We start from the raw sequence: 57,671 nt of genomic DNA, 5'->3' as shown, positions 1-57,671 counted from the left end.
ATCCTAAAATCGCTTGAACTGCTCCTGGGTTATGTAAAGGTGCATACATTGAACATTCATCAATTAAAGCAATTTCTTTATCTGTTACTTTAGTTGTGCGATCAAAATATGTTCCACCTTGCACAATTCTAAATCCAATGTTAGAGATTTCATCAGGATTAGAAATTAAGTTAATTTCTTGCATTAATTTATATAACTCATTAACTGCTTCTTCGTGTGTAGGCATAGCTACAACTCTTTCATATTTTTCACCATTGTATTTTAAAACGATGTTTCCTTCTGGTAAGGTAATTCTTTCAGCAATACCGCTAGCAATTAGTTCTAAAGTTTCTTTATCAAATAAACTTAATTTAATTGAACTACTTCCAGCATTAATAACTAAAACTTTTTGATTCATTTCTTTCTCCTTTATTACTTTTAATAAGCATTTGCTTATTTCAAATTTACAAGCTTATTTTTTAAAATAGCTATTAATTAATAGCTAAATTATACCAATTATTCAATTTTTTATCATAGGATAAAGCTATAAAAAAGTACTTATCTTATTATCCGATAAGTACCTAATTGCGTGTAATTAAAATTGTAAAATTAAACTAATTCAATAATTGCCATACGTGTTGAATCACCTTGACGACGAGGTAATTTAATAATTCTTGTGTATCCACCATTTCTTTCAGCGTATTTTGGTGCAATATCTTCGAATAAGTATTTTAATACTTCTTTTCCATCTTTTGTTTGGATTGGACGTAAATAAGCAGCAACAGCACGTCTATTAGCTAATGTTGGGTTTTTAGCCTTTTGAATCATTCTTTCAGCGTGTCTTCTTACTTCTTTTGCTCTTGTTAAAGTTGTTACGATTCTACCGTTAACGTATAATTCGCTCACTAATGAACGCATTACACCATTTCTTCATTTTGTATCACGTGAATAAATTTGAGTTGGATTTGCCATATTACTCATCTCCTTCTTTTAATTCGTAACCATATTCTTTTAATTTGTCTATGATTTCTTGAATTGACTTTTTACCTAAGTTCTTTGTTTGTTCAAGTTGGTTCAATGTAAGTTCTCTAATTTGAGATAATTTAGTTCTCTTAATTCTCTTAAGAGCATTTGCTGAACGAACTGAAAGTCCCATTTGAGCAATATCTAAATCATCTTCTTCTTTTTCTTCAACCTTTGGTGCTTCTTCTTCAAAAATGTCAAGTTTCATGTCTTCTACTGATCCAATTACTTGGAATAATCCCATTAAGATTTCAGCAGCTGATTTAATAGCATCTTTAGCTTTAACAGTTCCATCTGTGTGGATTGTAAAGTCTAATTTTTCTTCTAGTTTTGGTGATGATGAGTTTAATTCAGAAACTGAATATGCAACTTTTGTAATTGGTGAGAAGTTTGAATCAATAGCAATAAAGTTAACCTTTTTAATGTCTGTTAAAGCTGCTAATTCTGCTTCTCTTCTTGATACATAAGCTTTGTTTTCATCAAATGACATATATCCACGTCCAGGACGTAAATATAATTCTAGATTTAATGCATTTTCACTTGAAACTGTTGCTAGATACACATTGTGATCTAGAACTTGCACACTTGGATTATTAACAACTTTTAATGATCTAGCTGTCACAGGTCCAATCGCGTTTGAAGATAAAGTTACCTTGATAATTTCATTATCTGAAACTTCATTGGCATCATATGTGAATCTAACTTTTCTTAGGTTCATAAATAAACTTGGTACATCTTCGACTACATCTTTAATAGTTTGGAATTCATGTGTAACACCTTCGATTCTAACGCAGAATGGTGCTAGTGCTGTAACACTTGAAAGAAGTGTACGTCTAAGTGCAACTCCTAAAGTGTTAGCATATCCTCTTTCTAAACCTTGTAAAGAAAATGTAGTTTCATATTCACTAGTTTCTCTAATTTGTGGTTTTTCTAAATAATTTGGTTTTTTAAATTTTTCCATTGTTTGTACCTTCCTTTATGTTTACGAATTATTTCTTCATACGTTCACGTTTTAAAATACGTTTTGGAGGTCTTGTTCCGTTGTGTGGAACTGGTGTAACGTCCTTGATTTCTGTAACTGTAATTCCGCTAACTTCGATTTGTTTTCTTGCAGCGTCTTTACCAGCTCCAAGTCCTTTTAATTCAACTTTAACTGTTTTGATTCCGTGTTCTTTAGCGGCTTCTGCAGCAGCTTGTGCAGCTAATCCAGCAGCATATGGAGTCTTTTTCTTTGTACCTTTGTATCCAATTGCTCCAGCTGATGATCAAGCAATAACATTACCATTTTCATCTGCAAATGTAACAATTGTATTTTGGTTTGTTGAGTGGATGTGTGCAACACCACTTGTAATGTTCTTTTTCTTTGTCTTACGTGCCATGATTATTTACCTTTCTTTCCAGCAACTGTTTTTCTAGGTCCTTTACGTGTACGAGCGTTTTTCTTAGTACTTTGTCCACGTACAGGTAATCCTTTACGGTGTCTCATTCCACGGTAACATTTAATTTCCATTAAACGTTTAATGTTTAAGCTTACTTCTCTACGTAAGTCACCTTCAGTTGTATATTCTTTAGCAATTTCACGGATTCTTGATAATTCTTCTTCTGATAAATCTTTTACACGAGCATCTTCACTGATGTTTGCTTTAGCACAGATTTCTTTTGCTAATGAGTTTCCAATTCCATAAATGTATGTTAATGAAATAACAACACGTTTATTGTTAGGAATTTCAACGTTTAAAATTCTAGCCATTTAATTTCCCTTCTTATCCTTGTCTTTGTTTGTGTTTTGGTTGTTCACAAATAACACGGATAATTCCTTTACGTTTGATAATTTTACAGTCTTTACACATTTTTTTAACACTTGCTCTAACTTTCATTAGTTCTCCTTTATTTGTGTCTGTATGTAATACGTCCTTGAGTTAAATCATAAGGACTTACTTCTACATCTACTGCATCTCCAGGTAAGATTCTAATGTGATTTACTCTCATTTTACCTGAGATATGCGCTTTAATTACTACGCCATTTTCTAATTCCACAGAATAATCATCTGTTGAATATGCTTCTTTAACAATGCCTGTTAGTTTAATTGCGTCTTTAGCCAATTAAATTCCTTTCGTCAGAATGACACCTTTGCCATTCTTTATTAGTACTGTATGTTCATAATGTGAATTATTACTTCCATCGGCACTAATTACAGTTCATCCATCCTTAAGAGTTTTGATCTTAGGATATTGCGTAATCATTGGTTCAATACAGATAACCATGCCATCTCTTAGCAATGGTCCTGTACCTTTTACACCATCGTTTGGAACATAAGGATCTTCATGTAACTTACGTCCAATTCCGTGGCCACAGAATTCAGCTGGTGTATAAAATCCATTTTCTTTAATGCATTTACCAATAGCATAAGAGATGTCTCCGACTCTTGCACCTTTTTTGATAGCTTTAAATCCAGCATAAAATGATTCTTTTGCTATATCAATTAATTTTTGATCAGCTGCTGAGATTTGGCCAACCCCTTTAGTAAATGCGCTATCACTATTATATCCTTCTCAAATGCAACCTAAGTCAACACTAACTAAGTCACCTTCTTTAAGAACATAATCGCTTGGTATACCATGTATCAATTGTTCGTTTACAGATATACATGCTGTAGCAGGAAAGCCATATAAACCTTTAAACGCAGGTTTAGCTCCCCGTTTTATTATTTCTTTAAAAGCCAATTGATCAATATCTTTTAAAGAAACACCTGGTCTTACAAAGTCCCATATAACTTGTTTGACTTCTGCCAAGATTTTACAAGATTTAGAAATTTTTTCGATTTCTGCTGGATTTTTAATAGTTATCATAGTAAAAATCCTTTCTACTTTATTCTAAAGTTTTTATATTTTATCATTTTTTTCAATTAATTTAAGAACTTTATCCGCCACTAAATCAGGGGTTTGTGAAGCATCTATCACATTTAATTCGTTTAAATTAGCATAATAATCTAATAATGGTTTAGTTTGTTCTTCATATAAATCTAATCTATGTGCGATTCTTTCTTCTGTATCGTCTTGTCTTTGAATTAATTCTCCACCACATAAGTCACATGTACGATTGTCTTTTGAAGGTTTGTATTTTACATGGTAACTTTCAGCACATTTTGAACAAGTTCTTCTTCCACTTAAACGATCTAAAATAATTGCTTTGTCAACTTTTAGTTCGACAACCACAAATTTAAAGTCAGTTAATGTTTTTAAAAATTCTGCTTGAGCTATTGTTCGAGGGAAACCATCAAGAATAAAATATTTATTTTCTTTCTTTAATTTTTCTAGTGCATTCTTAACGATTGCATTAGTAATTTCATCAGGTACATATCCACCTGTTGTAACAATATTTTTTACTTTTAATCCTAATTCTGTTTGTTCTTCTATTTCTTTTCTAAATATATTTCCTGTAGAAACGTGGATTAAATTGCTTTTGCTTGCAATTAATGAGGCTATAGTCCCTTTTCCAGCTCCAGGCTGCCCCATAAAAATAATGTTAGTTTTTAAATTGTTTATCATAATAGTCCTTCGACGCTATTAGCTTCATAGTTTTCGATATTTTTCATTGATTCTCTCTTAGCTTTAGCTAATCTATATGTTTTTCTACGAGCTTGTAATTGGCTCACTGTTTCTAGTGATACACTAACTAAAATCATTAATCCTGTACCACCGAATGAAATTACGCTTGGTAGAATTCCAGCCATAATTTCAACAAATTGCATTCCACCTAATATTAGTAAATAAATAGATGAGAAAACACTTAATCTAAACACAATAGCAATTAAATAGTCTTGTGTTTCTTCTCCAGGTCTAACTCCTGGAATAAATGTTGAATTCTTTGCAAAGTCTTCAGCAATTTTATCAACTTTAGATTGTTGAATCCCCATTACTAAAGAGAATGCAAAAATAATAACTAATAAGAGTGTAAATCCAATAGGTTGTGTAAATTGTAAGTTTTGGTTAATTCATTGTTTAGAAGCATTGGTATCTGGAAGTATATTAGCAATCATAGTAGGGAATGATAAAACCATCATAGCGAAAATAATAGGCATAATTCCACCTGGGTTTAATTTAATAGGTAAATTACCCATATCTTTTTTACTCTTTGATCTACCCGCCCCGATTTGTTGAATAGGTATATGTCTTTCAGCTGTATAAACAATCGCAATAATCATAATGATTACTAAATACACTAGGATGTATGTTGAAAAGTTTACAATACCTACTAATGAACTAGAAAGTTTTGAAGGTTCTAATCCAATGTAGTGAATAAATGCTTCTTTAAACTGAAATGGAAGTCTGGCAGCAATCCCTGTAAAGATAATTAAGCTCGTTCCATTTCCAACACCTTTATTTGTAATTTGCTCAGAAATAAAAAGAGCAAATAATGAAGTAGCAGTAAGAATAACTGGAAGTATAAAATAAGCCATTGTAGCTTCAGATATTCCTGTACCTGCTAGATCGAATCCAATAAATGAATTTCTTCCTCCAGCTGTTAAAGTCTTAAGTAAGAAGACAGCTTGAGGGTATGAAATAATAAGAGTAAGAAATCTTGTGATTACATTTATCTTTCTTCTTCCTTGAGGTCCGCTTTGACTTAATTTATGAACTGGTGGGAAGATTTTGGATTGAAGGATCATCATTATCAATGAGGCATTGATGAATGGGCTGATTCCTAAGGCAAATAATGAAAATTGTCTTAATCCACCACCACCAATTAAGTTAAGGGTGTTTAAAAATGAGTTATTACCTATTTCATCTGCATTAACTAGTCTTACAAATGGAACAGTAATTGTTGTACCCATAATATAAATTATCAAAAGGAATGAGGTAAAAATAACCTTCTTGGTTAATTCTTTATTGCTTCAGAAATTATTTCATTGGTTCTTTATTTTAAATATTAAAGTGCGCAAAATTTCCCCTTTTTTTGTATTACAGCGTAATTATATCTTATTTTTGAAAATAAAAAAACGCCTTTAGCGTTATTTATATGTTCATTGAAAACTGAATAGTAATTAAATAATTCATTAAAATGTCTGAATACATTAACTTTTAAACCTATCAATTTATTAGTAATGGTCAGCTGAATGTATTACTACACTTACACTTCCATCCTATCAACCTCGTAGTCTACAAGGAATTTCAAGGGAATACTTATCTCTGAGGAGGCTTCCCACTTAGATGCTTTCAGCGGTTATCCCTTCCGTACTTAGCTACCCAGCTATGCTCCTGGCGGAACAACTGGAACACCAGCGGTACGTCCACTCCGGTCCTCTCGTACTAAGAGCAGCTCTCATCAATATTCCAACGCCCACATCAGATAGGGACCGAACTGTCTCACGACGTTCTGAACCCAGCTCGCGTACCGCTTTAATTGGCGAACAGCCAAACCCTTGGAACCGACTCCAGCTCCAGGATGCGATGAGCCGACATCGAGGTGCCAAACCTTGCCGTCGATGTGATCTCTTGGGCAAGATAAGCCTGTTATCCCCAGGGTAACTTTTATCCGTTGAGCGACTGCCGTTCCATGACGTACAGCCGGATCACTAAGTCCTGCTTTCGCACCTGCTCGACTTGTAAGTCTCGCAGTCAAGCACACTTCTACCTTTGCGCTCTGCATACGGTTTCTGACCGTATTGAGTGTACCTTTGAACGCCTCCGTTACCTTTTAGGAGGCGACCGCCCCAGTCAAACTACCCACCACGCACTGTCTCCCCACCGGATAACGGTGGCAGGTTAGAAACTCAACATACCAAGGGTGGTATTTCAAGGTCGACTAATCTAGAACTGGCGTCCTAGCCTCAAAGTCTCCCACCTATCCTACACATGTTAGGCCAAGTTTCAATACGAAGTTGTAGTAAAGCTCCATGGGGTCTTTTCGTCTTGATGCGGGTACCCAGCGTTTTCACTGGGACCATAATTTCACCGAGTCCAATGTTGAGACAGTTGAGAGATCATTGCGCCTTTCGTGCAGGTCAGTATTTAGCCGACAAGGAATTTCGCTACCTTAGGACCGTTATAGTTACGGCCGCCGTTCACCCGGGCTTCACTTCAATGCTTCGCGTAAGCTAACAAATCCGCTTAACCTTCGGGCACTGGGCAGGCTTCACCCCCTATACTTCATCTTACGATTTAGCAGAGAGCTGTGTTTTTGATAAACAGTTGCCCCTCACAATTTACTGTGGCCAACCGAAGTTGGCACCCCTTCTCGCGAACTTACGGGGTTAATTTGCAGAGTTCCTTAACATTGGTTTTCTCGCTCGCCTTAGAATACTCATCTTGGGAACGTGTGTCCGTTCTCGGTACAGGCACCTTTTGTTTTATAACGCTTAGAAGCTTTTCTTGGAAGTATGAAATCACACAATTTGCCACAAGTGGCTCTACATAATGACTCCCGGTTATAGAATACGCATTTAACTATATTCACCAGTAATCACTTATCCCTAAATCCGATAATAGGTAGTGCTATCCTTCTTCGTCACTCCATCACTTACGCAGGTGGTACAGGAATATTAACCTGTTGTCCATCGGATACGCTTTTCAGCCTCTCCTTAGGTCCTGACTAACCCTGGGTGGACGAACCTTCCCCAGGAAACCTTTCCCAATAGGCGTTGAGGATTCTCACCTCAAATCGTTACTCATACCGGCATTCTCACTTCTTAACGCTCCACCAGTCCTCACGGTCTGACTTCGCCGCATTAAGAACGCTCCTCTAACGTACTAAATGTACCCGTGGCTTCGGTATCGTGTTTTACTCCCGTTACATTATTGGCGCAAGATCTCTTGACTAGTGAGCTATTACGCACTCTTTAAAGGATGGCTGCTTCAGCCCAACCTCCTAGTTGTTTATGAAATCTCACAACCTTTCTGACTTAACACGATTTTGGGACCCTAGCTGACGATCTGGGTTGTTGCCCTCGCGAGCCGGGACGTTAGCACCCCGGTTCCGACTGCATGATAATACACAATGATATTCGGAGTTTGATTATAGTCAGTACCACTAGACGTGGCCATTCCATATTCAGTGCTCTACCATCAAAGTTTAACATCACACGCTAGCCCTAAAGCTATTTCGAGGAGAACCAGCTATCTCCAAGTTCGATTGGAATTTCTCCGCTATTCACAAGTCATCCGGGCACTTTTCAGCGTACTACGGTTCGGCCCTCCACTTGGGATTAACCAAGCTTCAGCCTGCTCATGAATAGATCACATGGTTTCGGGTATATGTCAACATACTAGTCGCCCTATTAAGACTCGATTTCTCTGCGGCTCCGCTTTTTCTGCTTAACCTCGCATGTTAACATAACTCGCCGGTCCATACTGCAAGATGTACGCCATCACCCATTAACGGGCTCTGACTAATTGTAAGTAAGTGGTTTCAGATTCTATTTCACTCCCTCCCGGGGTTCTTTTCACCTTTCCCTCACGGTACTAGTTCACTATCGGTGTCTGATTAGTATTTAGCCTTACCGGATGGTCCCGGCAGATTCAGACAGGGTTTCACGTGCCCCGCCCTACTCAGGATACTATCAAAAGTCCTTGCCATTTCGCATACGGGAGTATCACCCTCTATGCTTAGTTTTCCCAAACTATTCTGCTATAACAAAGATTTGTAACTTTATGTAGATAGTCCTACAACCCCAGTTTAAAAACTGGTTTGGGCTCTTTCACGTTCGCTCGCCGCTACTGATGAAATCATTTTTATTTTCTTTTCCTGTTGCTACTAAGATGTTTCAGTTCACAACGTGTCTCGCAAATGGAACTATTTTATTCATTCCATAGCAACTAGACATTACTCTAGTTAGGTTTCCCATTCGGAAATCCCCGTTTCGTTGCTTATATCCAGCTCCACGAGGCTTATCGCAGGTAATCACGTCCTTCATCGACTTTCAGACCCAAGGCATCCACCACAAACTCTTACTTATTTAAAAGTTGTAACAATATTTTCCTATTGTTGTTGATGTATTCAAAGACATTTTAACGAATTATTATTTCTAATAATTTCTCGGTATCACAAAACAAATTGACTAATTTATTTTTTGATGTCGTTGTTATATTAATATCTTTACTATTCAGTTTTCAAAGAACATTGAGAGAAAGTTCTCTCAAAACTAGATATATCCCATGACAAAATTATTTGTTTTATAAAAAGGTAATTAAGTAACAATAAATGTTATTTATGTGTACTCCGTAGAAAGGAGGTAATCCATCCCCACGTTCTCGTAGGGATACCTTGTTACGACTTCACCCCAGTCACCAGTCCTGCTCCGAGCAGTTGTCTCCGTAGTTGACTAAACCGACTTCGGGCATTACCAGCTCCCATGGTGTGACGGGCGGTGTGTACAAGACCCGAGAACGTATTCACCGTAGCGTAGCTGATCTACGATTACTAGCGATTCCGACTTCATGTAGTCGAGTTGCAGACTACAATCCGAACTGAGAAAGGTTTTTGAGATTTGCTCCATGTCGCCATATTGCTTCTCTTTGTACCTTCCATTGTAGCACGTGTGTTGCCCCACTCGTAAGAGGCATGATGATTTGACGTCGTCCCCACCTTCCTCCCAGTTACCCGGGCAGTCTCCTTAGAACATTTAACTAAGAATAAGGGTTGCGCTCGTTGCAGGACTTAACCGAACATCTCACGACACGAGCTGACGACAACCATGCACCATCTGTCATTCTGTTAACCTCCACTATATCTCTATAGCTTTGCAGAAGATGTCAAGAGTGGGTAAGGTTCTACGCGTATCTTCAAATTAAACCACATGCTCCACCGCTTGTGCGGATCCCCGTCAATTCCTTTAAGTTTCACTCTTGCGAGCATACTACTCAGGCGGATGATTTAATGCGTTAGCTGCGCCGATGGTTCCCATCAGCTAATCATCATCGTTTACGGCGTGGACTACCAGGGTATCTAATCCTGTTTGCTCCCCACGCTTTCGTCTCTCAGTGTCAATATGTGCCCAGTTAACTGCCTTCGCCAAGTTGATGTTCTTCCTTATATCTACGCATTTCACCGCTTCACAAGGAATTCCGTTAACCTCTACACAATTCTAGTTAGCCAGTATCCAACGCGATTTGGGGTTGAGCCCCAAGTTTTGACGCCAGACTTAACTAACAACCTACAGACGCTTTACGCCCAATAATTCCGGATAACGCTTGCAACCTATGTATTACCGCGGCTGCTGGCACATAGTTAGCCGTTGCTTTCTGATTTAGTACTGTCAAGATAATAGCATTTCCTCTACTATTTTTTCATCCTAAATAACAGCAGTTTACAACCCGAAGGCCTTCATCCTGCACGCTGTGTCGCTCCATCAGGCTTTCGCCCATTGTGGAAAATTCCCTACTGCTGCCTCCCGTAGGAGTCTGGGCCGTATCTCAGTCCCAGTGTGACGGATCAGTCTCTCAACCCCGTTAAACATCATAGCCTTGGTAAGCCATTACCTTACCAACTAGCTAATGTTCCGCACCCCGATCTTCTAGTGGAGCTTGAGGGCTCCTTTTATATAAGAAACATGCGTTTCTTATAAGTATCCGGTATTAGCGCTAATTTCTCAGCGTTATCCCAATCTAGAAGGTACGTTAAGTACGTGTTACTCACCCATTCGCCGCTAAGTTCCGAAGAACTCCGCTCGACATGCATGTATTAGGCACACAGCCAGCGTTCATCCTGAGCCAGGATCAAACTCTCGAAAAAATTGACTGTCATGTACATTGTATATATCTAGTTTTCAAAGAACTTTTGCTTCATTTAAGTTGCGATATTATTATATAACAGATTTTTATTTTATGAAATAAAAAGATAAATATTTTTTTATTTCATTCCGCAATACATTATCGCTTACTAAATGAGTAAACATATGATAACAAAAAAATCGCAAAGCGCGATTAAAAAAATTATTTTTTTATATAGTAGCTAATATTTCATTATATAGAGACTGATTATCAAGAATATAAGACTTCATGTTTTTCTTTCCTTGAGCTACATTTTCACCTTTATAGCTAAATCATGCACCTTTTCTCTCAATAATTCCATTTTCTAAGCCAATATCAACTAATTCACCTGACTTGTCAAGTCCGAGAGAGAAATATAATTCAGATTGCCCAGTTTTATAAGGTATAGAAAGCTTGTTCTTAACAACCTTAAATTTGATTTCACATCCTACTATATCTTTTCCTTCTACTATAGGAGATCCCTTTCTAACTTCAATTCTTACACTAGAATAGAATTTTAAAGCTCTTCCACCAGGTGTTGTTTCAGGGCTTCCAAAAATTACCCCTACCTTTTCCCTTATTTGGTTAATAAATATAATAGTAGTCTTATTTTTATTCAGATTTCCAGTAATTTTTCTCAGTCCTTTTGACATTAGTCTAGCTTGCGCACCAATTTGCAGATCAGTCATTTCACCATTGAGTTCAGCTTCTGGAACTAGAGCTGCAACACTATCAACAACAATTAGGTCAATTTTTCCTGTTTTAGCTAAAATATCAACTATTTCTAAGGCTTGTTCTCCTGAATCTGGTTGAGATAAGATTAATTTACTAATATCAACCCCAATTTTTTGTGCATATTCAGAATCAATAGCATGCTCTGCATCAATAAAAGCAGCAATACCTCCTTCTTTTTGTACTTCTGCAATTGCATTGAGCGCTAAAGTTGTTTTTCCCGAACTCTCTGGTCCAAATATTTCAATAATTTTGCCTTTTGGAAAACCTTTTATCCCTAGTATCTTATCTAAAATATAGCTGCCACTGTGAAATGTATCTATTGATATATAAGGTATATCTCCTAGTACCATAATAGATTCTTCCCCTAGTTTTTTGCTAATTTCTTTAATAGTTTCCTTGATGCTTTGAGAAATATTAGCTTCATTTTTGGTTTGTTCTAATTCTTTTTCTTCCATATAGTCCTTTCATTTATTTATCTAATAAATTAAAAAAGACAAATAAAGAACTGAAAGTGAACAAAAAATAAAAAAGTATGCATTTGCATGCACACTTTTGGTTTGTGAATAAATTATTTAATGATTCTTGTTACTGAACCAGCACCAACTGTACGTCCACCTTCACGAATAGAGAATTTTGTTCCTTCTTCTACAGCGATAGGAGCGATTAATTTAACTTTTAAGTTAACGTTTTCACCTGGCATAACCATTTCACGACCTGGTTCGAATTCAACTCCACCTGTTACGTCTGTTGTACGGAAGTAGAATTGAGGTTTGTAGTTTTTGAAGAATGGTGTGTGACGTCCACCTTCTTCTTTTTTAAGTACATAAATTGCAGCTTCGAATTCTGTGTGAGGAACGATTGATCCTGGTTTTGCAAGAACTTGTCCACGTTCTACGTCTTCACGGTTTACACCACGTAGTAATAATCCAGCATTGTCCCCTGCTTGTGCTTCTTTAAGGTTTTTACGGAACATTTCGATTCCAGTAACAACTGTTTTTTTAGTAGGTTTTAATCCAACGATTTCAACTTCGTCGTTTAATTTAAGTGTTCCACGTTCTACACGTCCTGTAGCAACTGTTCCACGTCCTGTAATTGTAAATACGTCTTCAACAGCCATTAAGAATGGTTTGTCAAATTCTTTAACTGGTGTTTCAATGTATGTATCAACAGCATCCATTAATTCCATAACTTTGTCTTCGTATTTAGCATCACCTTCAAGAGCTTTTAAAGCTGAACCACGGATGATTGGAGCATTGTCTCCGTCAAATCCGTATTCTGAAAGAAGTGAACGAATTTCCATTTCAACTAATTCGATCATATCTTCTTCACCTTCTAACATATCACATTTGTTTAAGAAAACAACGATACGAGGAACACCAACTTGTTTAGATAAAAGAATGTGTTCACGTGTTTGAGGCATAGGTCCATCTGTTGCAGCAACAACTAAGATAGCACCATCCATTTGAGCAGCCCCTGTAATCATGTTTTTAACGTAGTCAGCGTGACCTGGACAGTCAACGTGAGCATAGTGACGTTTTTCTGTTTGATATTCGATGTGTGAAGTATTAATTGTAATTCCACGTGCTCTTTCTTCTGGAGCATTGTCGATTGAAGCGTAATCACGAGCTTCTGATAAACCTTTTTTAGCTAAAACTGTAGCAATAGCAGCAGTTAAAGTTGTTTTACCGTGGTCAACGTGTCCGATTGTACCAACGTTAACGTGTTCTTTTGAACGATCAAAATCTAATTTTGCCATATTTGTAATCCTTTCTATATAAATATAATTAGATATTATTTTTTTATTTAAGTTATTTTTGTTTTAGCGCTAAAACCAACCTTAAGTCTGGTCTTTCATCCAGATCCTGTCCGTTTATATTAGCAATGTAATTTTATCAAATTTTTTATATTTCAAGAAAAATGTAATTATTTTATTAATTGCTTGAAAATGCACTCAAAAAGTACATTTTAAAATAATTTCATTTGGTTTGTTTCGTTTAAATAATCTAGAATTCCTAATTCTTCATTTAAATATTTATATAAGCTAGCATTGACTCCACTACGTTTTTTGAAATCTTCCTTAGACATATAAGGAGCTTCTTCTCTTCCTTGTATTATCTTAGTTGCCACTGCTTCACCTAGTCCCCCAATTGCAGAAAAAGGTGGAATTAAGGTTTTGTGTTCACGATCAACCACTCATTCTGTAGCAAGCGATCTAGTTAAATCGATATTTGAGATATTAAATCCTCTAGCATATAGCTCACGAGCTATTTCTAAAGTTTGCAATAAGTTTTCTTCTTTAACTTTTTTATCTCTTAAGGATTCAATTTCCTTAATTTTTTTATTAATCTTTACTGCACCATAATCATTTTTTAAAGTTTGAATATCAAATTCTTCAACTCTAGTAGTAAAGAACGTTGCATAGTATTCAAGTGGGTAATATAGCTTAAATCATGCAATTCTTCAAGCCATTAGTACATATGCGGTAGCATGAGCTTTTGGAAACATATATTTAATTTTCTTCATTGAATCAATATACCAATCAGGCACATTACTACTTTGCAATGATGCCACTTCTTCATCAGTTAGCCCTTTACCTTTACGAACTTTTTCCATTATTTTGAAAGCATATAAAGGTTCTACACCACGGTTAATTAGATAAACCATGATATCATCACGACATGAGATAACATCTTTTAAGGTAAATCCTCTTTCATTAATTAAACTTTGAGCGTTTCCTGTTCAAACATCAGTCCCATGAGATAGACCCGAAAGTGAAATTAAGTCAGCGAATGATTCAGCTTTAGCTTCATATAGCATCCGTCTAACAAAGTTGGTTCCAAATTCCGGCAATCCAAGTGCACCCGTAATTTCTCCACCAATATCCTTAGGTTCAATTTTTAAAGCTGCTGTGCTGCTAAAAAGCGACATTACTGCAGGGTCCTTTTTAGGAATATCTTTTTTAACATCTAGCCCTGTTAATCTTTCTAGCATTCTGATTGCAGTTGGGTCCACGTGCCCTAAAATATCTAATTTTAAAACATTATCGTGAATAGCGTGGAAATCGAAGTGCGTTGTTTTTCAATCCAAAGTAGTATCATCAGCTGGATAATTAATTGGGGTAAAGTCTTCAACATCATACTCTTTAGGAATAATAATAATTCCTCCAGGGTGTTGTCCAGTTGTTCTTTTTACACCTTCCATTTTGGCTGATAAGAAATCAATATAAGGCCCGCTAAATTCAAAACCATACTCTTCAACAGCTTTTTTAACATACCCATAGGCAGTTTTGCTTTTAATAGTCGAGATAGTCCCGGCTCTAAATGTATGGCTTTCTCCGAAAAGACGCTTAATTTCATTATGAATTTCAGCTTGGTAATCACCCGAGAAGTTTAAATCGATATCAGGAACCTTATCAGCATTAAACCCTAAGAAAGTTTCAAAAGGAATAGTTTGTCCATCTTTTTCCATTGTAATATTACAGTTAGGACAGTTTTTATCATCTAGATCAAATCCAGAAGTTATTCCTTCTATATTAACTAATTCAAAATTCTTACATTTAGGACAAATATAGTGTGGAGGAAGTGGATTAACTTCAGTAATTCCTGACATAGTTGCTACTAAAGAAGAACCAACACTTCCACGGCTACCTACAAGGTATCCATTGTCCAGAGACTTCTTAACTAACTTATGTGAAATTCAGTAAATTACATCAAACCCATATTTTAAAATAGGTGTAATTTCTTTTTCAAGTCTTTCTTCAATTAGTTTAGGTAATGTTTCTCCATATTTTTCATGTGCAGTCTTATAAACTAGTTCATATAACTTATCTTTTGAATTATCAAACTTAGGCGTATATAAGTCATTATGGATGACTTCAATATCATCATCTACTAAACTTGCGATATGATTTGGATTGTTAATAACTAAATCTTCCACTAATTCAGGCTTATTTATAAAGCTAAAAGCTTCTAGCATTTGGTCAGTGGTAAAGAATTCTAAATCAGGTAGTTTCATAGTTTTTGCTTGAGCTTTACGATAGTCAAATAGGAAGTGAGTTGCATTTCCAATTCCTTTTGAATAGACTAAACATTTGAATACATTTTTATCTAATTTATCTTGATATCTAACATCTCCAATTGCTACAGGAATCTTTTTATGCTCTAAAGCAGTTCTTACCATTCTTAAAATGGTATCTTGCACTTCAAATTGGGAGAATTTATCAGGTGATTCAATATAGTGATCTAAGGCATAAATATGAGGAATTTCTATATAGTCAAACTTGTCAATTAAACTATCAATAGCTAGATTTGAAGAGTAAAACATGTGGTCTAGTAATCTAGATTTTAATCCTCCTGATCCAATTAATAAGTTTTTACTCTTAGGCAAGTCTTCAAAGAATAATTTTGGTGATCCAAAATAACGTTGAGTTAATGATAGGGTAACTAAATTAAATAGTTCTTTTAATCCAGCTTGATTTAAGGCCAAAACAGTAATTTGACTTGATCTTGTTCGATTATATATACTAATATCTTGGATGCTATCTAATTGTTTAAATGTATTAATGCCTCTTTCTGATAATAGTTGCATTGCTTTAATTCAAGCTTGAGCTAAAACATCAGCATCATAGTCAGCACGGTGAGCTACATTAGCATCATAAATAACTGATAAGTTGGCACAAAAGGCCCCTAAATTATGTTCTCTTTTTTCGCTAAATAAGTATCTTGAAACAATTAAGGTGTCAATAAAGAAGGTATGAGGTAATTGTCTTCCTTCTTGAATGAATTTTTGGTAAATAAAGTGTGAGTCGAAATGTGCATTGTGAGCAACACAAATCCGATTGTTAATAATTTCATAAATTTTATCTAACCCTTCTTGCAAACTATATCCTTCTTCTGCTAGCATTTTATCAGTAATATTGGTCAAATTAATTGTGGTTGAAGAAAGGGGTTTTCTAGATTTAATAAAGAATTGGTGAGTTTCCTTAATTTCTCCATCAACTACTACCGAAGCACCAAATTCAATTAAGTCTCCATATTGAGCTGATAGGTGAGTAGTTTCAATATCTAGCACCACATATTGACTACTTAAAATATTACGATCTATACCATCATAATTAAGTAAGAAGTTGTGATTTTTGTCAATTACATCAAAAGAAACACCATAAATTGGTTTAACTCCAGCTTTTTTAGCAGACGCAAAAAACTCAGGGAAGCCTTGCACACCATTAGAGTCAACTAAGGCTACTGCACTGTGTCCAAAGTTTTTTGCAATGCTAATAATTTCTTTAGGATCTAGCAATCCATCCATGGTACTCATTTTTGAACGAGTTGATAATTCAACACGTTTAAAATCAGCTGTATCACTACGTGTATTTCTTGGGTTATCAATTTTTACAAAGTAGTGGGCTTTAATAATTTTATTTAATGGACCTTCTCCACGGTATGAATAAGGGTTTGCAACTGTACCATAGACTTCAACATAATCATTTACTTCAGGAATGTATTCAGGTAAATTGTCATTATTAACAAAGTAACTAATTTCTACAGCATCATAATAGTCAGAAACATTGATCTTATAAATCTTAAATTCAGGTTTTTCTATTACTTCAGCTTTGTAAACTAATCCCGATACCATAACTGGAATATCAATTACTTCAGGTGCTAGTGTAGAAATGTAATTTATAGCTACAGCAGAGTAATTTCTGGATTTATTATTTCTTCTAAAGTTACGATTTTGATTGTATTTATTATTAGCAACCTTACGTTCAAAATTGCTTTCGCCTTCATAATTATCATTAGAATAAATCGCTGTACTCTTTTGATATTGGCTTCTAATTTGATTATCAATATCCGAGTCTAAATTTGGCAGATATTTTGGTAATAAAATAAAGCTTTTAAAGCCAAAATTGCGTATTGCACTAGAAAGCATACCGGCTTGGAATTCTAATTCCTTGCCTTGCTCTTGGTCAGAATAAGAAAACTCTCAAGCATTGTTGTGAGGATTGTAACTTAATAAGTCAAATGCTCTTAAATATTGATGCAATGTGCAGTTATTAAGTTCATCTTCTAATTCTAATATCCCTAGAATATAGTTCTTAAACTCAGGATTACTAAAATCAAGATTTTCAAATTGCCATTCAATTCAAAACTTTTCTTTTTTACATGCATAAAATAATGTTTCAAAATCATTTCATGTTGGTAAGGGACTTGTTAGGAAAACCTTTTGATATTTGATTTCGTTTTGGTTTCCTCTTTTGAATTCAATCTTTTTGTTATCAAATTTAGCATCTTGTAGAGATGATAAAAAACTTAGGCCTAAATAGTCCATAAGTTTTTGAAATATTTTATCAGAATATTGCATATTAATCCTTTCCTATAGAGTCGAACTTGCAGCTAGTACACCAAAGAACACGAAGACAAATGAAATTGAATCAATCCGATCAAGTAAACCTCCATGTTCTTTTAAAATATTTGAAAAGTCCTTAATTTCATTTCTTCTCTTAATTAATGAGAAGTATAAATCGCCTAATAAAGCAATAATTGGTGAAATGAATAAAAAGGCTAATAAATATGGAAAGAATCTAGAGTGTGGGTCTAAAAGTACTCCAGCAACTGAGTTTTTATCAAGACCTCTAATTCCATAAACTGCATAAATATAAATTAAAGTAATTAGGAATGAAGCTAAATAACCCACAATTGCTCCCTCTCAAGTTTTTTTAGGACTGATAGCTGGTGCTAGTTTGGCTTTGAAGAATTTGTGACCTAAAAATCTTCCTCCAAAGTATCCTCCAATGTCGTATGAGCTAGCTACTACAATCATTAAGATTACTAATTCAATACCAATCTTTTGTGTCATCAGCACGATAAATGATTTAACAAAAATAGTTAAAAATAGTGACATGAATCAAAGTGAAATAGTTTTGATAATTAAAGCTAGAATATTAACATTATCAATTACAACTAGTCTAATTAAGAAAAAAACTAAAGCAATAATAAAGGTAGTTAAAGGTGCTCAATAATCAAAAACATATTGAGTAAATAATGTTCCAAAATAGTAACTTGACGCACTGCTTTCTCCATTAACTGCTACATTATTAACTGGTAGGTTAATTAGTGCATTTGAAGCAACTGCTCCACGACCAAAAAGTACTTCAAGAAACATATTTGGCCCTAGCATCATTGATAAAACATAAAATATAGTTAAAATAACTGAAGGAATTAGCATATTGCTATAAGCATGTGATAGCTCATAGAATATTCAACCGACCATAACTCCTAATAATACTATAGCAAAGGCTCTAAGGGTTCAAAATCCTGCTGTAGAAAAGCCTTGGTATAAGTCTGATCTAAATGAGTATGCTAAAACTATAACTAAAAGTACTAAGACTGCAACAATAATTAAAGCTGGTATAAAACGATTTAGTCAAAAGTTTTTTTGTCTTTCTTGTGTTTCTGTTTTCATATATCTATTATATTAAATTCCTTTCTTTTTGGTCTTGAATTAGACAGCAATCCTATAGGGAATTAAGGTATTATTTTGCTTCTAAAAATAAGTAAATATAGCCTTGAGCAATTAAGTTTGGATTGTAACTATAATGATCTTTTAAATAGATTCCATCTCCACCTGTAAGTAGGATTTCATAGCCATTTTGTCCTTGGCAGTGTGATAAAATAAAACCATTTAGTAAGTTGTATAGTCCTGAATTTAAGGCTTGTATAGTATTTTGACCCAATTTTGTTTCACTAGTATATGGCATGCTTAATTGCGCAATTTTTTCTTGTAAATGTAAATAAGAAACGTAAGCTCCAGGTGCAATTGAAGCTCCTTGCAACATACCTTGTGTTATTTTTAAACCAACTAAGGCACTTCCAAACATAAAAACATAAGCGTTTGAAATCTGGTTGCTAGCGCAATATTGCACGCAAGCTAAAATATCAATTCCAAGTTGCTTTCTATCGATATTTTTATCAATTGCTAAGTTAGCTCCATAAGAATTATCTAAAATAGTAATTTTGCTAAATCCAATTGTTTTTAAATTAGCTTGTAATTTGTCTTGGTATGCTGAATTATTATTAGTGCTTGCAATGATAACTTGGTCACTATAACTAGGCATACATAAAGCTAAAATATTTTCAAGTTCAATACTTTCGTCACTTGTACATAGTCAATTTAGACTAAAAAGAGTCTCATTACTATTGTTGATATAATGGAATTTGATCTTGGAATTTCCAATATCAAAAACTAAATAATTGGTCTCATTTTTTTGCATATTACCTTCACTTTTTTAATATAAATATTGATATACTTATTATAACTGAACAAAATTATAAATGGAGATATATATGGAAAAAGAATTAATCGAAATTGGACATACTAACATTTCTTATAAAACAGACCACAATACTATGCTGCAAACTAAAGTTTTTAACAAGTTTAATCATAAATTGGATTATAGTTGCTTAAGCAAACTTGACTTTGTGCCAAAATTAATCAAGGATACTGAAAGTGAAATTGAGTGAGAATGGATTGAAACTCAGCCACTAGTTTTTAACAAAGATACCTTAAAACAAATAGCAAACGATTTCAAAACCTTACATGATTCAGATTTAAAGTTTCCTAAAACAAACGTGGCTGCTCGGGTAAAGGAATATCGTAAAATTCTTAATGAACGTAACATTAAAATTGATGTGATTAATGACTACTATAAAAGAATTAATATGATTTTAAAGAATTCACAAGCAAATCGTCCCTTACATAATGATTTATACTTAAATAACATTTTGCTTTCTAAGCAAGGTAAAATTTATTTTATTGATTGAGAATACTGTTCAATGGGGGATAAGCACTTTGATTTAGCTTACTTTATTTGTGGATCATACTTAACTAGTGAACAAGAACAATATTTCTTAGAACAATATGATAGTTACTGAGAAGAATACTTAATTCAACAAAAGATTTTAGTTTATTATCTAACAATTTTATGAGATAACGCTCAAGAAGTTAAACCTTTTGACGATTCTAACTGTATTAAGCGCCTAAAAGAAGTTGTAGCAGAATATGATTATAAGAAGAAAAATGACTTATTTAGAAAATAGATAGCTAGACTATCTTTTTTTCTGCATTTGCATAAAAAAATGGGCACGCCCATTAATTAATTTTTATTAAATAAATTTGTTTTTTACCTACATGTAATAAGGCATATTGATTATTTCAAATATTTGACTCAACAAGAGCATTTTCTTCAATTGCAACTAAGTTTAGCTTAATTGCTCCATTTGCTAAAAATTCTCTAGCTTCACGTTTTGATTTAATAATTCCTTGCGCAATTAATTCTTCAACTAAAACGCTTCCTTTAGGCATAGAAATAACATTTAACACATCGTTAAGGTCTTGAATACTTTCTAATGGTATAGTATTTAAATCTAGTTTCTTATTAAATAAGATTTCTGAGGCAAGAGCTGCCTTTTCAGCTTCTTCAATATTATGAACTTGTTTTATAACATTGAAAGCAAGTGCTTTTTGTGCAATGTGTTCAGCTGGGTTAGCTCTATGTTTGCCTAAAATTAATTCAATTTGGTCCACTTGTAAGAAAGTTAATCATTTTAATAATTTTTCAATTTCGCTATCTGGTTGGTTTAAAAGGAATTGGTACATAACATATGGTTTAGTTCTTTCCGGATCTAATCATAATGAGCCACCTCCAGTTGACTTACCAAATTTATTACCATTGGCATCAGTTAATAGATTAGCTGTAATCGCCACAGCTTGGTGTTCATTTCCAAATACTGTTGAAATCATATCAAGTCCAGTTGTGATATTCCCTCATTGATCTGAACCACCAAATTGAACTCTTACATTTTTAGTCTTATATAGAGTTAAGAAGTCTCACCCTTGAATTAATTGGTATGAAAATTCTGTAAAACTTAGTCCTTTTTCAATTCTAGAAGCAACTGAGTCTTTAGCTAACATATAAGAAACGTTCACTAATTTACCAACGTCTCTAAGGAACACTAAAATGTTCATGTCTTTGTAGAAGTCATAGTTGTCAATTACTTCTAATCCATATTTTTCAAGTTGGCTTCTGATTCTTGATTTATTTAGTTGTATTGTTGCATCATCAAGTAATTGTCTTTCAGCATCTTTAAAAGATGGATCACCAATCATTCCAGTTGCTCCACCTAATACTGCAAATACTTTAAAGCCATGTTGCTTAAATCTTAATAAGTTTGCAATTTGAATGTAGTTACCTAAGTGTAAGCTAGTTGCAGTTGGATCAAATCCACAATATACAGCTGCATCTTGAGGTAAGTTTTTAAATTTTTCCTCGTTAGAAATGTGTTTTAATATTCCACGAGCACTTAAGTCTTCAATTATAGTCATTATGATAGTTTAAAATCCTTTCCGATCTGGCTAACTTGGCCAAAAATTAATCCTTCACCTTCTAATCCTAATGTTTTATATCCAGTTAGCATTCCTTGACTTGCTACATTAAGCATTTCTCCACTAAGCACATCTGTTCCAGCCAATGTAGTACTTCCAGGTAATGCTAAAACTACTACTTTGCCTTCTTGAGAATCTAATGTGTTAGTTACTAATTGAATGCTTGAATCAGGACTAATTTGTACTTTTAAAACAAATAAGCGTTCACTTTTTGGATGAGCTTTTCTTTCTTGAATTAAGCCATAAATAAATTTTTGGTCATGTACAAGTTCAAGATTTAATTCCTTAGCCATTGCAAGAATTAAATCTTCTCCAGCTTGAGGCAGATAGCCAAATTTAACATCTTCAGGTATATAATATTTAGCATTATTTAGCACATTAATGCTTGCTACCTTGTTGTCTTGATCCACAAAGAAAACTAAATCTTCATGTTTAATTTGGTGTACTTTTTGGATTCTTGAGTCAACAAAAAGTACTGATGTATTCTTAAATACTTTATCTAAATTATTAAATAATATCATAGAGATATTATACCTTCTTTACAATAATTTATAATATAATACAATTATGAAAAAAATAGCTATAGTAGTAGACTCTTCATGTGGATTAAGAAAAGAACAAGTTGAAAAACTTGGGTGACATTTTTTACCACTAAAAATAGAGTTAGATGACAAAATCTATAATGATGGGGACAACTTGAAAAGTAACGAACTATTCCGTTACTTTTCACTTGAAACAAAGACATATAAAACAGCTTGTACACCTATTGGACTTGTTGAAGATATGGTGGAATCGCTGTCTGCAACACATGATTATGTGATTGTCTTTCCAATTTCAAAACATTTATCATCACAATATCAAAACTTGAAAGGAATGGAAGCTTTATATCCTAAATTAAGGGTTTTTGACTCTGAATACATAGCCATCTTACTAACATTCCAAGTTTATGAATTCTTAAACTTGGTTGAAAAAGAAAATATGGATGTTGATAAAGCTTTAAATTTAGCAGCTCAATGAAAAGAAGAAATGCTTGTTTCATTAGTGCCAAAATATAATGATTACCTAGTTAAAGGTGGGCGACTTTCACCATCAGCTGCCACAGTGGCTAAACTTTTAAAAATTGTTCCAATTATTAGTTTTTATCACGGGAAGCTTGAAAAAGAAGGTAAAGGAAGAATTTTTGCTAAAACTATTTTAAATAAAATTGATGAAAAGCTACAAGACTCTGATTCAGACTTATTAATCTTACAAAATGACTGTGCAGAGCATGCTCAAGTAGTTAAATACGTTAAAGATAACTATAAAAACAATCGTGTATTCTCTTCTTCATTACCAAATTGCATCTCAATTCACACCGGACCAGAAGCTATCGTTATAATTAAACTTGGACGTAAGCTTACTGATCAAGAAATTGCAGCTTTATAATGCAACAAAAAATCATTTGCGATACATTGCAAGACTTAGATAAATTTATTGATGCAAATTTAGACTTATTTAAAGAAAAGAGAATCATCTTATTAAATGGTGACTTAGGAGCTGGTAAAACTACATTTGTTAAGTTGCTAGCCAAAAAACTAGGCATTAAGCAAAATATCACCTCACCTAGTTTTTCATACATGAAAGATTATTCAGGTCTTATTCACATGGATCTTTATAACTATCGAGGTGATATAGAAGAATTCGAAGATTACTTTGATGATAATATAGTAGCTATTGAATGAGCTAACTTAAAGAAATATCAATTTAGTAACTTTGTCGAAATTAATGCATACATTGACCGTGACTTACGTCATGTCTTTGAAATTACGGAGGTTAGATAATGAATGTTTATTTAGATACCTCAAGTGAAGATTTTGTTTTAGTTTTATTCAATCAAGAATTTAAAGTTCTTGATTTTATTCTATTAGAAGGTTATAAAAAGAAAGTTCAACTCATTACTGACCAATTTGCTATCTTACTTGAACGTAACAATTTATCAATTCAACAAATTGATGGTTTATATACCAATATAGGGCCTGGGTTTTTTACCGGAATTAGAAGCTCGCTAGTTTTCTTCCGTACCTTAGCTTTATTAAATAACATTAAAATGTATGTAACTACAAGTATGGATATTTTAGAGTTGCAACATCCACATAGCAATTATTTATGAAGCGATGCACAAGGTAACAAGTTATATCAATATAACTATGAGATAGACTCAAAAAACTATTATAACAAGATAACTGTTGTTGAAAATGATGGACAAGAGTTAACTAAAATTAACTTTGTTAGAATGATTAATGATTTTGAAGCTTATGCTAAAGTCTTTAAATTTCAAGAAACAATGAGTATAGAACCTTTATATATTAAGCAACCTCAAATAGGAGGACAAAAATAATGCGTATTTTAGGAATTGAAACCTCACATGATGATACTTCTCTTGCCATCTTGGAAGATGGTAAAGTCTTAGATATGTGGACTATTTCTCAAATTGATATCTTTAAGCAATTTGGAGGAACAATCCCAGAAGTATCTTCACGTGAGCATGTAAAAAACATAGCATTAATTCAATTAATGCTCCAAGAAAAATATGATCCTAACTCAATCGATTATGTTGCCTATACCAAGGAACCAGGTCTAATTGGAACTTTACAAGTTGGTTATTTATTTGCTAGTGCCTTTGCACAAAGCATCAAAAAACCTTTGATTCCGATTAATCACTTAATTGGGCACTTCCTTTCTTCGACTCTGACTGAAAATATTACTTTTCCAGCTTTATGTTTACTAGTTTCAGGAGGGCATACTCAATTAATTTATGCCACCTCACCAACTAAGACTGAAATTGTAGGGGAAACGCTTGATGATGCTGTTGGAGAAGCTTTTGACAAAGTATCTTCACGTTTAGGCCTAGGATTCCCTGGTGGACCATTAATTGATAAATTAAGTCAAACTTATGTAGGTGATTTTATTCCATTTACTAAACCACACACTGATAACCCACTTGACTTCTCATTTTCAGGGCTAAAAACTCAAGTATTAAATAAAGTTAATAAAGCAAAAATGAAGAATGAAGAAATTAATCCAATTCAATATGCTGTCTCATTCCAACGTACTGCTGTAGATTACTTAATTGAAAAAACTAAGTTAGCTTTAGAAACTTATCCAGTAGCAACATTGGTACTTGGTGGTGGAGTATCAGCTAATAAACTACTTCGTTCAGAATTTATTACTCTTCATCCAAATACAATAATTCCTTCACTAAAATATGCAACTGATAATGGTGCAATGATTGCACAAGCTGCTTACTTACAATTACTACAAGAAGGCAAAAAATAAATGCAGGTATCTGCATTTTTTTAACAAAAAAGCCTATAGTTAGGCTTAATTTGAAACTACTTCTGTAGTATCACTTACTTGTTGTTCTGGCTCATCATCAATTAAGTCCAACACATTTTTTGAACTCATTAAAGCATTTCTTGTAAAAAATAGATTGATGATTAGAAGAACTGGACCTGATAAAATACCAATTAAATTGAAGATAAATAAACGTTCAATTGTTCTTGAATAAGCTAATAATTTAACTAGGTTTGCTTGTTCTATTTGACGTCTAAAACTTGTTTCATAAACCATTTTAGTAAATAGTTTTCTTACATCATTACTTAATACAGCTAACTTAATTCCGAATACTATTCCTATAATTGAGCTTACAAATGAGAATATTGATAAAATACTTTGAGCAATTATCATCCCTGTTGATATAACACTAGCATCATTGGTTGCAGTTTTCATCACCATTAGAGTACTAATTGAATATGATGAAACTGCAAAAATAATAGATAGGAATCATGCAATAATTACTATTATTAAATATGTCTTTGTTTTTTCGAGTTGTCTTTTAAAATTATTTTTCATTTTTACCTCTAATTTTATTCTATCATGTTTATATGGAAACAGTCTTCTATTCGCATTAAAAAAACTGCATAGCAGCTTTTATCCTTCTCTTTCTGACTCAAATTCAGCACATAACTCTTGGTGTTTTGGACAAGTTAGCACTGAATGATCAGGAGCAAATTGTACATAGTAAACATATTGATTATATTTACGTTGATATAGTTCTTTATTCATGAATTGTAGCTTAACTAGTGGTACATTATAAAGCTCTCTGTTTTTAGGTTCAACATCAATTCTGAAAACTGGATAAGATTCAACTTCTCCACCTAAAACAATATTACTTTTCATAAGTTGTTTTTCTTCTTCTGAGAAGAAATTATTAATATTCTTAAAGTTTTCCTCTAGTATTTGTTCTTGTTCAGTTTTATCCTTTAACATAAACATGATGTCTGTTTCTAATTCTTCGTACATCACAGCTTTAAAAATATCTTTAACGAATAAATCTTTTTGCTTTTTAGCGAAAAGATTGATAAACATTTGATATGGCATTAAATCTTGCACTAGACCAAAAACATAGGTATAAGTATAATTACATTCAGGGCAGTGTGCTTTTACAATTGATCCCATTTGACCTCCGATAATTTAATTATAGACTATAATTTTATATATGTTAGATTTTGAAAAAGATTATTGAACTAAATATCCCCTAATAGCAGGCTTAGATGAAGTTGGACGTGGTTGTCTAGCTGGTGAATTAGTTGTGGCCTGCGTGGTCTTTCCACCTAATTATAGCAATCCTCGGATCAAGGATTCAAAGTTGCTAAGTGAAAAAGTTAGGGAAGAATTATATGATGAAATAATAGTTTCAGCCCTTGCCTATAGTGTTGAAATTCGCAGCCTAGATGATATTAATACTTCAAATCCTAAAGCTCAATCACGTCTTGGTATGGAGCTAGCTTTAGCTAAGTTGCCTTTAAAACCTAACTTAGTTATAACTGACTTTGAGCACATTAATACTACACTGCCACAAATAAATCTAGTTAAGGGAGATAATATTTCACTTTCAGTAGCAGCAGCTAGCATTCTAGCTAAAGTTACTCGTGATCGTATGATGCTACAGTATAGTGAAATTTATCCACAATATGACTTTGAAAATAACAAGGGATATGGAACCAAAAAACACATGAGTGCCCTTGAAACTTATGGAATTACGCCTATTCATCGCATCAAATATAAGCCAGTAGCCAACATTATTGCTAAAAAATCTCTTTAAGGGATTTTTTTAATATTTATTTGCAGACTTATAACCAAAATAAAAATATTATTAAAAATAATATTTTCTATTAAAATTTAAACATAATGATTAAAGCAGAAAATATTACATTCAGATATCGGGAAGATGATATCAAACCAGCACTTAACAACGTCTCATTTACCATTGAAAAAGGGCAATATGTTGCCATTTTAGGCCACAATGGATCGGGAAAAAGTACGCTTTCAAAAGTTTTAGTTGCCTTATTGAAACCTCAATCAGGTTCTTTAAGTATTGATGGAATTGAATACAACAAGGAAAACTTATCTCAAATTCGAAAAAAAATTGGAATTATTTTTCAAAACCCTGATAACCAATTTGTTGGTTCTTCAGTTGAAGATGACATCGCTTTTGGCCTTGAAAATCGTTGCATCCCGCATGATGAAATGAAACCTCTAATTACTAAATACGCTTCCAAAGTTGATATGCTTGATTATCTCGAAAGGGAACCTGAAAACTTATCTGGAGGGCAAAAGCAAAGAGTTGCTATTGCTTCAGTTTTAGCACTTAATCCTGATGTTGTTATCTTTGATGAAGTCACTTCTATGTTGGACCCTAAAGGTAAAAGTAGCGTGCTTGAAATTATCAAAGAAATTCAAGATAGTAAAGCTAAAACATTAATTTCAATTACTCATGATATGGATGAAGCTATTTTAGCTGATAAGTGTTTAGTATTTGCTGGTGGAGAACTGGTTGCAGCTGGATCACCAAAAGATATCTTGAAAAACAAAGAAATCATTGATATAGCTAAAATTGAATCACCATTCATTTATCGGATCAGTGAAAAACTAAATGGCATTGAGCCAACTTACAATGAAAAGGAGCTAATAGAACAATTATGCAAATAAAAATTACAGATTTATCGCACACATTTAGTCCTAAGTCTCCTTGAGAATTTACTGCTTTAAAAAATATTTCTTGTGAAATTAATGATGGCGAATATATTGGAATTATTGGTTCAACCGGTTCAGGTAAAACTACTTTTATTGAGCACTTGAATCAATTACTGAGCCCAAGTACTGGCCAAATTGAATGAGACTTTTATGATGATGTTACTATCACTAAAAAATACATGCTAGCAAAACTAGAAAAAGAATTACTAGCTAAATATCCTGCCAATTCAACTCAATATAAAGCTCAATACAAACAACGTGCAAAAGAAATTAAGCGCACCTTAAAAACAAATAATGCTCGCATTAAGCAACTTAAGAAACAACTTAATAAAGAAGTTGCTCTAGCTGTAGATGCGTTTAGAACTGACTTTATTAAGCAAAAATCAAATAGCTATGAAAACAAAATTCAATTCACGCATGCTCTTGCTACCGAAACCAAGCTATTTAAACTTAATTACATATATGAAAGTGAACTTGGGAAAGAAATTCATCGTTTAAAGTATATTCAAGATAACATTATTTTTACCAAAAATGCCAAAGGTAAAGTTTTTGGTAAAGATCCTAAGCAATTACGTAAGCATGTTGGTATTGTATTCCAATTTGCTGAATATCAACTTTTTAAAGCTACTATTCAAGAAGATATTGCTTTCGGACCAATGGCTTTTGGTGTTGCTAAAGAAAAAGCTTACCAATTAGCTGCTCAATGTCTAGAATTAGTTGGACTTGGACCTGAATATCTTCAAAGAAGTCCTTTTGAACTTAGCGGTGGCCAAAAACGTCGGGTAGCCATTGCTGGTATTTTAGCTATGGAACCTGATTTCTTAGTAGTGGATGAACCTACAGCTGGGCTAGATCCAGTAGGAGTTAATGAAATACTCGAAATCTTACAAGGTCTAAATAACACTGGTAAAACTATTATCAATGTAACTCATGATCTAGATAATATTTTGAAGTATGCTAAAAGAATCATCTTATTTAAACAAGGCCAAATTGCTCGTGATGGTGATCCTTATGAAATTCTTAATGATGTAGAATTTCTTAAAGAAAACAATTTACAACCACCACATTTATTAGCTTTTGCTAATAAACTTAGAGCTAAAGGTATTCCTGTACCTAAGATACTATCTGAAGCTGATTTAATTACTTATTTAAATTCATATCTGGGAGGGAAATAATGAAAAGTGTTTTTGGTCGTTATATCCCTGGAAAAGGTTTCTTATATAACCTAGATCCTAGAATTAAGCTTTTAACAGTTATCCTGTATATTGTAATGGTATTCATGGTGCGATACTTTATTGATATGATTATCTTACTAATTCCATTATTAGTAGTTTATATCACCACCAATAAGCGTGTACGTCCATTATTTAAATTAATGTGATTGCCATTCTTTATCTCATTTATTATCTTTTTTGTCAACATGTATACTATTACCAATCAAACAGTTTATAAAGACTTACAAACTATTTATACTTCAGCTCCAAATGAAGATAGTCGATGCTGATTATTTAATATGTATAATCCTGACAATACTTTTTGGGCCTTTAATACAGGTGGCAGAGAAGAAGAAATGCTTGTTCCACAATTTGATGCCCTTACAAATACTTATAAATTTGTTGCTACCAAATTGCCTATTCAATATGGTGTTTCATTAGATTCAATTAATCGTACAGTGTCTTTATTCTTTAGAATTTACATTATGATTCTGATTACTGCACTGCTAACAAATACCACTCGTCCAATCTTATTAACAAAGTCAATTGAAGATATTTTATGACCTCTAAAATTGATTTTTATTCCAACTCACGTAATTGCCATGATTATTTCAATTGCTTTACGTTTCATCCCTACTTTAATTGATGAAGCTAATAGAATTATGAAGGCTCAATCTTCACGTGGAGTTGACTTTAAGCACGGAAACTTAAAAGAAAAAATTAATGCCTTTTCTACATTAATTATTCCACTATTCGTTTCTAGTTTTGCACGTGCTGAAGACTTATCTAACTCAATGGAAACTCGTGGTTATGATCCCTATGCTAAACGTACAAAGTATAGAAAAATTAAACCAACTTGAATAGATCTATTAGTATCTTTATTCTTACTTGGAATACTAGCATTCTTAATTACCAACATGGTTTATCCACAATACTTACCTGCATGATATACAGTAACTAGAATAATATAAAAAATTAGCCTTTTAATTTGGCTAATTTTTTATACCTAATTGTTACTATTTAAGATAGCTTCAACTAGAATACCTTTATTTACAAATGGCTTAGGATTTTTACCAAATAAGCTATCTGCTAGGTCTGGATAATCAATAAATGGGTTACGCATTTGTTCCATTCTAGCTATTTCGTTATTTCTTGTAACATCCCATGGATCAACTACATCTTTCATATCTCAGTTTAGATATGTGTTTAAGTAGTGAGGTAATAATTTAACAACAGTATTGTCTGTATAAACTGAATCTGAATATCCAATGTTTCTATCTCTATAAGTTACCATGAAATATAAGTAAGCACGAGCAATATCACCTTTAAAGGCATCAAGAGGTTCCATAGCAGGTTGTCCTAAGCTATTTGTTCCAAATTTACTTCCTTGTTTAAATGTTGTAGTTGCAGATGTAACATCATCATGAGCTACATTTCCTCTAATTTTATTTACATAAATATCTGTTGGGAAAACAAATTGTGCATCATTACGTACTGTGTTTTCTTCTTTAAGTCTTTTTGTTTCGCTTTTATTAGCACCTTTTCCGATAAATCAAGATTGGGGAATAAGATGTTCACGATTCATTCCTATTCCTTCTTCATCAGTCTTGTTTTCATCCACTTCTATTTGATATTTAGCATATTCGTACGGATCATTTCCTACTGGATTTTCAGAATAAATGTCTAAAATACTGTTATCTTTTTCATAGTACTTATCTTTAAATGCATCTGAATTATCATATATAGTTTTTAAATAATTGTAGCCAGTTCTAGCAGGTTTAATACCATTTAAATGTTTCTTTTGAATTTCAAGAAGTGCATTTAATAATTCAAGTCCACTTTTTCCATTTGCTGCTGCATAGTAATCGTTTGTATTATCATATCTGTATGTATATTTGCTTTGAGCTGCTGGAACAGCTATTGCAGCTAAATTATTAACTTGTTCCCCTGTAGCAACTGTATTATTATCACCTGAATTATTATTTGCAGCACTTTCAGAAACTGTAAGTTTAATTGCACTTGTATAGGTCTTATCACTGTATTTAAAGCTCTTGTCAGCTTGTTCAACCGCAATCTTATATGTTATTGTAAGAGTATTTGTTGCCTTATCAAATATGCAAGCTACATCTCCATTTGGGTATTCTTTTCCTGATTTAGTTGTAAAAGTTAGTTTGTTAACATTAGCAAGTTGGAATTTAGCATTATTAAAAGCATCTTTAGTTTTTATGAATCCTGTTCCTTTTCTTCTTAGTGCTATAGTTTTATTTTTATAGTCAAATGAAACTGTTTTAGCACTTTGTAATTTATTAATCACATCTTGAGTCACAGCATTAGGAATCATTTCAAATAGGTTATTGCCATCTTTTAAACCAGCATCAGTTAAGGCAGCATCCACAGCAGTTGTACTTGTTCCCGGAGTTACAGGTGCTGTTTTTTCACCTTCTTGAGTTTCAGGTGTTGTGTCAGTTCCTGCTCCTGAGGTTTTTCCACCTTCTTGAGTTCCTGGTGTTTCTTTTTCACCTTCTTGAGTTCCTGGTGTTTCTTTTCCGCCTGCTTGGGTTCCTGGTGTTTCTTTTCCGCCTTCTTGAGTTCCAGGTGTTGTGACAGTTCCTGCTCCTGAGGTTTTTCCACCTTCTTGAGTTCCTTCACCTGATGTATTTGCTCCTGGTTGGTTTCCTGGTGTTACTTTTCCACCTGCTTGGGTTCCTTCACCTGATGTATTTCCACCATTTTGAGTACTTGGCGCTGTTGTACCTCCGGTTTTATCGCCATCTGGTTTTTTATTTGTTTCTCCATTACATTGTGATGCTACTACCGGCATAGCAATAATAGACAATCCAGCTAATGAAAGTAAGAATGTTTTAATTTTCTTCATATTCTCTCCTAAAAATTATTTTCTTAATTTAATTCTAATATATTTTTTAATTTTGGTGAATTTCAGGGCTATTTTTATGAAAATGTTTCTTTCATTCAGATATATATCATATAGCACTATAGTATAGTGGTATTTTTCTCATCTAAAATATACACTTTTTCATTTGATAACTAAGAAATCACTTTAAGATCTACTTTTTTACAAAATATAGTTGCTAAATAAAAAAACCTAAAAAAGATTTTTAATTCCTCTGGTTTCTATTATAATATATTCATATTTATTAACTGTCAAGCAATAGTGCTTGACACCTAAGGAGGACAAATGGTTAAAATTAGATTAAAAAGAATGGGTGATAAATTCAGACCAGTTTACAAAGTTGTTGCAGCTGATGCAAGAGCTCCACGTGATGGTAAATTTATCGAAGCTTTAGGACACTACAACCCTAAAACAAAAGAATTTGTTTTAGATAAAGAATTAACTTCAAAATGAATTAAACAAGGTGCTAAACCAACTGTTACAGTAGCTAACTTATTTAGAGCTCACAATTTAACTTTAGAACTTAAAAAATAATGAAAATTAATTTTCTTACATTATTTCCAAATTACTTTGAACCTTTTATAAACGAAAGTATAATTAAAAGAGCTAAAGAAAAAGAATTAGTAGATTTTTCTGTAGTTGATTTTAGAGATTTTAGTCAAGATAAACACCGAAAAGTAGATGATGAAATCTACGGAGGTGGACACGGGTTACTTTTACAAGTTGAACCTATTGACTTAGCATTAGATTCATTACCAAATCGTGGTGGATACAAAATTCTTGTATCTCCACAAGGAAAGACATTTACACAAGAAATGGCTCAAGAGCTTACTCAATATGATCAAATTACTTTTATCTCAGGTAGATATGAAGGATTTGATGAACGTGTAGTTGATTTAGTTGATTTAGAATTATCAATTGGAGATTACGTCTTAACTGGTGGTGAATTGCCTTCAATGGTAATGGCTGATAGTATTATTAGACTACTACCTGGAGTTATAAAAGAAGAATCACATATCTATGATTCATTTCAAGGTATTGGATTATTAGATTATCCACAATATACTCGCCCTCGTGAGTATAAAGGAATGAAAGTTCCAGAAGTATTATTCAGTGGAGATCATAAGAAAATTGAAGAATGAAAAGTTCAGGCTCAATGAGCGAAAACGCTTAAGAATCGCCCTGACATTATTGAAAGGATAAAACATGAGAAATAAATTATTAGAGTTAGTTGAAAAGTCACAATTACGTTCAGACTTACCAGAATTCAAAACTGGTGATAACGTTAGAGTTCACGTTCGTATTCGTGAAGGTGAAAAAGAACGTATCCAAGTATTTGAAGGTTTAGTAATCAGCAAAAAAGAATCAGGTACAAGAGAAGCTTTCACAGTTAGAAAAGACTCTTACGGAGTTGGTGTTGAAAGAACATTCCCTCTACACTCACCTTTAATTGCACACATCGAAGTAGTTCGTTCAAACAAGGTTCGTAGACAAAGATTATACTACATGAGAGATCGTAAAGGTAAATCAGCACGTCTTAAAGAAATCAAAAGAAACAACAATTAATCAATTTGCCCATAAAAAAATAGCCACTCTTGGCTATTTTTTAAAATCCTTCAGGGAATAAAGCTGTCTTCTTATTTCCATTATTATCAAAACCATTTGGGTAGAATAATTTTAAATTGCTACGATATGAACGAGTTTGGTGTTCATAACCAGTATTATCAATTAAGTTATATCCATAAATAAATTTATTATCAGCTACTGGGATATTAGCAGTTTGTAATAAAGGAGCAAATGTTGCATAAGACATATTATTTCCAAATTGAACACTAGCATCAACCCCATTATAGATACCAACTATTTCTCCAAAGTCATTATATACTATTGAACCACTGGCTCCATAGTATAGGGATGAAAACTTAATATTGTAATTAAATCCATAAAAACTTGCATAAGGTCTATTTCATAATTCTGAATATATTTGAATGTTTCCAGTTTCAATTGGTGATTCAGCATCATTAGTTGCATAATCAAATAACTTCTTATTAGCTATTCCATTAGCAACTCCTGTTCTACGGTTATATTGCGGTAATATCTGATCGCTATATCTTTCTAATGGATTATTTTGCATTCAGTAAGTAAGTTTCATATCATTTCTTGGATATCCAGCAATATAAAGGTCTTTTGCATTGCTTAAGCCTGTGCCATAGGCTGGATTGTTTTGTGATAAGTCTCTTCCTTTAGACAAGTAATCTAAAGTAGGTAAATATGTAGCACTATTAGCATCATAATTTGGATAGGCTTGTTTCAGTTTCATTCTTGCAACATAAGCATCAACAGCATTAAGCGCCTGTTTAATTCAATTTGTTAATGTAGCATCTGCCTTCGTAAGGTCAACATCTAGTTCTAAAATTCCAAAGTCAGTATAGAAAGGTATTTTGCTTGGATTTTGATTTATAAAATTTTGATAGTTCTTACGTGTATCGTCATCCATTAAACTATTATCAAGTTCCTTTTGCTTTTGAATCTTAAAGGCAGCTCATTTAGTATTTATTTCATCAGCAAATTGGTCATATGTGCTTTGATCCATGTAATCAACAGCAGCAAATAATACTTTAGGATTGCCAAAAGCTTCTGAATATGATGTATTATTAAGTGAACTATAATCTGCAGTAGTTAATAATGAATTGTTAGCATAATATTTAACGTATCCACCTATCTGACTGAGGTTTTGGTTCCAACTTTCATTAGCTATTGAACCAAAGGAAGTTGGCATATTGCTTTTTCCAAGAGCAAATCCTCCAGGAGTATTTCCACTTGGGTCATTATAATTAAGCTCTTTATCAATAGTTGGAGTATTGGTATTACCATAATTTCCTAGGACGTGCATGTTAGTTGCTATAAATAACTTATAGTGATTATCGTCTACCTTATGATAATCAAGAACTCATCCAGTTCCTTGATCTTGAATTAATCTCTTTTCTCCATTAGGATCTATTAATGTTGCTGGGCGAATTGAGAATGTTCTATCTCAAATTTCCTTATACATAGCATCTGCATTAACTGCTTTATATTTTGAAACATAATCTGGATAACTATTTGCTTGCATAATTGCTGCTGCTGGATTAAATGGTGGCATAATTACAGGTGGAACAACTGGCTGTGGCTCTGGATTTACAGGTGGAACAACTGGCTGTGGCTCTGGTGTAGGCTTAATTGGTTCAGGGGTTGGACTAGGCTGTGGTTCTGGTTGAGGTTTAGGTGTCTCAATAACATCACCTATTTTTCTAAAACCTCCTATTTCCTTGGTAATTAATTTTCCAAGTTCTGGATATCCCTTACTAATAAGAGCTAAAGTTAGCTTAATGATTCCTTTTCGATCATCACTTTCAAGCCCTAAAGCTCTTCCTTTATAACTACCTGATAGCTGTAATGTATATTCTTTAGTATTAACCCCATTGATTTCTAAGTTAGTCAAAATAATTTGTGATGGGTAAGTTTGCTTCATATTAACATCAGTTTTTATGCTAACTGAAAGCATATTGGCTTGAAGATTTAAATCCGTCACAGCTTGTTGATATTTTTCTTGTTTTTCTTTTTCTAGTGCAGATGGTTGATCGCATGCACTAGCAATTGGAACTAGTCCAATAATTGCACTACTTCCTAGAATCATTTGTCATATATATTTTTTCATATAAGAATTATATTAAAAATACTTCTATTTTATTTAGAAGTACTTTTGATTATTGTTCCAAGGCTTTTTGGTCAATTAAGGCAAAGAATTCTGCTTCTGAAATAATTTTTGTGCCTAGTTTTTTAGCCTTTTCTATTTTGACTTCACCAACATTTTCTCCACAGACTAAGTAATTAGTTTTTCCAGAAATTGACTTATGAACAATACCTGAATTATGTTCAATAATTTCTCACATTTCTTCACGACTAACTGCCATTTTTCCAGTTACCACAAAACTAAGACCTTCTAGTAATCCTGTTGTTTCTTTTTTAACTACAGTATAGTGCAATTCTTGATCTAAAGCTTGCATTTGCTTAACATGTTTCTCATCAGATAGATAATTTCTTAATGAATCAACGATTTCAGGGCCAATAGTATTTATTTGCATTAATAAGTCTAAGTTATAGTTACATAAGTCTGTTAAGGAGTTAACTTCATTAGCTATTAATTTAGCTACTTCTAGTCCAATGTTTTTGATTCCTAGCCCAAAAATAACTTTATATAATTCGACATTTCTAGAAACCTTAATTGATTCCAGAATATTATCCATCTTCTTATCTTTAATATTGAAGTTACCTTGAATAATTGTTTCTTTTAAATCAGCTAGGTGGAAAATCGAAACAAAATCAGTTATAAATTTGTTGTCATAAAATAATTCAACAATTTTATCCCCAAGAGTCATAATATTAAGAGCTTTTCTTGAAACAAAGTGAATAAGTTTTTTGATTTTCTTAGATTCACAATCATCATTTTCACAGAATTGATCAACAATTCCAAGCATTTCTACTAGTTCACTTCCACATGCTGGACAATATAATGTTTTAGGGAAGATATCTGCAGTATTCTTTTGTTTCATATCAATTATTTTAGGAATAATTTCACCAGATTTAATTACCACAACTTGATCCCCGATGTTTAATTGTAAATTGCGGATAAAGTCATAGTTGTGCAACGTTGCTTTCTTAACCATAGTTTGATTTAGTTCCACAGCAGTTTCAAACTCAGCAACATAAGTAATTTTTCCAGTACGTCCTACAGTGGTTTCAATTTTCGCAACTATAGGATAGGCTTCTTCAGTTTTGTATTTATAAGCAATTGCATAACGAGGGAATTTAGCTGTTTTTCCTAAGGCATCTCAATATTGCAATTGATTAAGTTTGATAACAAATCCATCACAATCATACTTAAACTTATCTTTATAAGCTTCGAATTCATTAATTCGATTAATAATTCCTTGTGCATTTGTTTCTACATAACCATATTCATGAGTTGGAAGTCCAAGTTCCTTGATAAATTGCAGCAATTTATCTTGGTGAAAAATATTATGTTCAAGTGGATTAACTATATCATACATAAGAACTTGCAAGTCTCTTTGCAGTAACAATTGTGAATTCTTTTGTCTTAAGGTTCCAGCTGCCATATTTCTGGTATTAGCAAATTGTTGCACACTAGGTTCGATAGGCTTAGTTACTTTTTTACCTGCAGCTAAGTCTTTTTCGTATTTAGGAAGTTTGATATTATAGTATTCATCAACTTTTTCTTCATATTCTTGTTCAAGCATTGCGTTAGTTTCAATCAGTTTATCTTTAGTTACATAAACTTCACCCCTAATTTCAATATCATTTAAATAAGGGATGCTTTTTGGAATTGATCTAATTAAAATAGCATTCTTAGTAACATCTTCGCCTACTTTTCCATCTCCCCGTGTTACAGCTCTAATTAGTTGACCATTTTGATACATTAGTGAGATAGAAAGCCCATCAATTTTAGGTTCTAAATTAAAACTAATTTCTTTATTAAGTAATTCACTTTTGACATCATCAACAAATTTTGTAATTTCTTCAAAGGTATATGCTTTAGCTAGCGAAAGCATAGGTTTTTGGTGAGTATACTTACTAAAATCTAAACTAGGTACTCCACCAATTTTCTTAGTTGGTGACTCAGGTAAAATGAATTCAGGATACTTGATTTCTAATTCCTCTAATTCGCGGAGTAATTGGTCATAAACATAGTCTTCTACCATTGGATTATCTAAATTATAATAAGCATTATTTAACTTATTTAAATAGCTAGTTAATTCTGCAATACGAGCTTGCGCAATTTCTTTTTTTGATTTGTTAACATTCATAATTTATATTATAACTTTTAATTTTTAGAATGCATCGCAATTCTATCGTTATCTTACTTAATATCTAATTAAGCAAATAAGGTGTCTATTTGCTAAATTTTCTATTCATTTAGTTACTTTACTATATAATTATTACAACGAAAAGAGGACAAATGCAATTCGAAACCAAACACATAGATATAAACAAAGAAGAATGAATTAATGCGCAACACCAAGCATTAAGCCAACTTGAAAGAAATAAAAAAGAAGGCCAAAAAATTGAACAAGCTTTAATTTTAGAAACAGCTGCTCACAATATTTTAACTTTCTATAGAAATACAGAATTACAAACTAACAATGACTTATACAAAGATAGAATTTACTTCTTACCTATTGCTTCTGATGTGAAATTTACCATTGAAGCTATGAGCTTTGATTTAAAAACTTACTATCAAGACCAACTTGACCAATTTAATTTAGAAATTGACCCAAATATTGAATTCAAAATGCCATCTGATTTTGAACAAAGAGTTGAATTATTTACTCAAAACTTTATTCAAAAATACAGATTTAAGATTGAAAGCAGTAAGCAAACTGTTGAAGCTGGAGACAATGTTGAATTCAAGATTTGACCAGTTCAAGCTCCAGATCAAGCTGAAAAATACAATGCTGTAGCAAATGCAGAATCAAAAAATCCAATTGAACAAGCTTTAGTTGGTTTAAAAGTAAATCAAGTTCAAGAAGTTGAAGCCTTTGGAACTAAATTCCAATTAGAAGTATTAATGATTTTCTCATACCAAGAAATGCCAATTACTGAATTAAATGTTCACTTACTTAACATTCCTAACATTAAATCATTAGCTGATGTTAAAGCTCACATTTTTGAAGTAACACAAGCTCAAACAGTAAATGACGAAATTTTCTCTTATGGTGAAAAAATTATGAGCTTAATTTTACAATCAAATAAAGGTAAACTTGTAATCCCAGAAGATTTAATCGAAAATGATATTAAAGCCTTTGAATTTTCATCTGAGTTTAAAGGTGATAAAAAAGAAGTGGTAGTTTCTACAATTGAAAACTACTTCTGAACTATTCTAGCAATGAAGAAATTTGACTTCATTATTACTCAAGAAGATGTTGATTCAGAATACAAAAAGCTTTCAGCTATTATTCCAGCTGACCAACTTCAACAAATTGGTGGTCAAAGATTATCAAACATTATCTTATTTAAAAAATTAGGTACAATTTACTTACAAAAGTACCAAACAGCAGAATTCGCTAAATATGAAAAAATATTAAAAAATTATTTTGCTAAAAAATAATTGTGTTATAATATTTCCAGTGGTTATAGCAGAGGGGATCACCTGATACCATTCCGAACTCAGTAGTTAAGCCCTCTAGCGCCGACGATAGCAGAGATGTGAAAATAGGGCACCGCTGTTTTTTTACACTTTTTTTATTATCTAAAAAACAAAAAGTTAATTTTTTAACTAAAAAAACATAAAAAAATAACTTTTTGTTTTTTTGTTGTATAATTAATTCGAAAAAAGGAGTAAATATGTTATACGAATCAAATAAAACTCAAGTAAATGAAGTTCTAACAACTAAACCATCATTATTATTAGAAGTGTTTTATGCTTCATGATGTGGTCCATGTAAAATGTTTAAAGCTGTCTTAGAAGAATTAGCACAAAAAGATAATATTGAAGTTTATAGAATTAATATAGATGAAAACAGAGATTATGCTTATGAAGCAAATGTAGCTTCAATTCCTTATACACGTGTTTACAAAGATGGTGTTTTAGTTTCAACATTCTTAGGTTACAAACCTTATGCTGAATTAAAACAACTTTTAGGACTTTAAGCAGGGGTAATACACTCTGCTTTTTTGCTAAATTTTGTTTATTTTTTTATAAGCAAAATTGTAACTTTTACTGTTACTTTTTTTTTTTTTTTAGAACCTATGTTTTACTAAAAATATATAATTTTATTATTAATAAAATGATAGGTGGGTGTGCGTATTATTATGTTTAAAGCAAAGAAAAGAAAGATTATAAAAACAAGTTTAATTTTAGGAAGTGGAGCACTTTTAACAGGTGTTATTTTTGGTATAACTTTTGGAGTTATTAATCAACATGGTAAAACTTATCAATATCCTTTAAGTGATATGACTAAACAAAACCTAACAAAGGTCACAATTAAGTTGATTCCTTCACAAGTGTCTGGTACTGATTCAAATACTGAATCTGCCAAAAAAGATGATTCAGATAAGTCTCAAGTGAAAACAACTTTATCATTTACAGACTCAAAAAATAATAAAGTGGTTAAGTCTGTTGTCTTACTCACTAATTCTAATGATGAGTTGCAAATGCAAATACAAAATTTAATTCCTAATGGGTATAATTTTGATCCATCTAAATATGCAGATGAAACAACAATTACAGCCCAAATTGGACAAAATAATGTTATCTATATAGTTCCTGAAATCAAATCTCAAACTAAAACAACTTTTGTTTTTTACACGCAAGGTGAAAATGGAGCACAGGAAAATATCAAAACTGTTAAGAAAAATAATGATGAAATTTCTTCAGAAAATAATTTTGACCTTTCAAAATTACTTCCAGAGGGATATGGTTTTGTAAGTAGCCAAATTCCTACTTTTATAATTGGATATACCAATAGGTTTAATGTTAAAAAACTAGAAGTTGATGTGACATTTAACCTCAAGTTTATGTCAGATAATAAGCAAATTGGACAGCTAGTTTCAGTAAAGGCTCATAAAGGTGATGTTGTAAATATTCTTCGTTATATTCCTGAAGGTTACAAACTTGCAGAAAATGTCCCAGAAACTATTACAGCTGATAATAATACTTTTGAAATTAAAGTTGTCGAAATTCCAAGACAAATTGTAACTACATTAAACTTTGTTGAAGTTCAAAATGGTAGCGATGTTATAGTGGAATCTCAAAAGATTACGACTGATCAATTTGCTAAAATTGACTACACTAAATATTTACCAAAAAATTATCAACTTGCACCAGGGCAAAATAATATTAGTATCATCTTAGGGCAAGTTAATACAATAAAAGTAACTAAAATTAAAAAGATAATAACAACAACTATTCGTTTTATTGATTCTAAGGATGGTACATCAATTGGTGAGCCATTAAGCATTCAAACATATGATGATGAAAATATAACTTTTGACAATAACTGAATTCCAAAAGGTTATAAACTTGTTCAAAATGAAGTTAAAATCATTCCAGGCCAAGTAAACAACATTTCAATTGAAAAAATTGTTAATAATGTTACTGCAATAGTCGAATACAAATGAAATGGTCGTATAGTATCAACTGCTAAAATCGAAGGTGAAGAAGGAACTGATGTTGATTTATCATCCTCAAGCTACATGCCACAAGGTTTTGAATTGCCGAAAAATGATAAGCAAACAGTTGTTGTAAAACTTGCGAGTCAAACTTTTGTAATTAATGTAATCAAAAAAACTATCGAAACAACTTTTAAATTTGTATTAAATAATGTTCAAATAGGTAAAATAGCAACAATTATAACTGCACCAGATGTTACCTCGATATCACTCGATGAAGTTAAAAAATATGTGCCAGAAGGATATCAAATAGTTCAAAAAGCTTCATATGCATTTAAACTCGGACAAGAAAATGTTATTGAAGTAAGTAAAATACTTAAAGAAATTACTACTACAATTATTTTTAAGGATAATGGGAATACAATAGGCAACCCACATACTTTTACAACTCTTGAAGGCGATACAAAACCAATTAATTGAAAAGATTATTTACCAAAAGGTTACCATGTTACAGCAGAACCTATTATTATTAAAGGCAAGACTAATGATATTCAAATAGCTAAGGATAAAATTGAATATTCATACACTTTAATATTTAAAGATGGGGCCAAAATAATTGATCAAGTTTCAGGTAAATATTATGATGACTCAATTCCTAAAGTTACTGATTTTTTACCAAGTGGATATAAATTAGTAAACATTTATGAAGCTAATCAAATGCCACAAAATTCAAGTAAGACCTACCAAGTGACTCCAATTATCCCGCCTAAGCCACCTGTTGTGACAAAACCTGATTTAACTCCTGAAGAAAAGAAACAAGTTCAAGAACTTGTCAATTCACGTCAAGGGCAAACTGTTGATGTCAACAACTTACAAATACCAACTAAAGATCCAGATCTACCAGAAGTTCCAAAAGGAAAAGTACCTAAGGAAGTTGCTACCGACTCATATAAAAGATTAAATGAATATAAAGATTTATTGCGTTCTAATAAAGATCTTACTGCTGATGATCTAAAAGACATTTATAGAGAAGTATGGGAAAAAAATCCTGATTTACTTGAAGTTTTTGCTAAATACTTGAATGGTCAAATACAAATGCCTGGTCGTCCTTTGATTCCAAAAGATCAAATTAGACAAATTGCACAGGCACAACTTGAAGCTGCATCAAGAATTATGCAATCAGAAATTGCGGCTGGTAGAGTGCCGGTATTTGAAGTAACTGGTAATACTTTTGGTTATGATGTGACAATAAAATTTGATTATATGGATGATAAATATAATCCAAGTATTCAAAAAATGATACAAGATAATCAAAGTCGTGTCTTGTCTAATGGTGGAAAATATAATCGCCAACCTAGCGGAATATTAAATGGTGATTATATTGGATGAAAGAAATTTGATGTTTCAGGAACTGTTAAAGGTATAACCCCAGAAAAAGATCGTAATAAAGTTTCATATGACCCTAAAACTGGAAAGCAAATCAAAGGCGATGATGGCTTAAGAGTCTATGAATACATTCCTGATGGTAAAGATGATTTCAGCAAAAATAAAACTCCACAAAGAATGCTTACAGTTGATGCATCTAATAAATCTGGATATGACAAATTTTTGCAAATTTTAAAAGAAAATCCATCTATTACAATGGTGAGAGTTGACAAAATTGGTTATGGTGATAAAAATGACTCATTGAGACAATTATTATCTCAACTACCAAGTTCCGTTAAAGCTGTAAATCTTTTCTTCTATACAAAAGATACAACAGCTATTGCAGGTCTTGAAAATCTTCATTTAGATGAAGTTGGTATTTATACAACAATGCCAAATTTAGACAAGCGTAATGATAAAGATGATTGGGGAATTGATCCAGTCGGACTTAAAAACACTAAATTTGCTTCATTTGAAGGTGGAACAATTGAATCTTGAGAAGCTCAAGCACCAGGCCAAAGAGCTGCCTCAATCATCTTTAATACTATTAGACCATCTAAACATACTAACTTCCAAGATATTAAAGATGGATTTAATATAGCACTTAAAACTAAAGCTAATTGAAAAATATTTAATGGAACATTTGGCGTCGGAGGATATCCAACGGGAATTGACTTATCATTAAATCACAATATAAAATCAATGAAGGACCTTCCTTTAAACCAAAGAGTCTTTAGAAAACTTACACTACATGCAGACGGAGATACTTTCTCATTACCAATTGGTGAAATTGTATCTGGTCAATTTGGCTCACTTGTGGTACAAGGACCAGATCGTGCCAAAATGTATTTTGACAATCCTGCAACTCACATTTTACATTTAACAGGTAAGGCTAGTGATATTGGTCAAAATTACGGAATTCATTTATATGGATTACTTGAAGCCGGAAAACAATCACTAGACACCATTGTAGTTGATAATTTAGAAGCTGAACAATTAATTAAAAGTTCACAGGCTTGAGGAGCATTTGGATCAAGCTATAAACTTATTGTTAAAAACAAATAGAGGTATATATGAAAATAAAAATTAAACAAAACACCTTATTTTACTGACAGAACTTAATAAGTTATTTAATAATGGGGATATTATTATTAGTTAGTTTGTTCTCGCTGTCTGCTCTTTTAGGTTGAAAGCCTTATAATACTGGTTTAAATGTTGCAAAGCCATTTTTACCAATTGAGAATTTTTTAGATATTTCACAGCCTAATTTTCAAGGGCGGAATTTTGTTATTATATATAACTTCATAATTTTATTAGTTCCGTTAATTCTTGCTCCTTTCTGATTAGCAAGAAATGCAAGTAAGCAGCCTATAAGCTTTGTTAAATATCTTCCATGATCAATTTTATATTTAGCAATTATAATTGCATCATTCACAATATTGTATGCTTATCCAATTACAGAAAATACTAATATTTCACATTTACTAATTAGTACTATTCCATTTACAGTATTAATGTTAGTTAATTTTGCTTTCGAAATTTATCATTTATTCTATTGCATTAAGGTATATACAGGAATCAAAAAATATATTCGTAACTTTATTATCACTAATACAGCTAAATTTATTTTACTAATCGCAGGATGATTATTATTAGCAAACTTTATTAATGGAAACACACCTGAAACACTATTTACTGTTAAAAATAATTTAAAAGAAGGCTTTAGAATATTATTCTATAACTATACAGCCTGAGGTGTGATCGCAATCATTGCAATGGGCGCTTGCTTTATTTGCTATTGAGGATTTAAAGTCGCAAACTTATTTGTTTTAGAAAATTCACAAATTCAAGCTAAAGCATTATCTAAACAAGCTCTAAACTTTAACTTTTATGCATTAGCATTATTTGCTATTTGAATGTTCGCAAACATCTTTATTATTAATATAAATGATGGTCCATTAATGGATCGTAAGCCTGTTCACATTTTATGAATCTTAACATTAGTAATTGCATTCCTTTTACTAATACCTATATATTTCTTACTAAAATGAAAGCCACTAAATAACTTAAATAAAACTGCTAAAGGATTTATTTTAATCATTTTATCAATTGTCTATTTATTTGCCTTATTAATTATTCGTATGTTAAATGCTGACAAGTTTAACAATTACATGGTTGTGTTAATTATAGTAATTTCTTATTTCGCTTTATTGTTTATTTACAAGCTGGCAGGAAATACTTTATCTTATATTACACGTTATACCCTTGTCTTAATTTTCGCTTCACTAAGCATAGCTGTCTTCTTCGCGGTATTATCAGCTTTATTAAATCAAGGAAGCAATAATCTAACTGCTTCAATTCCATTTGAATTTACGCTAGTTGACATATTTATAATTATTCCAATAATTGCTTGCTTGCTACAAGTTATTATTCAGCTAAGTATTTGAGCTAAGGCTACATATATTGTTTACAAATACAATAAAACTCAAGGAGCATCTCATGAAACTAACCTTTCTAACTAATTGACAAAAAAATAAAGCTTGCAAAGCTCAAGAAATGCTAAGGCAAACTTATTTAAATACAATATTTGCAACTTATAATGAAATTCAAGAAGACAGTAACTTTATTCCATATCAAATATTCACTAACCAATTTCTTATTTTAAACAACATCCAAAAAACTGGTGGTTTATGAGAAGAATTAGTTAATGAACGTGACGAATTTATGTTACACAAAAATCAAATCGCATTTAAAGACTTTTATATTTCTTGAAGTATAAACCCAAGATTTAGTCAAGAGATTTTAATTCCTGTTATTTCTCATAATTTTGATTCTAACACTAAAGTATTATCTTGAGTAACTGCTGAAAATGATCAAATTCAAGATATCTTAACTAAATATAACGAATATTTACATGATTATTTAATAAACAATGATTGCCCTGTTGAAATTATTCCTGGCATTATTGTTAAATACAACTTTGATTTAAAGGATTACAACTTATACTTCTCACCTGAGTTAATTCCTAATGCACATAAAGAAAATTAAACAAAAAGCTGAATCACTAGATAAAATATTAACCATTGTCGAATCACAAAAAAATATTAACTTAATTAATATCTTGCGTCTTTCTCAACAAATTGGTATGTATTGTCAAAGAGCTAATCAAGCTAAATCCTACATTGATTATCTCGCTAGTAATTATGCTGTAGCCAATCCTTTAATCGAACCAGTAAATAATCATTACCTTACATTTTTAAGCAAATTAACACCTAAAAACTCAATCACTTATAAAACAATTTGAGTTTATATAACAGAAGAAGAAAAATACGAAACAAACTCATATCAAAAATATGAAAAATACTTGCTTCAAAACTTTGCTAAAAACGACTCAATTGTTGTAATTGGTAATAGAGCAAAAACTTTTGCCCAAGAAAATAATTTAGATATCATTTTTGAAAATAACTTTAATGATGTTGCTTATTTAACAGATATTTTGCCTGACTTTTTAGAAGCTTATTTAGATGCTAATGGTTTTTGCAAAATTAAATTTGTCTTAAACTCTTCAAAAACTAAGCAATTGAGCCTAAATGTAATTCCTTTAAGCGAATTAAATTTCGACTTAGACCTATATCATAAACAAAGTAACTTTATGTCTATAGAAGGCCTAAATATTTATCCTAATATAAATGGCTTTATTAAATCACAACTAAAAGCTTATTTAACTTATATGACATTGGCTTTATTAAGCGAATCAAATTTAATTTATCAAAAATATTCTTTAGTTGCAATTAATCAAAAAATCAACGATCTTGAGAAAAAACAAAAACGTTTAGCTCTTGAAGTACTGCGTGCTAAACGTGAATTAGAAGTAGAACAAATTTCAATTCTTTCTAAGAAAAAAGATTTATTACACGATGAAAAGGAGAATGCTCATGAATAATATAAAATGCCTTTTCATCTCAGAAAACTTAAATGAAACAAAAGAATATATTACAAGTTTAGAATTAAATCTTAATCTCGAAGACCAATGAACATTATTAAAGCCTAACTCAGTAGGTTCATATAACAAAGCTTTTTTTAGAACAAAAAATAATGATGGCGTAGTCAAATACTATATCTTAGATAACGTCTTCCTTACCTATATAAACAATGAGATACATATCACTTATAGAGGTTGCTTTAGATCATATTTACAAGTTAAAAAGAATAATGATTTTATTAACAACAATGAAGAAAAACTTAAAAGCTTATTAGCTGATTTAAATTACTATCGTAGTTGTAAGCAACTTTCGGTAGACAATATAAATAAAATAGCAATTTACAAGTTAGAAAATGAAATATATATCTTGAATGCTATTACCTTATTTAATTTAAACCCAGAGGAGAAAAAATGCGAAAACTAAAATGACTTATTTTAGGGCCAGTTAGTGCCACTCTTCCCCTCGCTGTTCTTTCTTCTGCTCCTAATTCAGAAAGCACTCCTAATAGTGATAATGCAAACTCTGAGGAAGGCAAAAACTTATCTCCTGACTTTGATGAATTTGCTAAACTAGAAAAAGAAGCGCAAACACAATCATTAAATAATATTTTAGAACAAGGTATTAAAGATCTTCATAATGAAGCTAACACCTTACTAACAAATACTACAACTACAGATGCACAAGACATCATAAAAGGTATGTATTTAAAAAAGGTTGCAGTTTATTTAGAAACACATAAAGATGCAATTATTAAGAATCCTAGAGATAATGGTTTCTTTACATTCTATCCAGAAATACTTGCTTCATCAAAATCTTTCAAAAGCATGGTCTTAACTTTTGATTCTAAAACTTATCAACAAGTCTTAATTAATGCTGAGCAAGACTCAACTAATCCATATCAGAATCTACCTTTAGTACCATCTCAAATTGAAGACTTAAAGGAATATACTTCAGAAACCTTAACAAATACTTTAACTAAAGAGAAATTTAATGCAAAAGTTGATGAATATTTCAAGAAACTAGCTGGTGAATTTGATGATATTTTTCAAAATAGCGATGATATTCCAACATTTGAAACAACATCTATTGACTACAATTCATCCGGTAATTTCAACCTACATCCGCCAAAAGGTTTTGATTCTTGAGATGATTATATTAAATCAAAATATAGTGTTCGCTTCTTGCAATTTGATTTAGACCAAAACTCTAAAGAAGATGAGCAACAAGATAAACCACCTTCTCCAATAATACCACCTCTTCCTCAAATTCAGGACCCGGCTGCGCAATCTAAGGAAATCCAAAACATTCCTTCTCTACACCCAATTGTTTCTTCAGCTATGTATGATGCTTTTAAGAGTTTAAATACAGTTGAATTAAAACAAGCTTTTATAGCCAAATATAATAAGAATGTGGAAAAGAATTCTCCTATTTATTTCTTTTTTAACAACAATATTAACACTAGATATCAATACATGGTAACTGGACTTAAACTTGACTCAAATAATGAATTATTAGCAGATGTTAAAATTCAGGATAGTGTAGACAAAAATAACTTACGTACATATAGTTTTTCTATCCGGACACTAGCAGATAAGCAAATAACACTTGCAACACAAGCTGCTAATGCCTTAATTAGAAATATCTTTATACAGTTATACACAGCGCTTGGAGTTAATGCCCAAATCGATTATCAACAATTAGTTGATCAAGAATTGGCAAATGTTTTATTTAACATGATTTCACGTGCAATGAAAAATACTTATCAAACTGAATATCAAACAGATTTAAATAATATTATTCAAAAGAATGCATCAAGTGTTAGTTCAATTGATTTAAAAGATAATTTAGAAACTCAATTTGGTACTGATATAAATTATTTTGTTTTATCATCTTTAAAAAATACTGTAATACACAATACATATTATTTCGCATTACTTCCTGATGCCTATTCAAATACTTATAATTTATTAGTTGAAGGAATTAAAAACAAAATTGATTTAATTAAATCAAACATTAAAGTTTTAAATGAATATTACAAGATTAACTATCTTGATATTAGCTGAGTTAACCAAGGATTAGATGTATTAAGTGATGATATTTCCTTTTTAAAAGGATTAGCAATCAATAATAGTTTTAATTTATATTCTCAATATTTAGAATACACCAACTTAACTAATCGTATAAACAAGACATTTAGAGATTTATACATTATTTTACATGAAGCTCTATTAACGAATTCTCCAGAAAATAAAAAACAAATCACACAAATGTTTGATTCTCTTTGAGCAATGCCTCAAACACCATATACACAGCCAGCAGCTAATAAAAAGCTACTTTACACATTAGGAGCAATTTTCTTATCATTAGCATTTATTCTAATATTAATTGCTTCTACTTTAGGAATTACACACAATAAATTCCACATAAAAAACACAAAAAATAAAACAATATTAATGAGTTCGCTAGCTTCAATTTTCTTAATAATAGCAATTATTTTACTTGCTATCGGACTTGGAGGTCTATAATGACAAATAATAACTATCCTAAAATAACAGGTATATTTGACTATGTTGTAGAGATTACTGGTAAGTATCCTTACTTCCAGAATCAAATTTTTACTTTAGCAAATAACCCTGAAGTCAATTTAATTTTAATCTCAGCTACCCAAAATAAAGCTTACTGTCTTTCAGAAGGTAAAATTGGAGACTTTCTTATTGGAGAAAGCGTTATCCCAACTGATCAACAACACTATATCGAAACTTCTTTAAGCTACTTTGGAAAAATCATTAGCATTGATGGAAGCATTTTATATCCAGCTGCTAGTGATAGTAAAACTATGCTTTCACACAAGTCTCTTGCCTTCAATAAACCTAATGCATTACTTTCATATCAACCACTAGAAGAACAATTACACACAGGTTACATGGCAATTGATTTACTTATTCCAATCGGTAAAGGGCAAAGAGAACTAATTATCGGAGATAGAAAAACAGGTAAAACTCACTTAACACTTAATACCATTATTAATCAAAAGAATCAAAATGTTAAATGTATCTATGTAGGTATTGGAAAGCAACAGTCAGATATTGCTTCAGTTTATAAAACATTAAATGATAATAAAGCAATGGATTACACTATTATTATTAACGCACCTGCTGATCAACCTTATGCACAATACTTAGCTCCTTATGTAGCTATGGCGCATGCTGAAAACCTAGCACACCAATATGATGTTTTAATTGTTTTTGACGATTTAACAGCTCATGCTAATATTTACCGTGAAATCGCTTTATTAACTAATAAACCTGTTGGAAAAGAAGCCTTCCCTGGGGATATGTTCTTTGCACATGCTAGATTACTTGAACGTAGTGGAAAGTTTTTAGGCAAAAAATCAATTACTGCACTTCCTATCTTACAAAGCGTTGAAAATGATATTACTTCTTTAGTAGCTTCAAATGATATTTCAATTACTGATGGACAAATCGTTATGAATACAGATCTCTTTGCACAAGGTAAATTGCCTGCTATTGATATCGATTTATCTGTGTCACGTATTGGTGGATCGGTTCAAAAACCTTACATTGCAAAAGTAGCTGGTAAGATAGCTAAAATTTACAAAGCTTACAAGAGACAAATTAAACTCGCTTCACTTAAATATGACTTAAACGACGAAACTAGCGCACTATTAACTAATGGTTCTTTAGTTGAACAAATGTTTACTCAAAAAGGTATCTCAGTTTACAAAGGCAGCACAATGTTCCTTACAGCTAAACTGATTTCATGAGGTGTTTTAAAGAAAGTAACTAACATTCCACTGGCTTTAAAATTCATTGAAGAATTATGTATCTTTAATCCAATTACTAAAGATATCTTAGATCGCATGATTAGTAATCAAGCTTATGATGATAATATGGCTAAAGATTTCTTTGCATTTGCTTTAGCACAATATGCAAAATATAAACAACTCAATTGACAAATTGAAATTAACCAAAAATTCATGGACATAGATGAAAACGTCCTAAAATTCATCGATGATAAATTAGGAGATAAATAATGACAAAAGGTATAGTAACTAAAATTTGAACAGATGTAGTTGAAGTTTCTTTCCCTAAAGATCAACTACCTAAAATTAACAATATTTTAGCTTCTGCTAGTGATCAAACTCACTTATTAGTTAAAAAAATTGTTAATGAAAACATTGTTTATGCAGTTATCATTGATGCAAATGAAACTATAGGAATTGATCAAGAATACTTTGATACCAACAATACCTTTATGGTACCAGTTGGTCCTAGTGCTAAAAATAACATCTTTGATGTTATGGGTAGATCACTAAATAACCCACAAGCAAGTTTTAAACGTGTTCCAATGGATTCAACTATTGTAACTAATAATGACTTTAATTTCGAACCTCAAATACTTGAAACCGGAATTAAGGCTATTGACTTCTTTATCCCTATTTTAAAGGGTTCTAAAATCGGAATCTTTGGAGGAGCTGGAGTTGGTAAAACAGTTTTAATGAAAGAAATTATCTTCAACCTATCTAAGAAAGAAAAGAATACCTCTTCAATCTTTATTGGAGCTGGTGAACGTTCAAGGGAAGGGGTTGAATTATATGATGATTTAACTAAATCAGACCTTATGAAAAGCTCTATGATGTTTATTTCTAAAATGAATGAAAGTGCTGGAGCTAGAATGAGTATTGTTCCTGTAGGAATTACAGCAGCTGAATACTTAAGAGACAAAGAAAAAGAAAATGTTTTATTATTTATCGACAACATTTTCCGTTTCCTTCAAGCTGGAAATGAAATCTCAGCTTCACTTGATAAAAAACCTTCATTAGGAGGTTACCAAGCAACATTAAATACTGAAATTTCTTCTGTAGAAAATAGATTATTCTCAAACGAAAATGGTTCAATTACTTCATTCCAAACTGTTTTCTTACCAATGGATGATTTATCTGATCCATCTGCTCTTGCAGTATTTAACCACTTAGGTGGTTCTCTAGTTCTTTCTCGTGATGTTGTAGCTAAAAATATTTATCCTGCTTTTGACCCACTTGAATCATCATCTGCTACAGTGGATGTTCAAATCATTGGTCAAAAACATTACGATGCTATTATGAAAGTTAAACAAATATTACAAAGATACAAAGAACTTGAAGATGTTATTTTAATTTTAGGTATCGATGAGCTTGATGATGAATCAAAAATTATTGTTAAAAAAGCTTTACAACTACAAAACTTTTTCTCACAATACTTCCACACAACTCAACACTTTACTCAAATGCCAGGGGTTTATGTCCCATTATCTAAAACAATTGAATCAGTAGAAAGAATAATTAATGGTGAATTTATAGATGTTAACCCTGAAAAATTCTCATTCATAGCTACTGTAGACGATATTCAAGATGAAAAATAAAATACTAAAAAATTCACTTTTAATTTTAGGGTCAACTTTTCTTAGTTTAGTTCCAGTTTCATGTTTTCATGATTATCCAGCTAGACCAGTAGAAAAACCTGTTGACCCAGGCGATTCAAAGCCTAAACCTATAGATCCTATAAAACCAATTAATCCGGGTGAAGGTGAACCTGTGCCTGAACCACCAGTTATTGGTGGGAATCCGTTCAATCCACAACCTCAAAAAGACCCTACAACGCCAGATGATGCTAATACACCTGAATATAAAAATGCTTCATTACTTAAAAAATATTACATTGATGAAGCAGCATATATTAATTCTTTAGTGAAATCTCTTTGACCAGGTGGAGTAACAGAAGCTTATAATGAAATTTATGAAACATACAGCAAAAAACACGTACAAGATTTTGATAATAGCGCTTCTGAATTAAACTTACCTGCATTTCTAGATTCTTATGCTAAAAACTTTTCAGTTACAGATAACGAAAATAATTTAGTTCTTAACCCTCTAGGTCAAATACGTAGAAGAAAATACTGAGCTGATGCTGATGGGGATCGTGGTACAGCAAGATATATCCCTAATGACCTATATAAGGAAATATTAGGTGAAACATATTCAATTATCATTAGTAATGAAAATAAATATTTAACACCTACTAGCTTGCCACCATCACGTCTCTCTCAAGGTACAGCATGAATTCTTGATTATGCAACTGATAGTAAAGGTCAAATTTCGAAATTATATTTAGCTACAAACCTGCACGTAGCAGCAGATATTACTTCTAGTTCAGATAATGGTTCAATTTATACAAATATATTACCTGATAGTGTAATGAAACAAAATGCTGATAATCTAATTCAAGCTAACAGCAAATGGGAAGCAATGAACCCTGCAATTCTCAAACTTCAAAAAGAATATGAAGAAGTTTTAGCTAAATACGGTGATCAGTCACCTGAATTTGCAGCATTTAATAAAAAATATAATGAAGCATTAATTCCTTATGATGAAGCCGGCAAAGCTGTTAAAGCTGCTGATGCTAAGATTGTGGGTGTTACCCAAAAAATTAGATTAGCTCATTTTGATCCTGATACTCCAGTAGGTGTGCAATTAAAGCAAACTGATAAAGACACTCGTGTAGCATATTTTGACTTTGATCCTAAAAATGTAAAAATTGTTTATACTGGTGCAAACTTCTTAAGCACTTCTCCTTCAAGCTATTTAGATAGTTCTTCTCCATATGCTAAATTAGAGGAAATGGCTGATTTTGCTGTATTAGAATTTACTTTAAACCCTAATGCAGATTCATATCCATATAGTTCTCCTAATGCAGATAGTGGGCTTGATAACAATAAAATTGATTCATTCAATAATTATGTGTTATTCTTGACTTCAGCATACCAAAATAAAGATAACCAATCTAAACCAGCAAATTATGATTTACTAACTGATTATGATAGATTAGTTGCTGAAAAGTTAAAAGTAAATGATGAAAATGTATCTAAAATTAATTATGACTTTTTAGCTTTAGGTTTCCCTAATGCAAAAAGTGATGATGATTTAGTTATATCTACAAGTAATAAAGATGAAATTCCTTCATTAGCTACAACTTCATCTGTGTGAGTAAATAAATCTAAGAATAATAAAGATAACCAACTTGGTGGTGGTTTATCTCAAAATGTTGCGTTAAGAACATTTATTGATAAGCCTGGATTAACTGATATTTTAATCTCTAACCCAATAATTAACGCCACTGATCATAAAGGTTTTGAAATTAGATACTTAAAAGAAAAAGGTTCTACTTACACAGGTAATGAATACATTAACTATGGGCTAGGATATATATTGCAAAACTGACAACCAGGACAAGGTGGTTCGGGTTCATCTGTACGTGATATTAATGGAAATATAATTGGATTAACATTTGCTGCTGCTGATGCAAATTTCAACTCATTAATTTCGCTTACACAAGCCTTAAGATCACCTGGATATAACTATAATGGGCAATATGGTAAATATAATTTAGAACAATATGATTTAATTTATGGTGGTGGGCCAAACCAAAGAACATCATATCGTCAAGCGCTTCAAAAAATTTATGGTGATAACTATAAAACAAAATTATTCCCTAAAGGTGTAAAAGAAATTCCACAAGATTATCAATTTAAAAAATAAATTAAAAATATCTAGACTTGAAAAATCTAGATATTTTTTGATTAATTTTAATAAATTGGTTTAATTAAATCGTTTAGTTCTTTCATAGTAATTGTGTTTCAATTGTCTTGTGTAAAGACAAAACCTAATTTTGAAATAACTTTAAATGTTTGTTGATTATTAGCGTTATCCGTTATTGTGTATTCAACATAATAAATACCACTATTATTACTATCTGCAAGGCCTAAAGTTTTATTTCATTTAGTTAATTTTGCCAATTCTGTATTATTAAACTCTTGAATTACTGTATCTGTTTTAGTTGCGAAATCTATAAAATGAATTTTGGCATTAATTGGGTATGTAGAAACTGAAGTTCACATAAATGAATATTCAAGTGATGTATTTTGGTATCATAAACTATCATTTGCATTGTAGTTTGAATTTTGAGAGTTCCCATTTACTGTTATTTGTGAAAATGCATCAAATGTTGGTGAAGTTGAACTACATTCTAAATATAAAACTTCTGAATTTACAATATCATTTGGGAATATTTCATTGTAAATTTCAACATAGTAATATCCTTGTGGATTTTGAATTATGTTTTTATTTAAGCTTAATGCATCAATAGTTTTATTAGAAATAACTTGTTTTCAACCCGCTTCTCCAGGTTTTAGCTTTGTTTCAGAATAATATACATTAGCTCTTAATGATAAATTACCACCTAAAATTTGGCTTTTATCATTTATTGCTGATATATTAATTTGATATCCATACTCATTATATAAATCCTGAGAAACAGAGTCAAATTCATTTAAATTACGTGTTATAACAATTGTTTTTGCATTTGCATAAGAAGGGTCTAATAAATTGTTGTTGTAATTATCACGCACTTCTTGCACTAATTGATTAATTTGCTCATTCGAAAGATTTTCATGAGTTTTAGCATTAATTTCATTTCACTTATCTAAAAAGTTCTTTTTATTTTGCTCAGAAATTTGGTATACATTTGAACCTATTGTATAACCACCAAGAGTAAATTTATAATATGCTAACTCATTAATTAGATCTTGTTTGTTGTATTTTGGTTGACTATTAAATCATGTTACTAATTTAGGATCTTCCATTTTAGTTTCAATTTTTGTATTATCAGTTCATGTTACATAAACTTGATCGTTTTGAATGTTAAAGTTATATAAAACTTTATCTTTATTGCCTATTTTCGAAACTGTATGTGCCTTTGTTTTAACATCATAAATTAATATTGAATATCCATCAGTTTTATCATAGATTGGAATAGCAATAGAGTCTTTATATGAATAAAGGTTTACACTAAATGCAGGCATAGACCATGATATTTGATTATATGTTCTTGAAATAGCGTCTAATATTTTTTGTTTATATATCTTTTGTATGTCTCATGTTACTTCTGTACCGATTGATTGGTTAAAAGTTTGTTCGGTTATAAAACCAGTAGCTGGTAACTGTTTACCATCTGTGTCCACCCTTTTTGGTGAATAACTAAATCCATATCATTTACCATTGTTATATACATAATTTGGAGAAATTGCTGTACTTCCACCATTTGCTTTTCCACCCATAATTGTAGTCTTTGCTAAATAATCACGTTCTGAATTTAACATTACTTCATTATTTAAATATAAAGTGTTGTAAGGCAATCCATATAAGTTATTAAATGTATATGGTAGTAAAACCCCAGAAACATTTGGCACAAATTGTGAAGTACTTGGCGCTGTTATAACACCACCAAAGTCACCCTTATAATGTGATAAAGGATATAAATAATATGCTTCAGGTGATTCGTATGTAATGTCAGAATCGAATCATTTGTAGGTTTTTGAACTAGGATCTGGTTGGTTTTGATCATTTACTGGTAATTTCATTCAAACAACCATGTGTCCACCGCTGGTTTCATCTTCTGGTAAATCTTTTGCTTTACCTGTAGGCCATGCAAAAGCTTTAATACCAGCCATTTGTAAAAGAATAGCATATGAAGAAGCCATGTCTCTACATACACCAGTATGCAATTGAATTGCTAAATCTAATCTGGCAACGGGTTTATAAATAAATCACATTCTTACATATTTTCATAAAGCAAATGCTTTATCTCATTCAGACATACCTTCTTTAATTTGATTCATCCCGTCTCTAACAAACTTAAAGACTGCATCTTGTACTTTACCAGGAGTTCTGAATGCTTCCATATAAGTATATTTGAAACTACCTGTTCGTACATATCATGTTGTATCGTTTACATATTGCGGAGTATTTGGGAAATATCCATCAGACTGAATTGAACCATCTTTATTCTTGTAAGTAAACGCCATTTGGTTAGAGTCTACTGTAAAATATGAGTAATTAGTTTTCTTAGTAAATTGCCACTCAAGAAAAGCATTATTTCAAGCGTCTGTAGTAATTAATCTATCACCAAGTGTGAAATTAACAACTTGATTACCAATCATCTTATCAAACATATCAACAAGCATTTCTTGTGTGATTTGATTGTCTGCCACTTTTGGTAGAGGAACGTCTCCTCAATTATAATTTTCTGATGGCGAATTATTTATATCTTTGTATTTTTCATATAAATTCTTTAATGCACTTAACGAAGTGTTTAAAGAATTTAATGTACTTGAATCAGTATATCGGTTTTGACTAATTCCATTTTGGATAGCACTGTATGCATCAGGGTATTTCTTTTTATTTACATTTAATTCATCTAGTGCTCTGATTTGGGCATCAATTTCGCTTTGTAACTGTGCTATCTTTTGATTATAGTTAGTTCAAGCAGCTTGAGTTATTTGTTTTAATTCATTAGTTGTTTTAGTTAATTCTTCGATTGAAAGTGATTCTAAAGTTGAATTATTAATTTTAGTTAGTAAAGAACCTAACTGCGCATCAGTATAGCCATATTCTATTAATTTGTTGTAAGCTTCCTGTGCAGTGACTAATTCTAATTTAGCAGTTCTTAAAGTTTGAACAGCTGGATCAATTTTTGCTGCATTTTTATATACATCATAGACCTTTGTTAAGCTAGCTAAAGCATTGTTTAGGCTATTCAAATTATCCGTATCTGAATAAGAAATTTTTAATGCCTCATTTATAGCTTTATAAGCTTTTGGATTATCTTGTTCATTAAAGTTTAAATTCTTAAGTTGAGTTTTTATAGCATCAATTTCAGCCTTAATGTTTGCACATTCTGTCTTATAATTTGCTTCTTCTTTTACTTTTAGGTCTGAAATTTTAGAAATTATTTCTTTTAATTTGTCAAATGAATAAGTTGATAAATTAGAAACTTTTATGCCAGATAAATAACTTGATAGTTCAGTAGCTTCATAGCCTTTTTCTTTAAGCGAAGAAACTAATGCATTTGCTGCAGC

46 protein-coding genes and 3 rRNA genes (2 of these 49 cut by a window edge) are annotated in these 57,671 nt (G+C 31.8%); 24 read left to right on the top strand and 25 right to left on the bottom strand.

Annotated elements, in window-relative coordinates; genetic code table 4:
* The 17 genes from ACM0IS_RS00490 to ACM0IS_RS00410 all read right to left on the bottom strand — a co-directional run.
* Nucleotides 1-397, bottom strand: partial view of an acetate/propionate family kinase gene (locus ACM0IS_RS00490; protein ID WP_416756331.1) — the start only. Its footprint begins 797 nt before the window's first position; only the first 397 of its 1,194 coding nucleotides appear in the window; it begins with the start codon at nucleotides 395-397; its stop codon lies beyond the left edge, outside the window.
* Nucleotides 398-588: 191 nt separating this feature from the next.
* Nucleotides 589-951, bottom strand: coding sequence for a 50S ribosomal protein L17 (gene rplQ / locus ACM0IS_RS00485; protein WP_416738604.1), 363 nt, complete (start codon nucleotides 949-951; stop codon nucleotides 589-591).
* A 1-nt stretch (nucleotide 952) separates the two neighbouring features.
* Nucleotides 953-1,963, bottom strand: a complete 1,011-nt coding sequence (locus tag ACM0IS_RS00480) for a DNA-directed RNA polymerase subunit alpha (RefSeq protein WP_416756329.1) — start codon at nucleotides 1,961-1,963, stop codon at nucleotides 953-955.
* Between the two features lie 28 nt (nucleotides 1,964-1,991).
* The gene (gene rpsK / locus ACM0IS_RS00475) at nucleotides 1,992-2,381 is read right to left on the bottom strand and encodes a 30S ribosomal protein S11 (protein WP_257089267.1); all 390 of its coding nucleotides are present in this window, start codon (nucleotides 2,379-2,381) and stop codon (nucleotides 1,992-1,994) included.
* Between the two features lie 2 nt (nucleotides 2,382-2,383).
* Nucleotides 2,384-2,752: a 30S ribosomal protein S13 gene (gene rpsM / locus ACM0IS_RS00470; protein WP_416738602.1), complete on the bottom strand. Its 369-nt coding sequence runs from the start codon at nucleotides 2,750-2,752 to the stop codon at nucleotides 2,384-2,386.
* 13 nt (nucleotides 2,753-2,765) lie between these two features.
* Nucleotides 2,766-2,879: a 50S ribosomal protein L36 gene (gene rpmJ, locus ACM0IS_RS00465; protein WP_078746966.1), complete on the bottom strand. Its 114-nt coding sequence runs from the start codon at nucleotides 2,877-2,879 to the stop codon at nucleotides 2,766-2,768.
* A gap of 10 nt (nucleotides 2,880-2,889) precedes the next feature.
* Nucleotides 2,890-3,105, bottom strand: a complete 216-nt coding sequence (infA, locus tag ACM0IS_RS00460) for a translation initiation factor IF-1 (RefSeq protein WP_416741766.1) — start codon at nucleotides 3,103-3,105, stop codon at nucleotides 2,890-2,892.
* Entirely contained in the window at nucleotides 3,106-3,852 is a 747-nt protein-coding gene (map, locus tag ACM0IS_RS00455) for a type I methionyl aminopeptidase (RefSeq protein WP_416756327.1), read from the bottom strand.
* Nucleotides 3,853-3,885: 33 nt separating this feature from the next.
* Complete coding sequence (locus ACM0IS_RS00450) at nucleotides 3,886-4,551, bottom strand: adenylate kinase family protein (RefSeq protein ID WP_416756325.1); 666 nt, start codon at nucleotides 4,549-4,551, stop codon at nucleotides 3,886-3,888.
* Entirely contained in the window at nucleotides 4,545-5,945 is a 1,401-nt protein-coding gene (gene secY / locus ACM0IS_RS00445) for a preprotein translocase subunit SecY (RefSeq protein WP_416756323.1), read from the bottom strand. The genes ACM0IS_RS00450 and secY overlap by 7 nt, the downstream gene beginning before the upstream one ends.
* Nucleotides 5,946-6,080: 135 nt before the next feature.
* Nucleotides 6,081-8,963: ribosomal RNA gene (locus ACM0IS_RS00440) — 23S ribosomal RNA — on the bottom strand.
* 263 nt (nucleotides 8,964-9,226) lie between these two features.
* A 16S ribosomal RNA gene (locus ACM0IS_RS00435) occupies nucleotides 9,227-10,732 on the bottom strand.
* A 208-nt stretch (nucleotides 10,733-10,940) separates the two neighbouring features.
* Nucleotides 10,941-11,939 (bottom strand): recombinase RecA, encoded by a 999-nt coding sequence (gene recA / locus ACM0IS_RS00430; protein ID WP_416756322.1) that lies wholly within the window; start codon nucleotides 11,937-11,939, stop codon nucleotides 10,941-10,943.
* 113 nt (nucleotides 11,940-12,052) lie between these two features.
* Nucleotides 12,053-13,240, bottom strand: coding sequence for an elongation factor Tu (gene tuf / locus ACM0IS_RS00425; protein WP_416754641.1), 1,188 nt, complete (start codon nucleotides 13,238-13,240; stop codon nucleotides 12,053-12,055).
* A gap of 209 nt (nucleotides 13,241-13,449) precedes the next feature.
* Complete coding sequence (locus ACM0IS_RS00420) at nucleotides 13,450-17,844, bottom strand: PolC-type DNA polymerase III (RefSeq protein WP_416756320.1); 4,395 nt, start codon at nucleotides 17,842-17,844, stop codon at nucleotides 13,450-13,452.
* A 12-nt stretch (nucleotides 17,845-17,856) separates the two neighbouring features.
* Complete coding sequence (locus ACM0IS_RS00415; protein WP_416756319.1) at nucleotides 17,857-18,945, bottom strand: phosphatidate cytidylyltransferase; 1,089 nt, start codon at nucleotides 18,943-18,945, stop codon at nucleotides 17,857-17,859.
* A 70-nt stretch (nucleotides 18,946-19,015) separates the two neighbouring features.
* The gene (locus ACM0IS_RS00410; RefSeq protein ID WP_416756317.1) at nucleotides 19,016-19,753 is read right to left on the bottom strand and encodes a type III pantothenate kinase; all 738 of its coding nucleotides are present in this window, start codon (nucleotides 19,751-19,753) and stop codon (nucleotides 19,016-19,018) included.
* A 73-nt stretch (nucleotides 19,754-19,826) separates the two neighbouring features.
* Between ACM0IS_RS00410 and ACM0IS_RS00405 the strand changes: the two genes are divergently transcribed.
* A complete protein-coding gene (locus ACM0IS_RS00405) occupies nucleotides 19,827-20,579 on the top strand; it encodes a phosphotransferase family protein (RefSeq protein WP_416756316.1) in 753 nt (250 codons plus the stop codon).
* A 52-nt stretch (nucleotides 20,580-20,631) separates the two neighbouring features.
* On the opposite strand, the gene tyrS is transcribed toward ACM0IS_RS00405, so the two are convergent.
* Nucleotides 20,632-21,864, bottom strand: coding sequence for a tyrosine--tRNA ligase (gene tyrS / locus ACM0IS_RS00400; RefSeq protein WP_416756315.1), 1,233 nt, complete (start codon nucleotides 21,862-21,864; stop codon nucleotides 20,632-20,634).
* The gene (gene tapR, locus ACM0IS_RS00395) at nucleotides 21,864-22,445 is read right to left on the bottom strand and encodes a TyrS-associated PheT N-terminal domain-related protein TapR (RefSeq protein ID WP_416756313.1); all 582 of its coding nucleotides are present in this window, start codon (nucleotides 22,443-22,445) and stop codon (nucleotides 21,864-21,866) included. Before tapR ends, tyrS begins: the two co-directional genes overlap by 1 nt.
* Before the next feature lie 46 nt (nucleotides 22,446-22,491).
* On the opposite strand from tapR, the gene ACM0IS_RS00390 reads away from it, so the two are divergent.
* Genes ACM0IS_RS00390 through tsaD form a run of 4 tightly spaced genes read left to right on the top strand, consistent with a single transcriptional unit; the run spans nucleotide 22,492 to nucleotide 25,239 of the window.
* A complete protein-coding gene (locus ACM0IS_RS00390; RefSeq protein ID WP_416756312.1) occupies nucleotides 22,492-23,349 on the top strand; it encodes a DegV family protein in 858 nt (285 codons plus the stop codon).
* Nucleotides 23,349-23,744 carry a tRNA (adenosine(37)-N6)-threonylcarbamoyltransferase complex ATPase subunit type 1 TsaE gene (gene tsaE / locus ACM0IS_RS00385; protein ID WP_416755506.1) on the top strand — a complete coding sequence of 132 codons (396 nt, stop codon included), beginning with the start codon at nucleotides 23,349-23,351 and terminating at the stop codon, nucleotides 23,742-23,744. Before ACM0IS_RS00390 ends, tsaE begins: the two co-directional genes overlap by 1 nt.
* Entirely contained in the window at nucleotides 23,744-24,301 is a 558-nt protein-coding gene (gene tsaB / locus ACM0IS_RS00380; RefSeq protein ID WP_416756311.1) for a tRNA (adenosine(37)-N6)-threonylcarbamoyltransferase complex dimerization subunit type 1 TsaB, read from the top strand. The genes tsaE and tsaB overlap by 1 nt, the downstream gene beginning before the upstream one ends.
* Entirely contained in the window at nucleotides 24,301-25,239 is a 939-nt protein-coding gene (tsaD, locus tag ACM0IS_RS00375; RefSeq protein WP_416756309.1) for a tRNA (adenosine(37)-N6)-threonylcarbamoyltransferase complex transferase subunit TsaD, read from the top strand. The genes tsaB and tsaD overlap by 1 nt, the downstream gene beginning before the upstream one ends.
* Before the next feature lie 45 nt (nucleotides 25,240-25,284).
* Here the strand turns inward: tsaD and ACM0IS_RS00370 are convergent, their stop codons facing one another.
* Complete coding sequence (locus ACM0IS_RS00370) at nucleotides 25,285-25,815, bottom strand: hypothetical protein (protein WP_416756307.1); 531 nt, start codon at nucleotides 25,813-25,815, stop codon at nucleotides 25,285-25,287.
* 78 nt (nucleotides 25,816-25,893) lie between these two features.
* The gene (locus tag ACM0IS_RS00365) at nucleotides 25,894-26,421 is read right to left on the bottom strand and encodes a hypothetical protein (protein ID WP_416756305.1); all 528 of its coding nucleotides are present in this window, start codon (nucleotides 26,419-26,421) and stop codon (nucleotides 25,894-25,896) included.
* 40 nt (nucleotides 26,422-26,461) lie between these two features.
* On the opposite strand from ACM0IS_RS00365, the gene ACM0IS_RS00360 reads away from it, so the two are divergent.
* From ACM0IS_RS00360 to ACM0IS_RS00345, 4 genes are all read left to right on the top strand, one after another.
* Nucleotides 26,462-27,067 carry a ribonuclease HII gene (locus ACM0IS_RS00360; protein ID WP_416756304.1) on the top strand — a complete coding sequence of 202 codons (606 nt, stop codon included), beginning with the start codon at nucleotides 26,462-26,464 and terminating at the stop codon, nucleotides 27,065-27,067.
* Nucleotides 27,068-27,153: 86 nt separating this feature from the next.
* Nucleotides 27,154-27,954: an energy-coupling factor transporter ATPase gene (locus ACM0IS_RS00355; RefSeq protein WP_416756302.1), complete on the top strand. Its 801-nt coding sequence runs from the start codon at nucleotides 27,154-27,156 to the stop codon at nucleotides 27,952-27,954.
* Complete coding sequence (locus ACM0IS_RS00350) at nucleotides 27,945-29,174, top strand: ATP-binding cassette domain-containing protein (protein ID WP_416756301.1); 1,230 nt, start codon at nucleotides 27,945-27,947, stop codon at nucleotides 29,172-29,174. The genes ACM0IS_RS00355 and ACM0IS_RS00350 overlap by 10 nt, the downstream gene beginning before the upstream one ends.
* Nucleotides 29,174-30,184, top strand: a complete 1,011-nt coding sequence (locus ACM0IS_RS00345; protein ID WP_416756299.1) for an energy-coupling factor transporter transmembrane component T family protein — start codon at nucleotides 29,174-29,176, stop codon at nucleotides 30,182-30,184. Before ACM0IS_RS00350 ends, ACM0IS_RS00345 begins: the two co-directional genes overlap by 1 nt.
* Before the next feature lie 35 nt (nucleotides 30,185-30,219).
* On the opposite strand, the gene ACM0IS_RS00340 is transcribed toward ACM0IS_RS00345, so the two are convergent.
* The gene (locus ACM0IS_RS00340; protein WP_416756296.1) at nucleotides 30,220-32,088 is read right to left on the bottom strand and encodes an endonuclease; all 1,869 of its coding nucleotides are present in this window, start codon (nucleotides 32,086-32,088) and stop codon (nucleotides 30,220-30,222) included.
* 321 nt (nucleotides 32,089-32,409) lie between these two features.
* Here ACM0IS_RS00340 and rpsP point away from each other — a divergent pair, with 321 nt between their 5' ends.
* From rpsP to rplS, 3 genes are read left to right on the top strand one after another with little or no spacing between them, the layout of a single operon-like run.
* On the top strand, nucleotides 32,410-32,658 hold the full coding sequence (gene rpsP, locus ACM0IS_RS00335; RefSeq protein WP_416738577.1) for a 30S ribosomal protein S16: 249 nt from the start codon (nucleotides 32,410-32,412) through the stop codon (nucleotides 32,656-32,658).
* Entirely contained in the window at nucleotides 32,658-33,341 is a 684-nt protein-coding gene (gene trmD / locus ACM0IS_RS00330) for a tRNA (guanosine(37)-N1)-methyltransferase TrmD (protein ID WP_416756295.1), read from the top strand. The genes rpsP and trmD overlap by 1 nt, the downstream gene beginning before the upstream one ends.
* Nucleotides 33,331-33,690 carry a 50S ribosomal protein L19 gene (gene rplS, locus ACM0IS_RS00325; RefSeq protein WP_416756294.1) on the top strand — a complete coding sequence of 120 codons (360 nt, stop codon included), beginning with the start codon at nucleotides 33,331-33,333 and terminating at the stop codon, nucleotides 33,688-33,690. Before trmD ends, rplS begins: the two co-directional genes overlap by 11 nt.
* 40 nt (nucleotides 33,691-33,730) lie before the next feature.
* Here rplS and ACM0IS_RS00320 read toward each other — a convergent pair whose 3' ends face one another.
* Together ACM0IS_RS00320 and ligA are read right to left on the bottom strand one after the other, a co-directional pair.
* Nucleotides 33,731-35,821 (bottom strand): MIP family Ig-specific serine endopeptidase, encoded by a 2,091-nt coding sequence (locus tag ACM0IS_RS00320; protein ID WP_416756292.1) that lies wholly within the window; start codon nucleotides 35,819-35,821, stop codon nucleotides 33,731-33,733.
* 49 nt (nucleotides 35,822-35,870) lie between these two features.
* Nucleotides 35,871-37,988 carry an NAD-dependent DNA ligase LigA gene (gene ligA, locus ACM0IS_RS00315; RefSeq protein WP_416756291.1) on the bottom strand — a complete coding sequence of 706 codons (2,118 nt, stop codon included), beginning with the start codon at nucleotides 37,986-37,988 and terminating at the stop codon, nucleotides 35,871-35,873.
* Nucleotides 37,989-38,140: 152 nt separating this feature from the next.
* Between ligA and ACM0IS_RS00310 the strand changes: the two genes are divergently transcribed.
* The 12 genes from ACM0IS_RS00310 to mip all read left to right on the top strand — a co-directional run bounded on the left by ACM0IS_RS00310 (nucleotide 38,141) and on the right by mip (nucleotide 54,294).
* Nucleotides 38,141-39,289, top strand: a complete 1,149-nt coding sequence (locus ACM0IS_RS00310; RefSeq protein ID WP_416756289.1) for a trigger factor-related chaperone — start codon at nucleotides 38,141-38,143, stop codon at nucleotides 39,287-39,289.
* A gap of 15 nt (nucleotides 39,290-39,304) precedes the next feature.
* Nucleotides 39,305-39,410: ribosomal RNA gene (rrf, locus tag ACM0IS_RS00305) — 5S ribosomal RNA — on the top strand.
* A gap of 115 nt (nucleotides 39,411-39,525) precedes the next feature.
* Nucleotides 39,526-39,831 (top strand): thioredoxin family protein, encoded by a 306-nt coding sequence (locus tag ACM0IS_RS00300; protein WP_416756288.1) that lies wholly within the window; start codon nucleotides 39,526-39,528, stop codon nucleotides 39,829-39,831.
* Between the two features lie 162 nt (nucleotides 39,832-39,993).
* On the top strand, nucleotides 39,994-43,782 hold the full coding sequence (locus tag ACM0IS_RS00295) for a putative immunoglobulin-blocking virulence protein (RefSeq protein ID WP_416756287.1): 3,789 nt from the start codon (nucleotides 39,994-39,996) through the stop codon (nucleotides 43,780-43,782).
* Between the two features lie 8 nt (nucleotides 43,783-43,790).
* Complete coding sequence (locus ACM0IS_RS00290; protein ID WP_416756285.1) at nucleotides 43,791-45,239, top strand: MSC_0624 family F1-like ATPase-associated membrane protein; 1,449 nt, start codon at nucleotides 43,791-43,793, stop codon at nucleotides 45,237-45,239.
* Entirely contained in the window at nucleotides 45,217-45,765 is a 549-nt protein-coding gene (locus tag ACM0IS_RS00285; RefSeq protein WP_416756284.1) for an MSC_0623 family F1-like ATPase-associated protein, read from the top strand. The genes ACM0IS_RS00290 and ACM0IS_RS00285 overlap by 23 nt, the downstream gene beginning before the upstream one ends.
* The gene (locus tag ACM0IS_RS00280; RefSeq protein ID WP_416756282.1) at nucleotides 45,746-46,660 is read left to right on the top strand and encodes an MSC_0622 family F1-like ATPase gamma subunit; all 915 of its coding nucleotides are present in this window, start codon (nucleotides 45,746-45,748) and stop codon (nucleotides 46,658-46,660) included. The genes ACM0IS_RS00285 and ACM0IS_RS00280 overlap by 20 nt, the downstream gene beginning before the upstream one ends.
* A complete protein-coding gene (locus tag ACM0IS_RS00275) occupies nucleotides 46,653-47,123 on the top strand; it encodes an MSC_0621 family F1-like ATPase epsilon subunit (RefSeq protein ID WP_416756280.1) in 471 nt (156 codons plus the stop codon). The genes ACM0IS_RS00280 and ACM0IS_RS00275 overlap by 8 nt, the downstream gene beginning before the upstream one ends.
* Nucleotides 47,111-49,225, top strand: a complete 2,115-nt coding sequence (locus tag ACM0IS_RS00270; protein WP_416756278.1) for an MSC_0620 family F1-like ATPase-associated subunit — start codon at nucleotides 47,111-47,113, stop codon at nucleotides 49,223-49,225. Before ACM0IS_RS00275 ends, ACM0IS_RS00270 begins: the two co-directional genes overlap by 13 nt.
* Nucleotides 49,225-50,754: an MSC_0619 family F1-like ATPase alpha subunit gene (locus ACM0IS_RS00265; protein ID WP_416756277.1), complete on the top strand. Its 1,530-nt coding sequence runs from the start codon at nucleotides 49,225-49,227 to the stop codon at nucleotides 50,752-50,754. Before ACM0IS_RS00270 ends, ACM0IS_RS00265 begins: the two co-directional genes overlap by 1 nt.
* Nucleotides 50,754-52,121, top strand: coding sequence for an MSC_0618 family F1-like ATPase beta subunit (locus ACM0IS_RS00260; RefSeq protein WP_416756275.1), 1,368 nt, complete (start codon nucleotides 50,754-50,756; stop codon nucleotides 52,119-52,121). The genes ACM0IS_RS00265 and ACM0IS_RS00260 overlap by 1 nt, the downstream gene beginning before the upstream one ends.
* Nucleotides 52,111-54,294 carry an Ig-specific serine endopeptidase MIP gene (gene mip / locus ACM0IS_RS00255; RefSeq protein WP_416756273.1) on the top strand — a complete coding sequence of 728 codons (2,184 nt, stop codon included), beginning with the start codon at nucleotides 52,111-52,113 and terminating at the stop codon, nucleotides 54,292-54,294. Before ACM0IS_RS00260 ends, mip begins: the two co-directional genes overlap by 11 nt.
* A gap of 47 nt (nucleotides 54,295-54,341) precedes the next feature.
* On the opposite strand, the gene ACM0IS_RS00250 is transcribed toward mip, so the two are convergent.
* Nucleotides 54,342-57,671: the 3' portion of a hypothetical protein gene (locus tag ACM0IS_RS00250; protein ID WP_416756272.1), read on the bottom strand. Its footprint extends 1,488 nt past the window's final position; the window shows 3,330 of its 4,818 coding nt (coding positions 1,489-4,818); its start codon lies off the right edge, out of view; its stop codon occupies nucleotides 54,342-54,344.

Source organism: Mycoplasma aquilae ATCC BAA-1896 (assembly GCF_048074525.1).
Taxonomy (GTDB): Bacteria; Bacillota_I; Bacilli_A; order Mycoplasmatales; family Metamycoplasmataceae; genus Mycoplasmopsis; species Mycoplasmopsis aquilae.
This window is presented reverse-complemented; position numbering and strand designations above follow the sequence as displayed.